The organism is Rhodophyticola sp. CCM32 (assembly GCF_004751985.1).
Taxonomy (GTDB): domain Bacteria; phylum Pseudomonadota; class Alphaproteobacteria; order Rhodobacterales; family Rhodobacteraceae; genus Rhodophyticola.
Genome location: NZ_CP038492.1, coordinates 2,223,557 through 2,280,298, shown reverse-complemented (window position 1 = coordinate 2,280,298; position 56,742 = coordinate 2,223,557). Strand labels below are relative to the sequence as shown.

The window sequence follows — 56,742 nt, the reverse complement described above, 5'->3', positions numbered from 1 at the left end:
GGCTGGCCAGATGGGTGCCGCCCAGATCAACCGGCCCGGCATCATGATTGCCTTCAATCCAGATCCAGCGCCGCCCGGCCATGAGGGTGGCCAGCCAGGTGATCATCTCATCCTGCAGGGCCTGTGCGGCGGTCAGGTCATCAAAGCTGTCGCCCAGACAAATGACACATTCGGGGGTCGTGGCGGCCAGATCCCGTTCAAGACGCATCAATGTGTCCTGCACCTCATAAGGCGGCAGGATCGGGCCACCGCGCCGCGCCATCCGTTCCGATTTGCCCAGATGCAGATCGGAAACGCAGAGCAGCCTTTCCTCCCGCCACCAGAGCGCGCCAGATGGCAGGGCGGTCAGGGCCGCGCCGAAGAAGGTGAAGGTGTGGCCGTTCATGTTTCGTTCGATGGCATGACGGGCCGGGCGTTGCAAGCCTGATGGCGGATCTGGCTGATTTCACATCTTGTTTGTATGGATATGCAGGGCGGGAGGAGCTTTTCAGGTTTTGCAAAACCCTTATTGCTTTGGCCTGAAATTCTTCGCCACCCCGCATCACCCACCTGCCCGGCGGCACCGCCGGGCAGCGCCCGCACCGACCCCACGGGGCGGGCGCTTCTCGCCCACCCCTCGGTTCGGGCGCTGCCCTCTGCGTTGTGTCTATGTGTTGCAGATTAGAGGGACGCCGCCTATAGCGGCAAACCCGCTGTCGTCAGCAGGCGGGCGGCTTCCTCTTCGATCAGGCGGTGTTCGGCGCGTCCTTTCACCGGCACTTTGCCGACCTCAAGAAACAAGGGCGCGGCCAGCGGGGTCAGCCGGGGCAGTTTCACATGGTCGATGCGATCACCGATCCGGGTCAGCATCGCGTCGATGCGCCCGAAATCGACCATGCCGCGCATCGCCTCGACCCGGGTGATTTCCAGCATCACATGGCCGGGGTCATATTTGCGCAGCGTGTCATAGAGGATATCGGTGGAAAACGTTGCCTGCCGGCCGGTCTTGCGTTTGCCGGCGGGCATGTTGCGATCGATCAGCCCGGCGATGATGGCCGCGCCCTTGAAGGTGCGTTTCATCACCGCATTGCCCGACAGCCAGATTTCCATCGTCCGGGTCAGGGTCTCACGGGAAAACAACGGGGCTGCATCCTGCAACGGGTCCAGCCCCCAGATCAGCGTGGCGTAATCGGTGGAGACGAAACCAAGCGGGTGCAGCCCTTCTTCCTCCATCCTCTGGGTCAGAAGCAGGCCCAGGGTCTGTTGCGCATTCTTGCCCGCAAACCCGTAGACGCAGACATGGTCGCGCCCGTCATGAGGGAAGCTTTCGACCAGCAACCGATCACGTTCCGGCAGGCGGGAGACGCGCCGCTGCAGGGCCAGCCAGTCACGGGTGTGCCGGGGCAGGGCGGGCCAGTCATCCTGCCGGAACATTGCCAGAATACGATCAGACAACTGGGTGGAGGTGGCAAATTTGCTGCCCATGAAGGTGGCGACCTTGGGCCTGTCCGACGGGCTGCGTGTGACCTCGATGGTCATCTCGCGCAGGCCCTCATAGCGCACGATCTGACCGCCGATCAGAAACGTATCGCCTTTGACAAGGCTCGCCGCGAAATTCTCCTCCACCTCGCCCAGGGGCATGCCGCCCCTTGCGTGTTTCAGGCGGACCTTCAGTTTGTCAGAGGCCAGAATGGTGCCGATATTCATGCGGATCTGGCGGCTGGCGCGGGGGTCGCGCAACTGCCAGGCGCCATCCGGGCGCTGCACCAGTTTCTGCCAGCGATCATAGGCTTTGAGCGCATACCCCCCCGTGGCACAGAAATCGAGACAGCGGTCGAAACTCTCGCGGGGCAGGCTGGCATAGGCCCCGGCCGAGGTGACCTCTTCATAGAGATCATCGGCCAGGAATGGCCCGGCTGCGGCGCGGATCAGGATATGCTGGCACAGCACATCAAGCGGGCCGTCGCCTTTCGGCTCTCCATCCAGATCATGGTCGCGGGCGGCCTCCAGCGCTGCGATGCATTCGATAACCTCGAACCGGTTGGCAGGGACCATCAGCGCCTTCGAGGGCGCATTGTAGCGGTGATTGGCGCGCCCGATCCGCTGGACCAGCCGTTTGACGTTTTTCGGGGCGCCGACCTGAATGACCAGATCCACATCGCCCCAGTCGATGCCCAGATCAAGGGACCCGGTGCAGACGATGGCGCGCAGATCCCCGGCGACCATTGCGGCCTCGACCTTTTCGCGTTGTTCACGTGACAGGGCGCCATGGTGGATGCCGATCGGCAGTTGGTCGTCATTGGCCAGCCAGAGATGATGAAAGAAGATCTCGGCCTGGGCGCGGGTGTTGTGGAAAATCAGGGTGGTCTTGTGGCGTTTGACCTGGTCCAGCACGGCCGGAATCGCATAGCGCCCGCCGCCGCCGGACCAGGGCGGGCGGGCGTCGGTTTCCAGCATCGAGATATCCGGGTCGGGGCCGGGATCTGCCTCCAGTATCCGGCAGGGATCGGGATGGCGGGCCAGAATGCGGGCGATGGCGGGCGGGTCTTCCACCGTGGCGCTGAGCCCCACACGGCGCAGACCCGGTGCCAGGGTGGACAGACGCGACAGCGCCAGCATCAGCTGATCGCCGCGTTTGCTTTCCGCCAGCGCGTGAATCTCATCGACAATGACCCGTTGCAGCCCGGCAAACATATGGCCCGCATCTTCATATGACGTAAGCAGCGCAAGACTTTCCGGCGTGGTCAGCAGGATATGGGGCGGATCGGCGCGTTGCCGTTTGCGTTGGGTCTGGGTGGTGTCGCCGGTGCGATCCTCGATACGGATGGGCAGGCCGATATCTTCCACCGGGGCGCGCAGGTTGCGTTTGATATCCGCCGCCAGCGCCTTCAGGGGAGAGATGTAAAGCGTGTGCAGGCCCTGATGCGTGCCATCGGCAAGTTCCGCCAGCGTGGGCAGGAACCCGGCCATGGTCTTGCCGCCGCCGGTGGGCGCGATCAGCAACTGGCAGGGCGCGGATGACAGGTCCAGCATCTGTTGCTGATGCGAATGGAGGCTCCACCCTCGGGTGCGGAACCAATCTGTGATGTCCGGGGGCAGCATTGTCATGGGGTAGGGATACTGCGCGCGGGGGCCGGGGTCAGCCTTTTTCGTAAAGCGGCTCGCCATCAGGGGGTTCAGTTACATGAAACCGCGCGGAAATCGTGAAGGGCCGGATTTCTCGAGAAATCCTTGTGGAAAACGCGCGTTTTCCAGCTTGGTTGCGAAACCCTTTAAATCCAAAAAGCGACAGGCCGGGATCAGTGGGTAATCGCTTCCTCTTTGACATACATGTTTTCCCAGGCGCGGTCGATCAGATCGGGGCGCATCTGATAGGGAATCCCCTCGAATTCGCAGATCGCGATCAACTGGTCGATCAGAAAATTCGCGTGGTAATTGGCATAGACATTGTTGATCTGCGGGTAGCGCACTTTCAGCATATGGACGAGGCTCTCCTCGTTCAGCGGCATCTTCTTCTTGCGCGCGACCATGGCAAAGACCTTGAGGAATTCCTCCTGCGTCGGTCCGTCGATCTTCACCTTGAAGAAAATCCGGCGCAGGGCGGCCTGATCGAACAGTTCATTGGGGTGGAAATTGGTCGAGAAGATCACCAGCGTGTCGAACGGCACCTCGAATTTCTCGCCTGATTGCAGGGCGAGGATGTCGTAATTCACCTCCATCGGCACAATCCAGCGGTTGATCAGCGCCTGGGGCGGTTCCTCCTGGCGGCCAAGGTCATCGACGATGAAAACCCCGCCCGAGGCTTTCAGTTGCAGGCTGGCCTGATAGGTGCGGCTGACCGCGTTATAGTTCAGGTCCAGCATGCTGAGCATCAATTCACCGCCGGTCATCACCGTGGGGCGTTTGCAAAGCAGATAGCGGGTGTCGAACCGGGCCGAGGATTTGCGCAAACCGCCGCTGGCGGTGTCCGGTTCGGTGATGGGGGTATGCACAATCGGATCGAAAAGCGTGATCACCTGACCGGCATAGCTGAGCGCGCGGGGAATATAGATCGTGTCGCCCATGGCGGCGCGAATGCCCTCGGCAATCGAGGATTTGCCGTTGCCGGGCGGGCCATAGAGCAGAACGGACCGGCCCGATCCCACGGCGGGCCCAAGCTGATCAATCATGCCTTTGGGCAGAATCAAATGGCCCATCGAGGCCTCAAGCATATCTCGGGTCAGGTGGATGTTGCGGATCGACTGGCGTTTGGTCTGTGCCTTGTAATCGTCCAGCGGCACCGGCATCGCGCCGTAATATTCCGACTGGCTAAGCGCATCAAGGGCGCGGGCCTTGCCGTTATCGGTCAGTTGAAAGCCCATTTCCGAGCCGGATGTGGCGTGCATCGTGCCGGTCGCCTGAAGCAGGCCCATATCGCGGGCCATGTCGATCAGCGCCGTGGTCAGGGTCAGCGGCAGGCAGATCGCCTCGGAAATCTCGGTCGCGGTTTCCACATTCTTGCGGAATATGGTTTTCAGCAGGATATCCCGCATCATCACCATGGGCAGGCCGGTATCGCCCAGTTTGCGCAGGGCGACCGGTGCAAAGCCTTCGGTGGGGGAGGTCTGAACGTTCATATTATGCCCTCTGCTTGGCAGGACTTTGCCGGAGGAATGCGGCACAAACGAGGCGTAACAAGCCGCGGCTGAACATCGGCTGGCCTGTCAATCCGCCGGTTTTGCAGGGCAAGGCCCGTATGTTGATCCGGCCCCATAGGGTGGATCAGGCCCAGAGACCCAGGCCCAGGATCAGATAGATGGACAGCGCACCGGCAAGAGCCACCCCCATCGGGAACAGCTTGCCCCGGTCCCAGGACACCCAATCGGGGGTTGCCCGGCGCACCGCAGGCACACGGGCCGCCCCGCGATGGGTCAGCCAGGAGCCGATCAGCACCAGTGAAAACAGCATCAGGAAGAAAAGCCCGTCGCCCGGCGCGATGAAAGGCGCCATGGCGGCGGCGAATTTCGCGTCCCCCGCCCCGACCATGCCGATCGAGGTGATGACAAAGCCGATGACCAGAACGCCGCCAAGCTGTGCCAGACGCCACAGATAGGCCTCCATCGGCAGAACAATCAGGCCAACGGCCAGAAACCCGCCCGCCAGTGCCAGAACCGCGATATTGGGAATGCGCATCTCGCGCAGGTCCGACCAGCCGACCCAAATGCAGATCGGCAGAACGAAGGGAAGAAACCAGGCGGCCTCGGCAACGGTCAGGGACATCAGGCGCGTACCTCTGTATCAAGCGCGCGCAACGCCCGCACTGCGGCATCGAAATGCTGTGGATGGGTGTCGATGGCATCGGCCAGAAGACCGCGGCCCACATCAACCTCTCCCTGACGGATCGCGGCCAGCGCGGCGGTGTGCAGCAGTTGTGCCCGTTCGATCTGGGTCATCTGCACCAGTGGCAGATTGTAATTGCCCCGTGCCGCGCGGGCCAGAACCAGGTTGTTCTTTGCGGTGAACAGGTTCGGATCATAGGTGATGGCCTCGGTGAACAGGCGCTCGGCGGCCTCGGTATCGCCCCGGGTCAGTTTCGAGAAGCCCCAGTTGTTCAGCACACCGCCGGGCCGGGTGGTCAGGCCGACGGCTGTTTCGTAGAAACTGTCGGCATTTTCCCATTCGTGATTGCTGTCGGCGATCATCGCCTCAAGACGGTACCGTTCATAGGTCTCGAAGGTCGGGGGGACCATATCAAGCTGGGTTTCAGCCTCCTCCCAGTCAGAATTGCGGATCAGGGCATCGGCGAAATCGACATGGTCCTGCGCTGTGGCGTCGGGATGATTGGCGACCTCGCGCCAGACGATCACCGCTTCGGTGGCGCGCCCGGCGCGAATCAGGCTGTGGCCCAGCCCCCGTTTCAGATCAAGCCGGTCAGGATCGTCGCGCAGGGCGCTTTGGAAATACACCACCGCTTCATTGGGGTCGGCGACCGTCAGCATGATGTCGTTGAGATTGGTTTCGTCGATGACATTCATCGAGTCCATTGCGCGGTCCACATCCGCGCGGTCGGTTTGTCCACAGGCGGCAAGTCCGACGGACAAGCCGATAACCAGAGTGATCCGGGTGGTCAGGCGCATAGGCGACCTCTTAACTGCTCGATCGCTATGTTCATGGTGTTTCGGAGAGGATCCAGCGTCCTCCGCCCCGACGTTCCAGGTCATAGCGGTTTTCATTATTGTCAGGAATATAGCCTGAATTTTCCATTCTTGCGATAGCAAGTCTTAAGTTTTCGCGAATGGAGTCTGTTTGGCCACTATCCAGCGCGAAAGCATGCTGAAACACCTGCCGCGCCTCGCCATATTCGCCCTGTTCCATCAGCACCACGCCCAGATTGTTCCAGGCCGGTGTGAAACCGGGGTCTTCCTCAACCGCCTGGCGCAGATAGGCTTCGGCCTGGCCAAGACGCCCCAGTTGCAGATTGGCCGAGCCAAGGGCCGAGAGATGTTGCGCCGTCGTGCCGTCTTCGGCGGCGGCGCGCAGATAGGCCCTGAGCGCCAGTTCATATTCGCCCGCTTCCATCAGCCGGTCGCCGACAACCAGCCCGTCAACCGAATTGCGCAGAACATGGGTGCCGGGCGGGGCGGGGACGCCCTGCCGGTCCTGACCCAAAGGGCCGGTGCCGGGGTCGCCACAAGCCGCCAGCCCCAGAAATGTCGTGAAAATGATGAGCCCCCGCATCATGATCATATCTCCTCGTTCAAGCCCCCCGCCCGGCCTAGCCGCCACCCAGATTCTGGGCGATTCCATAAACCGATGGACCGATCAGGATGATCAGCAAGGGCGGTACGCAGAACATCATTGTGCCAAGTGTCAGTTTGGTCGGCAGTTTATTGGCTTTCTCTTCGGCGCGCAGAACGCGTTTGTCGCGCATTTCGGCGGCATAGACGCGCAGCGCATCGGCGACCGAGGTGCCGAAAGTGGCCGATTGGATCAACACGGTGACAAAGCTGTTCACGTCCTGAATATCCACCCGTTCGCCCATATCGCGCAGAACCCTGCTTTTGTCTTTCCCGGCCTTCATCTCATAGGCGACGATTTCAAATTCCTCGCACAGGGCGGGATAGGCGGCGCGCATCTCTTTCGAGACGCGGATGATCGACTGGTCAAGGGACTGGCCCGCCTCGACACAGACCAGCATCAGGTCCAGCGCATCGGGAAACCCCTGGGTGATCTCTTCGACGCGTTTCTGCACCCGTTTGGTCACCCAGTATTTCGGGGCCATATAGCCAAGGGCACCCGGTACGATCACCGACAGGGCCGATGCCTGACCCGACAGGCCCGGCGCGATCAGCACATAGATCGTGCCAAGGGCCAGCAGGCCCAGACCAAGCGCGAATTGCGCGAAATGGAAGGTTTGCACCGCCCCTTTGGAACGATACCCCGCGCGGATCAGCGTCAGGCGAACCTGGCTCAGTTCCTCCACATTCTGTGGTTCCAGAAATTGCGAGAAACGATCCAGCCGCTGGTCCTTGCCGCCGATACGCAAGGCATGACCGGCATTCTTATCTTTGAAATTCTGGCTGTCGCGCAGTTTGTCCAGCGGGTCTTTCTTGCGAAACAGGATCGCGGGCAGAGCGATGAGAACCAGCAGGAAGCCAAGGCCGCCCACCACGATCAGCGGCCCCAGATCGCCGAACAGACCGGAAATGGCCTCGTTGGCGCGGGTAAGGAGATTTTGCAGAAATTCCATGGGCCGGCCCGTCCTTAAACTTTGATATTGACCATCATGCGCATGAAAATGACGTTGATGAACAACATCACCGCCACCATGGCACAGGCCGGAATGAAATACTCGCTCTCCATCACTTCGCTGTAGTAATCGGGCTGTGCGACATTGATGCCGATCAGGCAGAGAACCGGAAAAACCGAGAGGAACATGCCTGACCATTTCGCCTCGGCGGTGATGGCCTTGACCCTTCGGAACAGTTTGAACCGCGCCCGGATCACCTCGGCCAGCCCGGCAAGAATTTCGGCCAGATTGCCACCCGATGTCTGCTGGATACCCACGGCCACGGCCATGAAGCGCAGATCCTGCAGGTCCAGACGTTCGGCCATGTTCTGGATGCTTGCCGCGATATCGCGGCCATAGGCGGCCTCATCCGCGATGATGCCCAGTTCAGAGCCAAGCGGGTCGGCGACCTCTTTTGCAACCGTATTGATGGCCGACACAAACGGGTGCCCCACACGCAGCGCGCGGACCATCAGTTCCACCGCATCGGGCAGTTGTTCCTCGATCATCGCGATGCGTTTCTTGGCCTTGGAATTGACCCAGTAGAATACGCCGCCAACCCCCATCCCGACCGAGATCAGCAGACGGATCGGCAGCGCGGCGCCGGTCAGCAATGTCAGCAACAGAAAGGCCGCCAATGTCAGCCCGATCATCACCAAGATCAATTGCTGCGGGGTGAAGGCGATATTTGCCTTTTGTGCCTTGTCGGCGATCAGCGAATAAAGCGGGATCGTGCGCGAGCGGGTATGCTGATCAAGCTCTTTGCGCAGTTTGGCCAGCACATCCTCGCGCGAGGAGCCCTTGTCGAGCATGGACAGGCGCCGGTTGACCCGGGCGCTGAGGCTGATCGACTTGCCAAAGACCATCAGATAGACGCCTTCCACCAGGAAGATCACGCCCACGAATATACCGATATAGATAAGGGGTTCGATGCTCAGTTGCATGGCCGGTTACTCCGCCGCTACGGGATCGTAGATCGACATTGGCAAATCATATCCCCATTGTTTGAACCGTTCGGAATAATGCGAACGCACGCCGCAGGCGGTGAACCGGCCGATGATCGTGCCATCGGGTTTCAGGCCCATACGCTGATAGCGAAACACCTCCTGCATCGAGATCACTTCGCCTTCCATGCCGGTCACCTCGGTGATCGAGACCATCCGGCGGGAGCCGTCCTGCAGACGTGAGGCCTGCACGATCAGGTTCACGGCCGAGGATATCTGCGCGCGCACCGCCTTGATCGGCATTTCAATGCCGGACATGGCGATCATGTTTTCCAGACGCGAACAGGCATCGCGGGCCGAGTTGGCGTGGATTGTGGTCATCGAGCCGTCATGGCCGGTATTCATGGCCTGCAGCATGTCGATCACCTCATCGCCGCGGGTTTCCCCCACGATGATCCGGTCCGGGCGCATCCTGAGCGCGTTGCGCAGGCAGTCGCGCTGTGTCACGGCGCCTTTGCCCTCGACATTGGGCGGGCGGCTTTCCATCCGGCCCACATGCACCTGCTGAAGTTGCAATTCTGCCGTATCCTCGATGGTCAGGATGCGTTCGGAATTGTCGATGAAGCTCGACAACGCGTTCAGCGTGGTGGTCTTGCCCGACCCGGTTCCGCCCGAGACAATGACGTTCAGGCGGCAGGCACAGGCGGCTTGAAGAAAGGCGGCCATTTCTTCGGAAAAGGCGCCGAATTTCACCAGGTCATCAATGCCCAGCTTTTCTTTCTTGAACTTACGGATGGAGACCAGCGATCCATCCACCGCAACCGGCGGCACCATGGCGTTGAACCGCGAGCCGTCTTTCAGGCGGGCATCCACATGGGGGTTGGATTCGTCGACCCGGCGGCCAACCGCAGAGACGATCTTGTCGATGATCCGCAAAAGATGGCGTTCATCCTTGAACCGGACATCGGTCAGAGACAGTTTCCCGTCGCGTTCCACAAACACGCGGTTCGGGCCGTTGACCAGAATATCATTGACGGTTTCGTCTTTCAGAAGCGGCTCCAGCGGGCCAAGCCCGGTCACCTCGTCGAAAAGCTCGGTCTGAAGGGTCTGACGGTCTTCGCGGTTCAGCACCACGCCCATCTCGCTCAGCTCTTCCGAGGTGATCGCGGTAATCTCGGCCTTCAGTTCCGTATCTTTGGCGTTTTCCAGGGCCGACAGGTTCAGGTTTTCAAGCAGACGGTGATGCATCTCCGTCTTGATCTCATCCAACCGCAGGCGGCGCTTTTTTTCCTTGTCGAGACTGGCAGCCTCGGCCGGGGCTTTTGCAGGCTGTTCCAGCGCCATCTGTTTGCGCTGAACCTTGCTTGCCACCTCGTCGGGCATGGCATCTGTATGTGTGGCGGCAACCACGGCATCAATCGGTTTGGCGCTTTCGGGTTTCTTGTATTTCGAGAACATCGCGTTTTCTCCTTACCCGGTGGCCACGTCTGAAAGCATCGCCTGATAAAGCCCGCTGGCCAGTTTCACGATGTCTTTGCGCAATGGGTTTTTCTTGGCCAGTTCGGCCAGTGGAATGCCGTGATCCGCAGATTGCGTGACCTGACGTGCACCATCGGTCAGTTGTGTGGTGATTTTCACGCCAAGACTGTCTGCAAGGCGTTTGACGCGCGATTTCCCGTTCAGGTCGAGGCCTTTCGGGGCGCGGTTGAGGATGAAATTCACCTTCTCAAGCGGCAGTTCTTCTGCCTGCAGGGCTTTGATAAACCGCATTGCGTTCTGGGCTGACCGCATGTCGAGTTCCAGCATTGCAAAGAAGACATCCGCACGCTGCAGAATGGTTTCGCTCCACTGAACGACGCTGGCGGGCATGTCGATCACCACAATGTCGAAGCATTCGGTGGCCAGGTTCAGCACGGCCTCCACATCTTCGGGGCTGATCATGTCCAGCGGGATGATTTCAGATGGCGCGGTGAAGACGGACAGTTTGTCGTTATACTCGACAAGGGCCTGTTTGAAGCTGTCCACATCCATGCCCTGCGCGTCTGACAGGACTTCGACAATCACCTCGCGGCGCGGCAGGTCGAGAAATGTCGAGGTCGAGCCGAATTGCAGGTCGAAATCAATCAGGCAGACCGAGGGCGGTTTCTTTTTGTCGATATTGGCCATTTCCCAGGCCAGATTTATCGCCAGAGTGGTGGCGCCGGTGCCGCCAGCCAGACCTTGCACCGCAAATATCGCCGAGCGGCCATCCATGCGCGGGGCAGGGTCAAATGCCCTGCCATCTGCGCCGGTGCCCGTCAGGGCAACCGAATGAGGTTCGCGGATACGTTTGATCGCATCATGCAGGGCGCGGTCGGGTAAGGGGTAGGGCACGAAATCATCGGCCCCGAGTTTCAGAAGCTGATGCAGACCTTGAGTGCTCAGCCCATCGGTGATCAGAATGACCCTGATGGATTTCGCCTTCGCGGCGCGGATGATCTCGCCGATCAGCCCGATATCGTCTTCATCGCTTTGATCCACGGCGATGGCGACAAATTCCAGTTCATTGGCTTCTGTCTGATCAAGGAAGCTTCTGGCTTCCTCCAGCTGCAGATCGCCCCAGCTTTCGCCTAGTTCTGCCTCCATATCGTCGATCAGGAGACCGAACTTCTGGACATCCCGAGAGATCGTGGAAGCCACGATCGGTGCAGGGTCAGATTTCAGCGCAAGTCCGCCACCCATTCCTCAATTCCCATACTGCCTGACTTCGCCAGGTTCTGCCGCCACCCGGACCGAAACAATCTGCATCGGCCAGATGGGTCAGGATCATGTCCGCGCTGCTCTGATGCGGAATCGCCCTGTACCATGATACTGTTCTGGCGGGAGAAATAGGCAATAATACGACCAAAATACCAAAACTATTGGGAAATCACCGCAGATATGATCTGCGGTGATATGCCGTTCAGGCCTATTCAGAGGCAGCGGCTTCACCGCCCCCGTCACCCCCGCCTCCGGAGCCGTCCGCATAGGTGCGATAGACAACCACCGCATAGCGGCCATCAAGGATCATCGGGTGGTCCTGCACAAAGCCGCTGACCTCGGTTACCGTCCGCCGGTTGCGGCGTTCACGTCCCTCGGTGGCGACAATGGGTTGTGTTTCGCCCAGAGAAACAAGGGCGTGGAGCCGGCTGCGTTCAATTCCCTGGCTGACCAGGTAATTCACCGCCGTGCGGGCCCGGCGCTGGCCAAGCCGCTGATTATAGGCCTGACTGCCCACCAGATCGGTATGGCCATAGACGCTGAACTGCACCTCGGGGAATTGTCTGATCCAACTGGCCTGCTGGCGTAAGGTTGCGCGTGCCGATCCGTCAAGTTGTGACGAATTAAAGGCAAAGTTGATGGTTGTCGGCACCTCTGCGGCGAAACGTTCCGCCAAGTCTTCGACATAGCTGCGCTGCCCGGTCATCACCAGAACATTGTTCATTGTCGGATTGCCAAAGGCGCCTTCGTCGATGCGGGCGCCGGCCGGCCGATCACAGGCCGTCAAAGCCAGACCTGCCAGCCCCAAAACGGCGTATTTGACATATTTCAGGGTGATGCGGGTCCGGTTCGCGGAGATCAGGATCGCCATCTGTTCACTCCATCACATAGCCGTAGGAACCGCCGAAATCCTGCTGTGCCACATCTCCGGCCGCAGTTCCGTTGGAACCTGACCCGGTTAGATGCCCGCCCAGAAACAGCTCCCGTTCTGTCGGAATGGCGACACGATCCGTTGGCAGCGCCAGGGCTTCACCGCGGGTGGGGGAGACCAGATGCGCGGTCACGATGATCACCAGCTCGGTCTGTTCACGCTGGTAATTGGTGCTGCGGAACAGCGCCCCCAGAACCGGCAGATCCCCCAGCCATGGGACCTGCCCGATACTGTCGCGGAAATCATCCTGCAACAGTCCCGCAATCGCAAAGCTTTCCCCGTCGCGCATTTCCACGGTTGTGGAGGCGGATCGGGTGTTGATTGAGGGGACATTTGTTCCAGGCTGAATCTCCCCGATGGAAGAGACCTCACTGCTGAGCACAAGGTTGATGACTGCATCATCCACAACAGTTGGCGTGAAGCTGAGATTCACGCCAAAAGGTTTGAATTCGACAGCCACACCTTCTGATGTGGAGACGGGGATAGGGTATTCGCCGCCAGCCAGGAAGGTTGCGGTCTGCCCGGACAAAGCGGTCAGGTTCGGTTCGGCCAGAGTCCGGACCATGCCATTGGTTTCCAACGCTTCCAGCAGAATGCCAAACTGGGCGCTGCCTGATCCGAAGGTGACACCAAAAACACCGTTCCGTCCGTCAATTGTGGGGTTAATGACTGTTGCGGGGAAATTTGTCGCTGCACTGCCGGTTCCGATCTGGCCATCCCCTACAGTTGCGCCAAAGCTTGCGGACAGGTTTTGCCGGACTGTGCGCGACATCTCTGCGAATCGGACCTGCAACATGACTTGCTGCGACCCGCCGACCATCATCAGGTTTGAGACACGGTCGGGGGCATATCGTTCGGCCAACTCCATGGCGCGATCAACGGCTTGCCCAGAGCTCAACGTGCCGGACAGAACGATCCCGTCATTGGCGGTGCGCACCTCGACAGGTTCACCGTTCAGGATATCCCGCAGGCGTTCGCGCAATTCGGCCACATCGGGCACAACCTGCACCTCGACATTGGCAATCAGGCTGCCATCGACGCCCAGAAGGGTCATCGTGGTGCGGCCCGGCGCCCGGCCCAGCACATAGATCGTGCGTTCCGACAGGGTCGCGATATCGGCGATGGCCGGATTGGCGACGGAAAGTTCCGCAAAGATGGCATCGCTTTCCACAACCACGGCGCGGTTCATCGGAACCCGCAGAGACGTGGATGTTGCTCCTTCAAGAACGCGAAGAGATTGTGCCTGCGTCACATCTGGTACTAGCATCAGTACAAGGGCACAGCCAAACAGGCCTGCCCGAAGAAGGGATATAATGCTCATTGTGATCCTGCCTCTCTGATCACGTTATGGGCCGATTTTTCGTACCCGATTGCGAACACCATGCCTCAATTTGGCTTTCCGTGCAATAATCATGCAGTTACAGGGTGGCGTTTATGTGATCCGGAAACCACGCAACTCAAGCGGCGGGGGAACCGAACACGGCCCCGGGAGGGAGACCGGAGGCCGTGATGAGCGGTTTTCGGATCAGTTGGTGCAGGGCACCGGCGTGACGATCACTTCGTTGCCGCGACGGTTGCGCACCGTGCAGATGCGCTGGCCTGTTTCCTGTTCGGCTTCCGCAATGCCCAGAAGCTGATCCTGATTGATCTCAATCGTTTCGCTGACCGTATCGTCATCGACACCCACAAGGGCCAGGGTCAACCGACCCGAGGCCTGCGCCTGGGCCAGGGCCGCGATCTCTTCAGGGGGGGCTTCGACGGTGATCGTCCGGGCGATGGTCGGGTTGTTGCGATCTTCATCAGATGTCTGATCGATGGCGATGATCTGGACATTCGACCGGATCAGCCGGGTGACATTCTCGCCGCGCGAATTGCCAGTCCAGTAAACATCGACCCGGTCACCGGGGCGCAGGAAGCCTGACACGCCGGATGCAACATCAACCGACAGGGCAAAGGCGCGCATGCCTGCACCCAGTTGTGAGGCAACCCCGGCATCCTGACCGGGACCTGTGACCTTGGACACGAGGATCGGTTCATCCCGCTCAACCATACGCAGAACCGTGCGCAGTTCATCGGGGCCCTCGGGGAACAGCTCTTCCATGCTGGTAAAGGCGCCAAACGGCACATGATCTGCGGGCCAGTTTACGGCGGTCACATCTTCAGGGCGCAATTGCTCCCCATAGCGCAACTGTGTGTTCACCACATAGACCTCGGTGGTTTCAATGACCGAGTTGCGCTGGCTGGCCAACGCCTGCTGGTACTGTGCAAATCTGTCCTGCGCGACGTAAACCGCAAATCCTGCCAGGGTGACGCCAACGATGAGGACAAGCCCGAAAATCAAGCGCATTTGATTGGTCCTTATTATCCATTCGCGGCGCCAGTCAAAAGATGGCGCCACGTCATTTTTCATCCGTCGTTCTGGCTCATGAATTGGGCAGAAACATGGTGGCAAGGCGGAGTATTTGGGAAAGGATTGAGGATATGCCTGCCTGCAACGCCATCTTGTCCGAGGCCCGTCACCCCGTCATCGGGCCCGGTGTCACCCGGGCCGGTCTTGTTTCAGGTCCGACTATTCGGTTGTGGTTTCGGTGGAGGTCGTATTGTCATCGAACGGATCGGTCAGCGGATCGGTGTCTGTCAGGGCTTGCCCGATATCGGTGGAGAGATCCTCCATCCCGCCGGATACAACCGAAATCACGGCCAGTCCCAGACCTACGAGGGCGGCGGTCAGAACCACCCAGTCTACGGTTACGGCACCGGATTCATCGGCCCAGAAGGATGTCATATTGGTCAGCGTCATCTGTTCGCTCCTGCATAGATGCATGATGTTGTGGGCCCGCGTCTTGCAGGCTGGCGCATTCTGCAACCGACACCTCGATGGGTGGTCTGCAACATCTCGATTTCGGCTGGGGCAGGAATGTGGCGTGGCGACGGCTGAGAGGTGCCGCTTGACGCAGTTTTAAAGCAGAAATCGTTTAATCTGTATTAAAACTCACTGCCTCTCGATCGGCAAGATACTGATTCCGAAGCCGAATTTAGATGAGCGATGGTGCAGAATAAACGATTTCTCTCTAAGTCAAATGATCAGGAGTATGGCGTCACTGCCGTGACTGAACAGATCAGGGGCGCCAGCCTGCACAGGCGGCGCCCCCAACGCTGTTTGGACCTTGATAGATACAGGGGTCAGTCGATGAAGCCGGTACGATCATGATCGCTCATCAACTGGGTTTTGATATCTTCCGACAGGCTTTCCAGCCCGGACCCGACCACATTGGTCACAGCCAGGCCAAGCCCGACCAGGGCTGCGGTCAATACAACCCAATCAACGCTGACGATTCCCGCGTCATCCATCGCAAACGATTTGGCAGCCTTCTTCAAGCCCAGCATTCAGGTTTCTCCCCATGATGGCGATAAGGGGCCTGGCTGGGCCCAAGAGCAGACAGGGGCAGAATCGTGATAAAATCGGTCGGAAATGTGTCAAAAATGCGCAGATATCGCGCATTTTTGACAAATTTTGGAAGCAATCTTTATAGATTGTTGCCGTATTTACGACAAAAAGCCGCGCCTAAAGGGGCGCGGCCTTGTTGTGTAAGGTTTCCCCGGCTTGGTTGTTCGCCAAGCTTGAGAAGTCTTATATCAACCACCGGTTTCAGGGGTCGAGCGTGATGGCCGCTGCAGCAGTACCCGTAGCGGTGTCTTCAAGCGCGGTGTTGATGTCATTGGCAACGTCGTTGATGCCGTTCGACACAACGGCCATAACGGCCAGGCCCAGACCAACGATGGCTGCGGTCAGAACAACCCAGTCAACGGTCACGGCGCCGGATTCGGATTTGGCGAAGTTTTTGATCAGTGCGGTCATTATCGTAATCTCCAGTTTCAGTTTCGGTGTCTCTATCAGTTTGCCTTGCGGGCTTTTGCCCCCTAGGGACATGAACCTTTTCCACCGGAATCGCGGCGCAAATTAGGCCTTGCTTGGATTTTTATGAGAATTGTTCGTGGTTCTTTTGCGTTCTTTTTACCCTTTCTCAGGGTGCTGATGGGGAGATATCCCTTGTTTTCATGGGGTTTTGCAAAATCCTTTGCCAGGGGGGATTCCTTTCGCCGCCGATTTCGGGCATCCTGTGAGGAAAAGAGCAGCAGGTTTTTGCCCATGCAGGTTCCCCGTTTTTTGCTGGCCGCTTTGCTGTCGGCGCTTGTTGTGCAGCCCGGCGGCGCGCAATCGGCCGATCCGCCGCCCTTCCCGGAGTTTACCTTTCGCCGGGTGACACCCCCTGCGCCCGGGCAGACCGGGCCAAGGATCAATATTCAGATCGACCCTTCGGTGACACCCGCCGCAGCCCCGGCCCCCGCAGCGCCGGATGAGCCCGCGGTTTCCGAGTCCGGCGTCGCGGATTGGTTCTGGTCTGAGATACCTGCTGATCTGGCTGGCGGGGCCGGTCGCTTTCAGGCTGCCCTTGCGCATCTGTCGCTGGCCCCGGAAACGGCGGGCCTTGGTGTGCCCCGGCTGGAGCAGTTGCGCGCCCTGTCCGGTGCCCATGGGGCGGATATCCTGCGGGAAACGGTTGGCACCTCTGTGTCGCCTGCCTTGGTTCTGGCCATTATGTCGGTGGAATCTGCCGGTGCGCCCCAGGCGGTCAGCCATGCGGGGGCGCAGGGCCTGATGCAGTTGATCCCGGCCACAGCAGATCGCTTTGGTGTTGAGGATGTCTTTGACACGGCCCAGAACATCGCGGGCGGCGTTGCCTATCTGTCCTGGCTGATGGAGGAGTTTGACCGCGACCCGGTTCTGGTTCTTGCGGCCTATAATGCGGGCGAGGGGGCGGTGCGTGATGCAGGCGGCGTGCCGGATTATGCCGAGACACGCCGCTATGTGCCCAAGGTGCTGGCCACATGGGCGGTGGCCCGGATGCTTTGCCTGACGCCGCCGGAGCTGATCTCGGATGGATGCGTGTTCGAGACGATGACCAGCGGCTGAGATAACGGGTATCGCAGCCTGCTATCCCCCCGCGACGGCTGTCAGATGATGGTGGCCTCTGTCGCGGCGCGGATATCGTCTTCGCTGACCCCCTCGGCGGTCTCAACGATCTTCAGCCCGCCGGGAACCACATCCAGCACACCCAGATTGGTGATGATCCGATCAACCACGCCCTTGCCGGTCAATGGCAGGGTGCAGGCTTTCAACAGTTTGCTGTCGCCATGTTTGTTGGTGTGGTCCATCACCACGATCACCCTGCCGACACCGGCCACCAGATCCATCGCGCCGCCCATGCCCTTCACCAGCTTGCCGGGGATCATCCAGTTGGCCAGATCGCCGTTTTCGGCCACTTCCATCGCGCCAAGGATGGCGGCGGCAATCTTGCCGCCCCGGATCATGCCGAAACTGGTGGCACTGTCGAAATAGGAGGTGCGGCGCAATTCGGTGATTGTCTGTTTGCCCGCATTGATCAGGTCCGGGTCTTCCTCCCCCTCAAACGGGAAGGGGCCCATGCCCAGCATCCCGTTTTCCGATTGCAGCGTGATGTCCTTGTCGCCCACGTAATTGGCGACCAGGGTCGGGATGCCGATCCCCAGATTGACATACATGCCGTCGTCCAGCTCTGCCGCGGCCCGTTCGGCCATTTGGTTGCGATCCCAGGCCATCAGGCATTCTCCCGCTGGCGCACGGTGCGCTGTTCAATCCGTTTCTCATGTTCACCCTGGATCAGGCGATGCACATAGATGCCGGGCAGGTGGATGCCGTCCGGGTCCAGCCCGCCCAGGGGCACGATCTCTTCCACCTCGGCCACGCAGACCTTGCCGCACATGGCGGCCGGCGGGTTGAAGTTGCGCGCGGTCTTGCGGAAGATCAGATTGCCTGTCTCATCAGCTTTCCAGGCTTTCACGATGGAGAGGTCCGCGAAGATACCCTCTTCAAGGATATAGTCCTCACCATTGAAGGATTTCACTTCCTTGCTCTCGGCAATCACCGTGCCGACACCGGTTTTGGTGTAGAAACCGGGGATACCGCAGCCGCCCGCGCGCATCCGTTCGGCCAGCGTGCCCTGCGGGTTGAATTCGAGTTCCAGCTCTCCTGACAGGTATTGCCGCATGAATTCGGCATTCTCCCCCACATAAGAGGAAAACATCTTTTTGATCTGTTTATCCGCCAGCAGGATGCCAAGGCCGAAATCATCCACACCGCAATTGTTGGACGCAACGTTCAACTCTTTGGTGCCTGCCTTGTTGATGGCATGGATCAGAAGCTCGGGGATGCCGCACAGGCCGAAACCGCCCGCTGCAATCAGCATTCCATCGAATAACAGCCCGTCCAGCGCCTCGGACGCTGAGCCGTATACCTTTTTCATGAGTGGACGCTCCCCCGCTTGAAAATCTGCCGCAAACCGGCCTTTGCGATGACACTGGTGTGTGGCGGTGACGGAGTCAATTGCGCGTGCAGCGTTGCGATAATGTGGCCGCGAAACCGGTTCAGCTTATAGCCTTTCGAGTTAACATTGCATCGCTTGTTCGCTGCCTCTCCCTTGGGCTCGAACGCGAAAAGCGATGATCATGTCTCAATGAAAACTCGAAAGGCTTTACAGCATGCTGCCTTAAACCTGAGACATCGCGCATCACAAATGTCCCGAGAACGCGAAGCGTGGCAGGGCATTTGTGATTCAAGTTTAAGGCAGGGTGCTTTAGGGGAAGCGGAACTGCTATCCGCGATGCCAGGGCCGGGTTCAGGAGGTCAGCGCGGCCTCCATCTCGGCGATCAGCGTCGTGCAATAGGCCTGAAAGCGTGGCCCCGGTTGCTGGCCTGCGATGCGCGGGGCCAAAGGATCGGGGGCGGTGATCGGGCTGTCTGACAGGGCCTCCAACACCGCATGGCCGCAGAACGGGACATGGGCGGCGGAATAGCCCCCCTCATGGACCAGTGTCAGACGCCCGTCGCAAAGGTCATCGGCGATCTCGCGGGTCATTCCGGTCATCTGCCGGAATGTATCGGACCCGGCCAGCATCCGGCTGAGCGGGTCGACGCCCGAGGCATCAAACCCGCAGGCCACGACGATGGCATCGGGCTGGAACCCCTGGACCTGCGGGATCACCAGCCGGTCCATCACCTCTATATAGGCCGCATGCCCGGCGCCGGGGGGCAGGGGCACGTTCAGGTTGAACCCTTCCCCCGCGCCTGACCCGCGATCCTCGAAATCGCCACTGTCCAGCGGATAGTTGCGTTCCTGATGGATTGAGATCGTCAGCACATCATCCCGGTCATAGAAAATCGCCTCGGTCCCGTTGCCATGATGCACGTCCCAGTCCAGCACGGCGATGCGATCCACCATGCGGGCGGCCAGAGCGGCCTCGACCGCCACGGCGATATTGGCCAGCAGGCAGAACCCGTTGGGGAAATCGGGCAGGCAATGGTGCCCCGGCGGGCGCGACAGGGCATAGGCATTATCGACCCTGCCGGTCAGCGTGGCGAAAAGCGCCTCTTTGGCAAGGCCCGCTGACAGGCAGGCAATGTCATAACCATCGGGTCCGAAAGGCGTGCGCAGGCCCAGCTCGCCGCCCCCGGCGGTCGAGGTGCTGCGGAAATTCTCCAGATAGCTGGCGGGGTGGACGCGCAGCAGGTCGTCTTCGGTGATCGCGGGCGCGCTTTGGCTGTGAAGCGTATCCAGCAGCCCGGTCACATCCAGCAGGTTCTTCAAACGCCGCTTGGTTTCGGGGTCTTCCGGCAAACCGCCGGTTGCCATCGGCTGCACCAGCCCGCCCACAGGGCTCATGAAGGCGTAATTGCCCCCGGAATGCCAGAAGCAGCGTTCATCCCAGAAAAACCCCGTCGCCATATCTGTTTACTCCGTCACCTCACGCCGCAGCCGATACACGCCTTCGGGCAGGTCAAGTGCTGCGGCCAGATCCTGAATCTGGGCCATGGACAGGGTGATTTTTTCGGTCCGGTCCGTGCGCGGGTCGAATTGTTCCAGCGTCACGCATTCCGAAAAGGCGGAGATGGTCAGGTCTTCCTGCAACGGGGCCGCGCCTTCATCCACCAGGGTGATCACGGTCGCATCGAATTCATGTTCAATTGTAAACATGACCCGAAACCTATGGGTGATCCGGAGGCTTTGCAACGGCATGAGGCGGGCTGCGCAAGGGCGACCACATTGCCGTGATCGGGCTGGACCGCAGAGAGCGCCGTGCTAATCCTTTACACAAACGGAGGATGCCGATGCGGACCTGCCTGATGATCCTTGCCCTGTTCGGGATGACGGCCTGCACTGTTGCGCCGGTACCGCAAACAGGGCCGGCGCCGGCGGCCGGGGCCGAGACGCCGCGCCTGCCTGCGGCCACGGCGGTTGCGAATTTTCACGAAGTGACGGCGCGGATCGAACCGGTGGCCGAACGGCTTTGCCGCCGGGAAACCCCGCATCAGAACTGCGATTATATGATCCGTGTGGAGCGTGACCCGCGGGCGGGTGTGAATGCATTCCAGACCGTGGACCGGCACGGGCGGCCGCAGATCATCTTTTCCCTGGGGCTGATTGCCGAGGCGCGCAATATCGACGAGCTGGCCTTTGTCATGGGGCATGAGGCGGCACATCATATCGAGGAACATATCCCCGAGCAGCTTGCCTCGGCCCGCGAGGGGGCGATTGTGTTTGGGGTTCTGGCGCAGATAAACGGGGCCGATCAGGCGGGCATCCGGCAGGCGGTGGAATTCGGGGCTGCCATAGGGGCGCAGCGGTTTTCGCAGAATCACGAGTTGGAGGCTGATGCGCTGGGCACGCTCATTGCAATTGATGCCGGGTTTGACCCGGTGCGCGGCGCGGCGTTTTTCGACCGGCTGCCTGACCCGGGCAATCAGTTTCTGGGCAGCCACCCGCCCAATGCCGCCCGTCAGGCGGTTGTCCGTGAGGCGGCTGCCCGTTTCGGGCACCCGAATTGATCTGGGTCAGGGTCGCAATCGCACCCGCACCCGCGGCACCCATCATGTATTGGGTCTGAGCCCTGAGCCTAAAGCACCCTGCCTGAAACTTGAATCACAAATACCCTGCCACGCTTCGCGTTCTCGGGACATTTGTGATGCGCGATGTCTCAGGTTTAAGGCAGCATGCTGTAATACCCCGCAATGCGTTACCGGTGAGACCAGTCTTCCGGATTTTCGGAATTTCCGGGGGACAGGCCCAGAACATCGCCTTGGACGGAACATCCCAACCCCAGAACCGTGCGATTGGCATAGGCGAAATAGGCGCTGACCTGATTGATCTCCAGAATCTCACCGTCATTCCAGCCCGCTTCGCGCAGGGCAGCAACCATGGGTTGCTGCATATCGGCGGGCGTGCGGGTCAATGCCTCGGCATAGCGCAAGGCATGTTGTTCGGCGTCTGTCAGGCCTGTCCCGGTGATCTGCCCGCCCTCAAGGGCGGCGCGTATGGTCTTGGCGCGCTCCTCGTCGTCCAACAGCCGTTTCAAACCGTTGAAATGATGCTCCACACAATAGGCGCAGCCGTTCAGCAGACTGACCCACACCCCGATGGTTTCCAGAAACCATTTCGGGATGGTGTTGGCCGAATGATGCAGGACATTTTTATAGATCGCCATATGCCCCTCCATCGTGTGGGGGCGCAGGCTGTGCATCATCATGATGTTATCGACATTATTGCCGGGGCCTTTGACGCGATCATAAAGCTGGCGCAGTTTGCCGGTGCTGGTGTCATAGGGGATGGTGTCGATCCAGGGCATAAGGTCTCCGGTTTGTGATGGCGGATAGCTGTGCATCCTATCCGGTCCGGGTCAATATCTGCTTTGGTCCGCATTCATCCTGGAGGACATACCCGGAGGGTTCAGCGCCTCCCGGTTTTGACGTGCATCACAATTGCGGCTGGAAATATATTGTGCGGCGCGATAATCGCTTGCATGGCGATTTCGACGCTGCGGGCGCAGGTCCGGCCTCATCAACATAGGTATAATATGGCAGTTTTTTCCCGGCATCCCCGCCTTTCCGGTTTTCTTGTGGCAACGCTTCTGCTTGTGGCGGTCGATGCCACGGGGCAGGCCGTCGCGCCGGAGGCCGTGCGGGCACCCACGGTAACCGTGGCAACCGCAACCCCGGCGCAGATGATCGACCGGGTGCCGGTTTCCGGCACGCTTGTGCCCCGTGAAGAGCTTCTGATCTATCCGCAGGTCAACGGATATACGATTGACGCGATGTATTTCGACATTGGCGACACGGTTTCAGAAGGGGATGTGCTGGCCCGGCTGAACAGTCAGACGCTGGAGGCGCAGGTGGCCCAGGCCGAGGCGGAACTGGCCCGGGCCGAGGCCGGTGTCAGTCAGGCGGAAAGCCAGATCGCGTCGGCGCGCGCCTCCCTGACCGAGGCCACATCTGTGCTGAGCCGGGCCGAGCAACTGCGTTCAAGCGGCACCGGCACCCAGGCAAATCTGGATCAGGCCACCGCCTCTGAACGCACGGCGCGCGCCACCCTGGCCTCGGTCACCGACGGGCTGGCCGTGGCCCAGGCCCAGCAGCAACAGGTGCAGGCACAGTTGGACATTGCACAGCTTAATCTGGATCACGCGGCGATCATGGCGCCGGTTGATGGCTTGATCTCGGCCAGAAACGGCCGTCTTGGGGCGATTGCCGCCTCGGGAGGGGAGCCGATTTTCCGGCTGATTGTCGGGAGCCGTATCGAAGTGGAGGCCGAGGTTCTGGAAACCGCGATCAGCGGGGTCGGGCAGGACAGCGATGTCACGCTTGATATCGCGGGGCTTGGGCCGGTCCAGGGCCAGGTCAGGCTGATCTCTCCGACGGTCGATCCGGTCACCCGGCTGGGCATCGTGCGGATCAGCATTCCACCCACGCAAGCGCTGCGCGCGGGGCTTTTTGCCAGCGGCTGGATCATCACCGAGCGCCGCACATCGTTGAGCGTACCGACCACCGCGGTTCTGAGTGATGCGGATGGGGCTTATGTTTTCGTGGTGGCCGATGACAGGCTTTCACGGCGCGAGATCTCCCCCGGTCTGATCTGGGAAGGGCAACGCGAAGTGCTGGACGGGCTGGCCGAGGATGAGGTTGTCGTGGCCCGCGCGGGGGCGTTCTTTTCGGATGGGGATGTTGTGACGCCGGTCTTTGTCGATGAACAAAGCGAGATCGCGGAGACCGGCGAATGAACATGTCTGTGTGGGCCATTCGCCAACCGGTCCCCTCTCTGGCGCTGTTTCTGGTTCTGATGGTTCTGGGTATGGTTGGCTTTGCCCGATTGCCGGTGACGCAATTCCCCAATATCGACATTCCGATCATCACCGTGAATGTCGGTCAGGCGGGGGCGGCTCCGTCAGAGATCACCAATCAGATCATCCGCCCTATTGAGGATGCGGTGTCGGATGTGTCCGGCGTGCGCCATGTTCAGGCCACTGCCACGGATTCAGTTGCGAATATCACCATCGAGTTCGAACTTGAGACGAATACAGACCGCGCGCTGAACGATATCAAAGACGCGGTGACAAGCGTGGAAGGGGAACTGCCCGAGGCGGCAACAGAGCCTGTGATCCAGCGTCTGGACGTGACCGGGCAGCCCATTCTGACCTATGCGGTCAGCAACCCCACGATCTCGATCGAGGCACTGTCGTATTTTGTGGATGATGTGGTGGCCCGCGATCTGCAATCCGTCGATGGTGTGGGGCAGGTGACCCGTATCGGCGGGGCAGAGCGTGAAATACGCGTGGACCTTGCCCCCGACCGCCTGCTGGCACTGGGGCTCAGCGCATCCGGGGTCAATGACCAGCTTCGCCAGTCGAATATCAATCTTGGCGGCGGGCGTGGCGATCTGGCGGGGCAGGAATACAGCATCCGCACCCTTGGCAGCGCGGAAACACTGCACCAGCTGGCCGCAACCCCGATCACCCTTCCCAGTGGCCCCACGATCCGGCTTGATCAGATTGCCACGGTCACCGATGGCGCGGCCGAGGTGCGGAATTTCGCGATGCTGGACGGGCAGCCGGTCGTGGCCTTTGGGGTGTTCCGGTCCACCGGCGCCAGCGACCTGCTGGCCGGGGATGGCGTCAAGCACCGGCTGGAAGAGATGGCGGCGGACTATCCCGATGTCACGTTTTCGCTGATTGACGATGCCACGATCTATACCGAAGGCAATTATCACAGCGCGATGGAAACGCTGTATGAAGGGGCCGCTTTGGCGATCATCGTCGTGATGCTGTTTCTGTGGAACTGGCGGGCGACGGTGATCACCGCAATTGCCCTGCCCTTGTCGATCATTCCCACATTCATCGTCATGTATGCGCTGGATTTCTCGCTGAACACGGTCAGCCTTCTGGGGATCACGCTGGTAACCGGCATTCTGGTGGATGATGCCATTGTCGAGATTGAAAACATCGTCAGGCATATTCGGATGGGCAGGCCCGCCTATGAGGCCACGGAAGAGGCCGCAAGCGAGATCGGGCTGACAGTGATCGCGATCAGCTTCACCATTGTTGCGGTGTTTGCGCCGGTCAGTTTCATGTCGGGGATTGCCGGGCAGTATTTCCGGCAATTCGGGTTGACGGTCGCGGTTGCGGTGCTGTTCTCGCTGCTGGTGGCGCGCCTGATCACGCCGATGATCGCCGCCCATTTCCTGCGTGACGGGGTCGCGCCGGAAGAGGAAGAAAGAGACGGGGTGCTGATGCGCACCTATATGCGAATCCTGCGGTGGACCTTGCATAACCGGGCCGCGACCCTTGCTCTGGGGTTTGTCATTTTCGCGGCGTCGATCTTTTCCGCAACCCTTCTGCCGACCGAGTTCATCCCCGCCGCAGATACCGGTCGCAGCAATATTTCGGTGGAACTGCCGCCCGGGGCGACTCTGGAGGAAACCCGTGTCGTCTCTCGCGGGACCACCGGACTTCTGGCGGATATCCCAGAGGTGGAAAACATCTTTGTCCATGGTGGCGAGGGCAGCATCAATACCGCGCGGATGATGGTCAATCTTGGCTCGAAAAGTGACCGTGACCGGTCCCTCTTCGAGATCGAGGATGAGATTTCAGAGCGGCTTCTGGGTGTGCCGGATGTGCGGCTGCATGTGCTCAATGACAATGGTGAACGGGATATCCAGATCAGTGTTCTTGGGGATAGTGAAGCTGCGGCAAATGCTGCTGCGATCACGCTGGCCGCGCAGATCAATGATCTGGATATGGTTGAAAACGCCTCCTCCACGGCGGCGCTCACCCGTCCGGAAATCCAGATCACGCCAAGGCCGGAACTGGCCGCGGAACGCGGTGTGACAGCGGTGGCCCTGGCCAATACGATCAGGATCGCCACGATCGGGGATACCGATGAAAACACCGCCCGGTTCAACGCCGAGGAGCGGCAGATCCCCATCGTCGTGCGTATCGCCGAAGATGTGCGGCGCGATCTGTTCCTGATGCAGGGGCAGCGGGTGCCAAGTGCCAATGGCAGTGATGTGCCTCTGGGGGTGATTGCTGATGTTGCCCTGTCAACGGGGCCCGCGATGATTGACCGCTATGACCGGCAGTATCGCACGCTGGTCGAGGCCGATCTTGCCCCCGGCGCGCTGCTTGGCCCCGCAAATGCCGCGTCGCTTTCGGTGCCCGTGGCGCTGGACATGCCCGAAGGCACGTCTATTCAAAGCGCGGGCGATGCAGAGATCATGGGCGATGTCTTCACCAGTTTCGGCCTGGCCATGGGGGCGGGCATATTACTGGTCTATGTGGTGCTGGTGTTGTTGTTCTCAAGCTTCCTGACACCGGTGACGATTCTGTTGTCGCTGCCTCTGGCCATCGGCGGGGCGATCTTTGCCCTGTATATTCTGGATTACGCCATTGGCCTGTCGGTTGTGATCGGCTTTCTGATGCTGATGGGGATCGTCACCAAAAACGCCATCATGCTGGTTGAGTTTGCGCTTCAGGGCATGGCCGAGGGGATGGACAAGAACAGTGCCATGATCGAGGCGGGCCACAAACGGGCGCGGCCGATCATCATGACCACGATTGCGATGACCGCAGGCATGGTGCCCAGTGCGCTTGCCCTGGGCGAAGGGGGTGAGTTTCGGTCGCCGATGGCCGTTGCCGTGATCGGCGGGCTGTTGCTGTCAACGCTGCTGTCCCTGCTGTTCGTGCCGTCGATGTTCAGCCTCATAAACGGTCTGCGGGTCAGATTGCGCCGGGGGCTGGTCAGCGTTCTGGGCGCGAACCAGCCCAAACCTGCAGAGTGACAGGCCCTGATTTTTCCGGGCGGCATATGCGTGTTGCCCGGTTAATGCGGTACGGGGGTGGAAAACTCCAGTTTTCCACGTGGAATTCTGCAGAATTCCGGCACGCGGGGGCTGTGGAAAACCCCACCTTGCGGCGTGTCACCTTGTGTTGCCGGTGACACGCCATAATCAGCCCAGAAACCCGCCCGATTGCCGGGCCCAGAGGCTGGCATAAAGCCCGTTCCGGGCCAGCAGATCGCCATGGGTGCCATCCTCGACCACGCGCCCTGCATCCAGCACGACAATCCGGTCCATCTGCGCAATCGTGGACAGACGGTGGGCGATGGCGATCACGGTTTTCCCTTCCATCACACCATACAAGGTTGCCTGAATGGTGGCCTCTACCTCGCTGTCAAGCGCCGAGGTCGCCTCGTCCAGGATCAGGATCGGTGCGTTTTTCAGGATCACCCTTGTGATCGCGATGCGCTGCCGCTGGCCGCCGGACAGTTTGACACCCCGTTCCCCGACCTGGGCGTTATAGCCCTCGCGCCCCTCAGGATCGCGCAGATCCTGAATGAACGCGTGGGCTTCGGCCCGTTTGGCGGCTGCGATCATCTCCTCCTCCGAGGCGCCGGGTTTGCCATAGAGAATATTGGCCCGGACCGACCGGTGCAGAAGGGAACTGTCCTGCGTCACCATCCCGATCTGACTGCGCAAACTGTTCTGGGTGACATCGGAGACCGATTGCCCGTCGATCAGAATCCGCCCGGTTTCCGCATCGCGGAAGCGCAGAAGCAGGTTCACAAGGCTGGATTTGCCCGCGCCCGAGCGCCCGATCAGACCGACCCGCTGGCCCGCCGGAATGGTCAGGTTGATCCCGTCCAGCCCGCCATGCTCCTTGCCGTAATGATGGGTCAGGTTCTCGATCCTGATCTCGGCATTGCGCACAACCAGGGGAACCGCGTCAGCCGCGTCCACCACATCCTGCGGCCTGGCGATTGACCGCAGGCCTTCGCGGATCACACCGGCATGTTCGAACAGGCGGATCGTGACCCACATGATCCAGCCGCTCATCCCGTTCAGGCGGATGGTCAGGGCCGAGGCGGCGGCGACTTCCCCCACCGAAACGATATCGCGGGTCCAGAGCCAGATGGCCGGGGCAATCACACCGACAATCAGCATGCCGTTGATCGCGTTCAGACCGAAGGCAAGTTCCGTCATCAGCCGCAGAAACCGCTGGAACCGCAACCGCAACCGGCGCATGGCCGACAGGGCATAGGTTTCCTCCCGGTCCCCGGCAGAGAACAGTTTGACCGTTTCGATATTGGCATAGGCATCCACAACCCGGCCGGTCACCAGGGAACGCGCATCGCTCCATTTTTCCGAGGCCGACGCGACGCGAACCGCAATCCGCCGCACATAGACCACATAGACAATCAGCCAGATGGTCAGCGGTATTCCCAGGCGAATGTCGATCTGGCTGAGGATCAGGATCGCGCCCAGCACATAGGTGGTGGAAAACCAGATCCCTTCAAACGCCATATAGACACTGTCTTCCACCGCCGGGCCCATCTGCATGACCCGGTTGCTCAACCGGCCGGCAAAATCGTTCTGGAAGAACCCCAGTGACTGCCCCAACAGGTGTTTATGGGCGCGCCAGCGGGTCTGCTCCTGCATGTTCGAGGCCAGGGTCTGTTCCAGAAAGAAATGGTTGAAGGTGATCAGAAGCGGCCGCAGGAACAGGATGAACAGCGCGGCAAGGCTGACCTCCAGCTTATGGGCCTGCCAGAAGGCCAACGGCCCAGCCGTGTTCATCAGGTCGATCAGACGACCGGAATAGAAGATCAGCGCACTTTCCATGATCGCCACCAGAAACCCGGCAAGCGCCATCCAGGGCAGCCAGCGGCGGAACGGTGCAAGCTGGGTGCGGTAATAGGCCCAAAGCGTTCCCGGCGGTGTATCACCGGGCACATGGGCAAACGGGTTTATGAGATCTTCGAACTTGCGATACATGATGCCCTCCATAGGGCGCGGGATGAGATTGTGATGACGAGGGGGTGGAACAAGCCACCCTTTCAGGACCGGCTTGTTCAGCTCTGGCGTGGGGTCCTGGAAAACATCATCAAAATCTCTCCATCATGAGTCGTTCGGCACTCATACAGAATTCTGAACGCGCTGTCAGGCCTTCATTTGAAATGATTTGCACACCGGGTCTCCCATGCCCCGGATCGGCGGCAAACCGCTTTAACGTCCTGCCCGTCCTGCCGGCGGAGTGTTTGATTTCGTTTGTGCCTATCAATTAGGCAGATGGCCCAAGCTCTGGGCCTGACCGGCATGCGGGCGGGATTTGATCGCGCTTCGCCCAAAGCGGGCTTGGCAAAACCCGCAACCCGTTCCACGGGGCATGCATGAGCGACCGTCTCAACATCGTTGTGGTTGAACAGAATCGGGATCGGGCGATCCAGATCGTGGATGCGCTGAACGAGACCGGGGATTATGATGTCTTTGTCATCGGCGATGTCTCGGGGCTTGGCCGTCAGATTGCGGCGCGCCTGCCCGATATCGTTCTGATCGACATCGAAAACCCGTCCCGTGACATGCTGGAGGAACTGACCCTGGCCTCGGGCCCGCTGGACCGGCCGGTGGCGATGTTCGTCTCCGGCGCGGCGGGCGGGCTGGCGAAAGCTGCGGTGGAGGCCGGGGTGTCGGCCTATGTGGTGGATGGGTTGCGCCCTGACCGGTTGCAGCCGGTGCTGGCCGCAGCCACCGCCCGGTTTCAGATGTTCCGCCAGATCCGGATCGAGCTGGAAGAAACCCGGCGCGCCCTGGAAGACCGCAAACTGATCGACCGCGCCAAGGGTCTGGTGATGAAAGCCAGAGGTGTGACCGAGGATGAAGCCTATGCGCTGCTGCGCAAGACGGCGATGGATCAGGGGCGGCGGGTGGCCGATGTGGCCGAGGCGCTGGTAACGGCCCAGGGGCTGTTGTCATGAAAACGGTCACGGTTTCCGCCGCCTATATCCCGCTGGTCGATGCCGCGCCGATGATTGTGGCCGAAGAGATGGGCTTTGCCGAGGCCGAAGGGCTGTCGCTTGATCTGGTGCGCGCGCCCTCCTGGTCGTCGGTGCGCGATATGCTGGCCTTTGGCCGGGTCGATGCGGCGCATCTGCTGTCCCCGATCCCGGTGGCGATGGCGCTTGGCCTTGGCAGTGTCAGAACGCCGATTTCCGCGGTATCGGTTCTGTCTGTGAACGGCAATGTGATCGGGGTCAGCCAGGCTTTGGCCGATCGGCTGCGCGCGGGCGGGTTCCGGTTTGGCTTTGACGATGCAAAGGCGGCGGGCGCGGCGCTGCTGTCGGTTCTCGACGGGCCCTTGCGATTTGGGGTGCCGTTCCCGTTTTCGATGCATCATGAATTGTTGCGCTACTGGTTCGAGGGGGTCGGGCTGCAACCCGATCAGGCCGAGATCCGCACCATTCCGCCCCCGCTGATGGCGGGCGCCCTGGGCGCCGGAGAGGTGGAGGCGTTTTGCGTGGGCGAGCCCTGGGGGTCCATCGCGGTGGAACGGGGCCTGGGCGAATTGCTGCTGCCGGGCGCGGCAATCTGGAAATTCGCGCCGGAAAAGGTGCTGGCCGTGCGCACCGACTGGGCAGAGACCGAGCCGAACCTGCTGGGCCGGATCATGCGCGCCGTATGGAAAGCGGGCCGCTGGCTGTCACGCCCGGAAAGCGCGACGGCGGCGGCCGAGATTCTGTCGCGCCCGCAATATCTTGATATCCCGGCCGAGGTCATTGATCGCAGCCTGTCGGGGCATCTGACGATCTCGCCCCGGGGGGAACAGCGCCATGTGCCGCAGTTTCTGGAGTTCCATAACGGCGCGGCCAGTTTCCCGTGGCGCAGCCAGTCGGCCTGGATCGCGCAGCGCATTGCCGCCCGTGCGGGGCTGGATATGGCTGCCGCCGATCAGGCCGCGCGCGGAGTCTTTCGCAGTGATATCTATCGCGCGCAACTGGCCATTTCCCGGGCGGTGATGCCCGGTGCGTCCAGCAAGCTTGAAGGGTCGATTCGCCAGCCAACCCCGGTTGCGTCGGATCAGGGGCGTCTGTTCCTGCAACCCGATATGTTTTTTGATGGCCGCATTTTTGACCCCGGCCCGGATTGATGCCTAAAAATTCGGCAGTGCCGCGCGGGCATTGCGGCGATGCAGCGCTGTCTGCGCCGGTTTTCTGCCGTCATGCTTGATCGTTGCAATGCGGGCGGGCAATGCTGTCGATGTCGGAGGCAAAGGTGTCTCCACTGCGACATTTCCCAATATCGGGAAGACCGAGCAAAGCCGCTCGACCCTTCGTGAAAACACGAAGTGCGTCAGCGGCTTTTTTGTTTTTCCGGTCTTTCATCCCCTTACAGACCGGACGCTAGGAAAGGATACGATCCTATGAAACGCCTTCTTGCTGTGCTGGCAGCAACCTCGGCCCTTATCGGGCCTGCGATGGCAGACGACCTCGAAATCGACGAACTGACTTTCGGCTTTATCAAACTGACCGATATGGCCCCGCTGGCCATCGCCTATGAGCGTGGGTATTTTGAAGATGAGGGCCTGTTCGTCACATTGGAGGCGCAGGCCAACTGGCGTGTGCTTCTGGATGGTGTGATCGACGGCACGCTTGACGGCGCCCATATGCTGGCCGGTCAGCCGATCGCGGCCACCATCGGCTATGGCACGCAGGCCAATATCATCACCCCGTTTTCCATGGATCTGAACGGCAATGGCATCACCGTTTCCAACGAGGTGTGGGAGCTGATGCGCCCGCATATCCCCTCGATGGAAGATGGCCGGCCGCAGCACCCGATCAGTGCGGAAGCTCTGGTTCCGGTTGTGGAACAGTTCCGCGATGAAGGCACGCGTTTCGACATGGGCATGGTGTTCCCGGTCTCGACCCATAATTACGAGATCCGGTTCTGGCTGGCAGCCGGTGGTCTGAACCCGGGCTTTTATTCCCCCGATGACATCACCGGCACAATTGACGCGGATGTGTTCCTGAGCGTCACCCCGCCGCCGCAAATGCCCGCCACGCTGGAGGCCGGTACGATCTTCGGCTATTGCGTCGGCGAACCCTGGAACCAGCAGGCCGTGCAGCGTGGCATCGGGGTTCCGGTGATCACCGATTATCAGCTTTGGCCCAACAACCCCGAAAAGGTCTTCGGCATTACCGAGGCGTTTGCCGAAGAGAACCCGAACACCACGCGGGCCATTGTGCGCGCGCTGATCCGCGCTGGCATGTGGCTGGATGCCGATGACAATGCCAACCGGATGGAGGCGGTCGAACTTCTCAGCCTGCCTGAATATGTCGGCGCCGATGAACAGGTGATTGCCGCCTCGATGACCGGCACGTTCGAGTTTGAACCCGGCGATGTCCGCGACATTCCCGATTTCAACGTCTTCTTCCGCTACTACGCGACCTATCCCTATTACTCCGATGCGGTCTGGTATCTGACCCAGATGCGCCGCTGGGGCCAGATCGCCGAGCCGCAAACGGATGAATGGTATCACGAGGTTGCCGAACGGGTGTATCGCCCCGACCTCTATCTTGAGGCGGCGCGCAGCCTGGTGGATGACGGGCTGGCCACAGAGGCGGATTTCCCCTGGGAGACTGACGGGTTCCGCGAGCCGGTCAGCGAGATGATCGACGGGCTGACATATGATGGCCGTCATCCCAACGCCTATATTGATGCTTTCCCCATCGGTCTGACCGGTGAACAGACCGTCATCGACGGTGCTGTACAGGGCTGACAGGTCCAGAAGTGCAAGGCGGGCGCATCGCGCGGCCCGCCTTGCTTTTCCTTACCCACTCATATGCCTCCTGAAAGGCCGCCCCCATGACGACGATAGACCCTGATTTCGAGTCCGACGCCGCCCGAGAGGCCCGGCGTACCCGCCGTTTCACCCGGATCAACAAGGCCGATGCCTGGTTCAAGGTTCTGGGTCTGGCCTGGATCACGCCGATCCTGCGGGCCGCAGCCGGGGATAACCCGCGCGCCCAGATCGGCGATATCTGGCGGTTGCTTGGTGTGCCGCTTCTGTCGATTGCCGTGTTTCTTGTCTTGTGGGGCACGCTTGCACCACAGGTCCAGACCTCGCTTGGCGCAATCCCCGGACCGGCGCAGGTCTGGGAACAGGTTGGCAATCTGCATGCGGATCATGAACGCCAGATGGGCCGCGCGGCGGAATTCTATGACCGTCAGGATGCCCGCAATGCCGAACGTATCGCCGAAGGGGAAGAACCGCGCTATCGCAGCTTTACCGGCGCCCCAACCTATTATCAGCAGATATGGATTTCGATCAAAACGGTCTTCTTCGGGTTTCTGCTGGCCACATTTGTCGCGGTGCCCCTTGGCATTGCCGCAGGGCTTTCGGTCACCGCCAATGCGGCGCTGAACCCGCTTATTCAGGTGTTCAAACCGGTCAGTCCGCTGGCCTGGCTGCCCATCGTCTCGATTGTCGTGTCAGCGGTCTATACCAGCGATGACGGCTGGTTCGAGAAAAGCTTTCTGGTGTCAGCCATCACTGTGACGCTGTGTTCGCTTTGGCCGACGCTGATCAACACCGCGCTTGGCGTTGCCTCGATCGACAAGGATCTGGTGAATGTCTCGAAGGTTCTGAAAATGGGCACCTGGACCAAGATCACCAAACTGGTTCTGCCCTCGGCCCTGCCGCTGATCTTCACCGGCTTGCGCCTGTCGCTTGGCGTGGGCTGGATGGTTCTGATCGCGGCCGAGATGCTGGCGCAGAATCCCGGGCTGGGCAAATTTGTCTGGGACGAATTCCAGAACGGCAGTTCTCAATCGCTTGCCAAGATCATGGTTGCGGTCTTCACCATCGGGATCATCGGCTTCCTTCTGGACCGGCTGATGTTCACGATCCAGTCGCTGTTCACCTTCACCAATAATCGTTGAGGTCGGGCGGATGGCTGTTCTTGAATTGCGCAATGTCTGCAAAAGCTTTGGCGAGGCCGAGGTGCTGCGGGACATCAACCTGAATGTGGAAGACGGCGAGTTTCTGGTGCTGCTTGGGTTTTCCGGCACCGGCAAGACGACGCTGATCAACCTGATGGCGGGTCTGGAAGGGCCAAGCAAGGGAGAGGTTCTGTTCAAAGGCACGCCAGTGACCGAACCGGCCCCGGAGCGCGGGGTGATCTTCCAGAATTATTCGCTGATGCCCTGGCTGACGGTCAGCGGCAATGTGGGCCTTGCGGTCGATACGATGTTTTCAGGTTTGAGCCGTGCGGAGCGTGCCGCGAAAGTGGCGCATTACGTGGATATGGTGGGGTTGAGCCATGCGGCTGCGCGCCGCCCGGCTGAGCTTTCGGGGGAATGCGACAGCGGGTGAATGTGGCCCGTGCGCTGGCGATGGACCCGGAAATGCTGCTTCTGGATGAACCGTTGAGCGCGCTTGACGCACTGACCCGCGCCAATCTGGCCGAAGAGATCGAGCGGATATGGGAGGCGGATAAGAAGACCTGCGTTCTGATCACCAATGATGTGGATGAGGCAATTCTGCTGGCCGACCGGATTATCCCGCTGAACCCCGACGGCACGCTGGCCGACCCGGTCAAGGTGGATATCCCGCGCCCCCGCGACCGGATCGCGATGAACCATGATGAAACATTCAAACGTCTGCGCGCCCAGGTCACCGGCTATCTGATGGATGTGGGGATCGAGGCCAAGGTGGAAGGCACCCGGGTGCTGCCCGATGTTGCCCCGATCCACACAGTGCCCGCCGCCGTCGCGACGGCAGCCCAGACCGCGCTGGACGAGAAATATCTGGAGTTTTCCAAGCTCCATAAAACCTACCCGACGCCCAAAGGCCCGCTGACCGTGGTCGAGGATTTCGATCTGAAGCTGAAGAAGGGTGAGTTCATTTCCCTGATCGGCCATTCCGGTTGCGGGAAGTCGACGGTTCTGACGATGACGGCAGGCCTTAATGACATCTCGAAAGGGGTGATCCGGCTGGATGGCCGGGGGGTTGAGGGTGCGGATCCGGAGCGTGCGGTGGTGTTTCAGTCGCCCTCCCTGTTCCCATGGCTGACCGCCAAGGAAAATGTCGCAGTCGGGGTCGACAAGGTTTACCCCCGCGCCAGCCGGGCCGAACGTCAGGATGTGGTGGAATACTATCTGGAACGGGTCGGTCTGGCCGATGCGATGGACAAACAGGCCAGCGATCTGTCGAACGGGATGAAGCAGCGGGTGGGCATCGCGCGGGCCTTTGCGCTCAGCCCGAAACTCCTGTTGCTGGATGAACCTTTCGGAATGCTTGACAGCCTCACCCGGTGGGAACTGCAGGAAGTGCTGATGGAGGTATGGTCGCGGACCAAGGTCACCGCGATCTGCGTCACCCATGATGTGGATGAGGCGATTTTGCTGGCCGACCGGGTTGTGATGATGACCAACGGGCCGCGCGCCACCATCGGCAAGATCACCGAGGTTGATCTGCCGCGCCCCCGCACGCGCAAGGCGTTGCTGGAACATCCCGATTATTACACCTACCGGCAGGATGTTCTGGATTTCCTTGAAGAATACGAACATGGCGCCAAACCCAAGGCGCCCACCACGGCCCCTGCGGCCGTTGCAGCGGAGTGACCGCGATGACCCAGAAACTTGTTGTGATCGGGGCGGGCATGGCCTCGGGCCGGGTGCTGGAACACCTTGCCGAGGCGGCCCCGGACGCGTTCGACATCACCCTGTTCAATGCGGAACCGCGCGGGAACTACAACCGGATCATGCTGTCCCCGGTGCTGTCGGGCGAGAAAACATATGACGAGATCGTCACCCATGATGAGGGCTGGTATGAGGCCCGTGGCATCACCTGCCGGTTTGGCGAACATGTGGTCGGGATCGACCGGGAGGCGCGACAGGTCATCGGGCAGAACGGCGCGGTTTCCTATGACAAGCTGCTGATCGCCACCGGTTCGGCCCCGTTCATCATTCCGGTGGAAGGCCGCGATCTGCCCGGGGTGATCACCTATCGCGATCTGGACGATACCAACGCGATGGTCGCGGCCGCCGCAAAGGGCGGCAAGGCGGTTGTGATCGGCGGCGGGCTGCTGGGGCTGGAGGCCGCAGCAGGACTGGCCGAGCGCGGGATGGAGGTGACCGTTCTGCATCTGATGGGCCATCTGATGGAACGGCAGCTGGATGAAGCCGCCGGCTATCTTCTGCGCAAGGATCTGGAGGCGCGGGGGATCACGATCATCACCCAGGCCTCGACGGCGGCGATCCTTGGGGAGGACAGGGTCGAAGGCGTCATGCTGGAGGACAATACCGGGCTTGAGGCCGATCTGGTGGTCATGGCCGTGGGGATCCGGCCGGAAACCCGGCTGGCCTCGGAAGCCGGGCTTGAGGTGGCCCGCGGCATTGAGGTCAACGCCCAGATGCAGTCCCTCAGCGACCCGGATATCTATGCGGTGGGTGAATGTGTCGAGTTTGATGGCCATCTCTTCGGCCTTGTCGCGCCGCTTTACGATCAGGCAAAGGTGCTGGCCCGAAGCCTGATGGATGAACCCGATGCCTTTGTGGTGAAAGAGCTGGCCACCAAGCTGAAGGTCACCGGCTGCGACCTGTTCAGCGCCGGCGATTTTGCCGATGGGCCCGGGCGCGAGGATATCGTGTTCCGTGACCCGGCGCGCGGCATCTACAAACGTCTGGTGATCGAGGAGGACCGTCTGGTCGGTGCGGTCATGTATGGCGATACCGGCGATGGCAACTGGTTCTTCGGTCTGATCAAGGACGGCACCGAGATCGACGAGATGCGCGAGACTTTGATCTTCGGTCCGGCCTATCAGGGGGGGACCCGGGCGGACCCTCTCTCAGCCGTTGCAGCCTTGCCGCCTGAGGCGGAAATCTGTGGCTGTAACGGCGTCTGCAAAGGGCAAATCACCGAGGCTATCGCGGGGGGCGCCACTGATCTGGCCGCGGTTCGGGCAACCACCAAGGCCAGCGCGTCCTGCGGCACCTGCACCGGTTTGGTGGAACAATTGCTGCAGGTCAGTCTGGGCGATGATTTTCAGCTTCCCACGGCGCAACCGGTTTGCGGCTGCACGGATCTGAGCCATGAGGATGTGCGGCGGCTGATCAAATCCAAAGAGCTGAAAAGCCAGTCCGCCGTCTGGCAGGAACTGGGCTGGACCACGCCAAACGGGTGCCATGTCTGCCGCCCGGCGATCAATTACTACCTGCTGGCGGACTGGCCGGTGGAATATCGCGACGATCCGCAAAGCCGTTTTGTGAACGAACGCAAACACGCCAATATCCAGAAAGACGGCACATTCAGCGTGGTGCCGCGCATGTGGGGCGGCATCACCAACCCGGCGGAACTGCGCGCCATTGCCGATGCGGCCGACAAATACGCCGTGCCCACCGTGAAGGTCACCGGCGGTCAGCGGATCGACCTTCTGGGCGTGAAGGGGGAGGATTTGCCGGCGATCTGGGCCGATCTGAACCGGGCCGGGCTGGTCAGCGGACATGCCTATTCCAAGGGGCTGCGCACGGTCAAAACCTGCGTCGGCACCGATCATTGCCGGTTCGGCACGCAGGACAGCACCGGGCTTGGCATCAAGCTGGAACAGGCCCTCTGGGGCTCGTGGACACCCCATAAGGTGAAGCTGGCCGTGTCGGGCTGCCCGCGCAATTGTGCCGAGGCGACCTGCAAGGATATCGGCATCATCTGTGTCGACAGCGGCTATCAGGTCAGCGTTGCCGGTGCGGCGGGGATGGACCTGAAAGAGACCGAACGTCTGGCCGATGTGGCGACCGAGCAGGAGGCGATCGACCTGACCATCGCCTTTGTGCAGCTTTACCGGGAGAATGCCAGATATCTGGACCGCGCCTATAAATGGGTCGCCAAGGTCGGGCTGGACTGGGTGCAGGACCGTGTGGTTGCGGATCTGGAGGAACGCCAGCGTCTGATCGCCGCCTTCGAGTTGAGCCAGTCGATCTATCGCAAGGACCCCTGGGCCGAACACGCGGCCACCCAGGCCGAACGCTATGCGCCCCTTGCCGATCTGACCCTGGAGGCCGCGGAATGAGCTGGATTGATATCGGAGCGCTGGAAGATGTGCCGCTGCGCGGCGCGCGTCTTTTGAAAACCCATCTGGGCTGTATCGCGGTGTTCCGCACCGGTGAGGCCGAGGTTTTTGCCGCCTCGAACACCTGCCCCCACAAGGGCGGCCCGCTGAGCGAGGGGATCATTCATGGGCAGAAGGTCACCTGCCCGCTGCATAACTGGGTGTTTGATCTGAATACCGGCGAGGCGGCGGGTGCCGATGAGGGGCGCATCGACACCTACCCGGTGCGCATCGAGGCCCGGCGCATCCTGATCAATGGCGCAGCACTAGGGCGCCGGAGTGCCGCGTGATGGATGGGGCAGGGCATGCGGAAACGCGGTCCACCTGCCCCTATTGCGGGGTCGGGTGCGGGGTGTTGCTGCGCCCTGACGGGGCAGGCGGGCTTGCAGTGCGCGGGGACCCGGATCACCCGGCGAATAAGGGGCGGCTCTGCTCCAAGGGCTCGGCGCTTGGGGAAACCGTGGGGGCTTTCGGGCGGCTTCTGACACCGATGGTCGACGGGGCCAGGGCCGATTGGGATGAGGCCCTGCACCATGTGGCCGACCGGTTCCGCCGCACCATCGCCGATCATGGCCCCGACAGCGTGGCCTTCTATGTGTCCGGTCAGCTTCTGACCGAGGATTATTATGTCGCCAACAAGCTGATGAAAGGCTTCATCGGCTCGGCCAATATCGACACCAATTCGCGGCTCTGCATGGCCTCGACCGTGGCGGGCCATAAACGCGCCTTCGGGACAGATACGGTGCCCGGCACCTATGACGATCTGGATCAGGCGGATCTGATTGTTCTTGTCGGGTCAAACCTGGCCTGGTGCCACCCGGTGCTGCATCAGCGTATCCTGGCGGCGCGCAAGGCGCGGGGCACGAAAATCATCGTGATCGACCCGCGCCGCACGGCCAGTTGCAGCGATGCCGATCTGCATCTGGCGCTGGCGCCGGGCAGTGATGTGGCCCTGTTCAACGGGCTGCTTGCGGCGATCTGTCAGGCTGACGCGCTGGATGCCGGCTATCTGACACATGTGGAGGGCGCGGAGGCCGCATGCGCAGCAGCAGTGGCGGATGATCCGGCGGCCACCGGGTTGACCAAAGCAGAGATTGACGCGTTTTACCGGCTTTGGGTCGGAACCGAAAAGGCCGTCACGATCTTCAGCCAGGGGGTCAACCAGTCCAGTTCCGGCACCGATAAGGTCAGTGCGATCCTCAATTGCCATCTGGCCACCGGGCGGATCGGCAAACCGGGGATGGGCCCGCTTTCTGTCACCGGGCAGCCCAATGCGATGGGCGGGCGTGAAGTGGGCGGGCTGGCCAATACGCTGGCCTGCCATATGGATCTGGAAAATGCCGATCATCGCGCGGTGGTCAAGGGCTTCTGGTCCGCACCGCATATGCCCGGGGCGCCGGGGCTGAAAGCGGTTGATATGTTTCGTGCCGTGGGCGCAGGGCAGATCAAGGCGCTCTGGATCATCCATACCAACCCGGCGGTGTCGATGCCCGATGCGGATGCGGTGCGCGCCGCCATCAGGGCCTGCCCGTTCACGGTGGTCAGCGATATCACCGGCGCGACCGATACCGCGCGTCTGGCCGATGTGCTGCTGCCCGCCACCGCCTGGGCCGAGAAAGACGGCACGGTCACAAATTCCGACCGTATGATCAGCCGGCAACGGGCGGTGCTGGCCGCCCCGGGGCAGGCACGGCCCGATTGGGATATTCTGGCAGAGGTCGGGCGGCGCATGGGCTGGACCGATGCGTTCGATTACCAGAACCCGGTTGAGATTTTCCGCGAATATGCCGCGCTTTCAGGGATCGCCGGGCGATATGGGCGCGATTTCGATATCTCCGCGCTCGCCAGGCTGGATGCCCATGGATACGAGACGTTGGCGCCCACCCGCTGGCCCGTAACCGCAACCCGGCAGGGTGGGCGGTTCTTTGCAGACGGGCAGTTCTTTCATGATGATGGCAAGGCGCGGATGGTGCCGGTCACCGCAAGGGGGCCCGTGGCGCGGATCTCGGCCCGCTATCCGTTCCGGCTGAATACCGGGCGCATCCGCGACCAGTGGCACACGATGACCCGTACCGGATTATCGCCCAGATTATCGGCCCATATGGCGGAACCTTTTGTTGAGCTTCACCCCGCAGATGCCGCCCGGCTGGGGGTGTCGCCTGCGGATCTGCTGCGCCTGACCAGCCCCACGGGCAAGGCCATTCTGCGCGCGCGGATCACCGATGCGGTGCAACCGGGGCAGGTTTTTGCGCCGATGCACTGGACCGGGGAAACCGCCCCCTCGGGCCGGATCGACGCGCTGGTGCCCGCTGCGACCGATCCCCTTTCGGGCCAGCCCGAAAGCAAGGCGGCGGTTGTGGCTTTGGAAAAGCTGAAAGCCGCGTGGTATGGTTTTGCGCTGTCCAGCACGCCGATGCATCTGACCTCGGATTACTGGGCGCTTGCCCCGACCGTGGCTGGCTACCGGGCAGAGCTTGCCGGATGCGCCCCGGTCACCGACTGGGAAGCGCAGGCGCGGCAGCTTTTCAACCTCGACACCGCGACAGTACAATCCATTCTGGACCCGGCGCGCGGCATGGCCCGCATCGCGTTTTTTGAAGATGACCGTCTTTCCGCAGCGCTGTTTGTCGCGCCAGACCCGGTGGCGGTCATGCGCGATTATCTGTCGGGGCTGCCCGGCTCTGCCGCGCCCGAGGCCTTGACCGGGCGGCGCCCCGCCAACCGCCCCGATCCGGGGCCGGTTTTGTGTTCCTGTTTCGGGGTTGGCGTGAATACGATTGTCTCGGCCATCGAAACCCAGGGGTTGATGAGTGTCGAGGCGGTTGGCACCGCCTTGGAGGCGGGGACAAATTGCGGTTCCTGCCGGTCTGAGATTGCCGGTCTTCTGACCCGGCTTGCCGCGCGGGAGGCCGCCGAATGAGCCTGGCACCCCATATCCGTATTCTGGGGCGTGGCCCGGGGCGATCCCGGTCCCTGACCCGGGAAGAGGCAGAGGAGGCCATGGGGCTGATGCTGGATCGGGGGCAGGCCGCACCGGAGGCCATCGGTGCGCTCTTGATGCTGTTGCGGATGAAAGGGGAGATAGCAGAGGAAATCGCGGGCTTCGCCGCCGCGGCACAGGCGGCTTTGCCCCGGCTGGCCCCGGCTGATCTGGACTGGCCCAGCTATGCCGCCGGGCGGACCCGGGGCCTGCCCTGGTTCCTGCTGTCGGCCCGTCTGGTGGCCGCGGCGGGGCATTCTGTTTTGCTGCATGGCTGGAACGGTCAGGATCAGGCGGTGCGCAGCGGGTTGCACGCGGCACAAATACCGGTTCTGAAACCTGCCGAGGCCATGCGGCCCCGCAAAGGTCTGGCCTATCTGCCGCTGGAAACCCTGTCGCCCCGGCTGTTTGATCTGCTTGGGCTGCGTCAGGTGCTGGGGTTGCGCTCCTGCCTCAACACGGTGTGCCGGATGTTGAACCCGGCGCGCGCGCAGGCCAGCGTTCAGGGGGTGTTCCACCCCTCATACCGTCTGCTTCAGGCCGATGCGGCGGTGCTGCTTGGCTGGAAATCCCTGACCGTGATCAAGGGCGGTGGCGGTGAATTCGAACGCCTGCCTTCCAAGGATATTGCCGCTTTCGGCCTGCGTAACGGCAGCCCATGGGCTGAAAGTTTTCCGCGCCGGGTCGATGCGCAGCGCCGTCTGGCCGCGGAGGGGCCGGCGGAGCCGACACATCTGGGCGCGCTTTGGCAGGGCGATCTGACCGACCCGTTTGCGGAGGCCGTGGTTATCGGCACGGCGGCCCTTGCCCTGCACACATTGGGACATGCCCGGCCCGAACATCTGGCCCGGGGTCTCTGGACCCGTCGCCATCGCGCAATCGCCGCCTGAAAGGGAAGACAGATGAAAAGTTTCCCCATGTTCATCCGCACCACGGGGCGCCGTGTGGTGATTGTCGGCGGGGCCGAACAGGCGGCGCAAAAAGCGCGGCTGATCCTGAAAACCGACGCGCAAATTGTGCTGGCCGCGCCCTCGCTTGACGTCGAGCTTGAGGGGATCGTGGCCGCAGATCGAGCCATCTGGCATCAGGGGGCGATTGACGCAGGCTTTTTCGAAGACGCGGCGATGTGTTTTGTGGCAACGGGCTGCCCGGCTACGGATGCCTGTGCATATGCGCTTGCAAAACAGGCCCGCTGCCCGGTCAATGTGGTGGACCAGCCCGGGCTTTGCGACATCACCACCCCCTCGCTGGTGGATCGTGACCCGGTTGTGGTGGCCATCGGCACCGAAGGCACCGCCCCGGTGCTGGCCCGCCAGATCAAGACCGGGGTCGAACAGATGCTGCCGCCCAATCTGGGCGGGCTGGCGGCCCTGGCCGGGCGGTTGCGCGTCAGCGTGGCGGCGCGGGTTCCGAAAGAGGCGCGGCGCGGGTTCTGGCGCTGGGTCTTTTCCGCGACGCCCCGACAGGACTGGACCCGGGGCCATGAACGGGCGGCGGCAGAAAGCATCAAACAGGCCATCGCAGCCGGGGGCGCACCGGATCAGCCGGAGGATAGCGGTCTGATTTCCCTTGTGGGCGCCGGGCCCGGGGCCCGGGACCTGCTGACCCTGCGGGCGGTGGACCGGCTGCAGGAAGCGGATGTGATCTTTTATGACCGTCTGGTGGATGCAGAGGTGCTGGAACTGGCCCGGCGTGATGCGGAACGGGTGTTCGTGGGCAAAGTGGTGGGGGCCAATGCCTGGCCACAGGACAGGATCAACGCCCTGATCGTGGCCGAGGCGCGCAAGGGCCGCCGTGTGGTGCGCCTGAAATCGGGTGATCCCGGCGTGTTTGGCCGCGCGGGTGAAGAGATTGCAGCCGCCGGGACCGCCGGTGTCAGGGTTGAGATTATACCGGGTGTCACCGCCGCCTGCGCGGCGGCCGCAAGCGCCGGGGTCTCGCTGACCGAACGGGGCGTGACCGATACGCTGATCCTGAGCACGGGCATGGCGCGGGCAGGCGCCCCGCTGCCCGACTCTGCCCGCCATGCGGGGCCGGGCACGACTCTGGCCTTCTATATGTCGACCCGTCAGGCCGACCGTATCAGCCGGGATCTGATGGCGCTGGGCATGCCGCCCGACGCCCCGGTCATGGTCGCGGTGGATGTGTCGAAACCATCCGAGCAGCGCCTGTCCTGCGCCCTGGCAGAGCTTGGGGCGCAGATGAGGCACTGGGCGGTTGAGGGCTGCGCCACAATTCTGGTGCGCTGGCCCGCAGAGATGGCGGTGCAGGGGAACAAACGGCGCGCCGATCCTGCGCCGGAGCCTCATGTTGAGGCCTGCCCGGGCGTTGACCGCCGCCGGGCCTCAGTCGAACTTGCGTGACGGGGCCAGCACTACGGCCTCCCCTTTCAGCACGATCTTGCCATCGACGGCGCAATGGGTGTCCATCGTGACGCGGCGTTTGGCGATATCAATCTGTGTGACCGCAACCTCTGCACGCACCCGGTCGCCCGGACGGACAGGGGCCATGAACCGCAATGTCTGGCCCAGATAGACGGTGCCATGGCCCGGCAATTGTTCCCCGATCACCGCTGAAATCAGACCGGCGGTCAGCATGCCATGGGCAATGCGGCCTTCGAAAATCGTGTCTCTGGCATAGTCCTCATCCAGATGAACCGGGTTACAATCCGTTGAAACCTCGGCAAAAAGCGCGATGTCGCGATCTGTGACCAGCTTGGTCAGATGCCGGGTCATTCCAATCTCGATATCTTCGATGCAGATCGTGCCGCGGGGCATGTTGTCAAGCATGTCTTCTGTCCCATCCATCATCTGACGGGACATAGCTCGATTCACGTCATGTCGCAATGTAGAAGTAATAAAATACCTGTATTGCGCATGTGTATTGTAATTTTATTGCTTCGTGATTACCGCAGGAAGCCGATGGAATAGGTCGGAGACATCTTTGCCTCTTCCAGAAAAGCCGCCAGCGCTGCGGGCGTTGGCTGGCTGTCGGTGCCGGTTTCGGCCCGTGCCAGACCGCCGGTGATGAAAAGCGTGTCGATATTCTCGCCCATTCCCCCCTCGATATCGGTGCGGATACCGTCGCCAATGGCCAGAATGCGGTCATCCGGGGTGGGTTTGCCGATCTGTCGCAACCGGGCGCGGGCAAGATCGTAGATCGGTGGGTGTGGCTTGCCGAAATAGAGGCTTTCACCGCCCATTTCAGTGTAAAGCGCGGCCAGCGCACCTGCACACCATTCCCGGCTGTCGCCCCGGTCGACAACGATATCGGGATTGGCACAAAGCAGTTTCAGGCCGCGTGTCTTGGCATCGAGGAAATCGGCGCGATAGGTGGCAGGATCGGCCAGCGGGTCAAACGGCCCGGTGCAGACGATGCCCTCCGCCTCGGAGAGCGGCACCTGGGAAATCTCAACCGCATCCTCGATCATTTCCATCGGGGCAAAGAAGGTCTGATCGCGATCTTCGCCAATGAAATAGAGATTCTGGCCGACCACACCGCGCAGCATGGCCGCGCGCGCGCTGTCACCCGAGGTGGCAATCACGTCCCATGCGTCACCCGGGATACCCAGTTTGCCGATCTGCGTTTCAACGCCTGCGCGGGGGCGTGGCGCGTTGGTCAGCAGAACCACGGTGCCGCCTTCTGCGCGATAGGCCCGCAAGGCGGCAACAGCCTCGGGGAAGGCGCGGATGCCATCATGCACGCAGCCCCAGAGGTCGCAGAACAGCGCATCATAGCGGGAAGATATCTCGGCGAGATTGGGAATGATCTGGGTCATGGGGGCCTTGGTCTGAAACGGATATGTCGCACCCTGCTTAGGATGTTCGGCCAGACGGGGCCAGCCCCCATGGATGTTTGCCGCCTGTTGGAGCATTGGCGCGGGAAGAGCCCTTGGGGGCTGTCAAAGGCGTGCCGCCCGCTGGCCGGATCGTTTCGCCCCCTGATCCCTCACATTTCAGGGTTGGATTTCACCGCTGAGGATCGCCCGGGCGACGGCCTGTTCGCGCGTTTTCGCCCCCAGCTTCCGGCGGGCGTTCAGAATGTAAAGCGTAACCGCCGATTCCGAAATGCCCAACCGGGTTGCAATCATGGCGACCCGCAGCCCGGCGCTGAGCCACAGCAGGCATTCGCGTTCGCGCGGGCTCAGACAGGCGCCTGCCTCATGTTTCAGATGGGTGATGGCCGATATTCGCTCGAACGCCAGCAGACCGGCCAGCTGCAACTCGGCCCCGGCAATGTCGTAATACCTTTTGAAACTGGCCTCATCTTCCGTTCCGCCGATCACCCAGCCGCCGAATTCGGCCTGTGCGCTGGTGCTGACCGGAACGCAGATCGCATGTGTGACCCCAAGGGCGCGTGTCACTTCCAGAAAGTCAGCCTGCCGCCCGTCGATCCCGGGAAACCGGCCTGGGTCTGTGATGACCGCAGCCGCCGCCATGTTTCGGCAGATCAGGGTGAGAAACGGATCGTCCCTGATCAGGCCGCCGGTGCAGTAATTTTCCCGAAACTCCCCGGGCGCGTTCGACATGAAGCGTGAGGAATGCAGCCCGGCATCGCGCCGCGCCATGGTTATTGTGCAAAAGGGAAAGCCGTGTTCCTCGGCATGGGCGGACATGCTGGACCATACCGCCTCAACGCTGGTGAGCCGGGAAAGATCGGTCGCGAAAGCCTGCAGCCCTTCGTTCATATCGCCCTCTATCTGCGCCCACGGACCAAAACAATATATGGAAATCGCCATATTGCACAAACATGGCCCATTCGATCCTCTTGAAGAGGATGACCAAAACCGAAGCCCGTTGAAGCCTGAGCCGCCAGATGTTCGCATCCCTCTTTGCCTCTGAAAAGGCGCTGACATTTACAGCGGCCATATTGGCGAGGATCAGCCAGGCCAGGCAGAGACATACGGATCAATAAAGCCCGCCACATTATGGCAACGTGAGGCCCGATGAAGATATTGGAAGACGCCCCAACCCGTCTGGTGATCGAGGAAAACCCGGTCGTGCTGCGTATCATATGTATCGGCCTGTTTGTGACCTTTCTTGGTCTGGGGCTTCTGTTCCAGCCAATCTTCACGTTGATCTCGACCGGGCCGGTGACCGGCAATGCCGGGCAGGACGGGTGGGTTATTGCACAATGGGCCATTACGGCTTCGGCTATATTTCCCTTGATGGCCCTGGTGTTCCTGGTCAAGACGCGGCGGCTGACATGTGATCATGACACAAGGCTTGTCACCCTGGAACGGCATGAGGTTTGGGGGTGCGACATGAATGAATATCCGCTGAAAAGCCTCGTCGGGGCGGGGATTCAGCACAGTTTTTCCTCATCCGGTGGGCGCACCAGCCGCGCCGTCCTTGAATTCACCGACGGTCATGACCCGGTGCCGATCAAACCATATTACCAGTCCGGAGCTGGCCCGGAGCGTATGGCCGTAAAGATCAACGAGTGGCTTCTGAAGCAGCACATGCCATCAGAGCGCCGGTTCAAAGCAATGTGAGAGAGAGGCCAGCCGGGCCTGGCATATCTGAATTTGACTTGATGAATTTATACAGACAACGGATGCGACATGATCATGAAAAACGATGCGGAAGAACGGGAACGGGTAAGGATGCTCTGGATTCGAACACATATGCCGTTTGCCACCTCCATGGCGACGATCGCGCTGTTCTGCATCCTCAAGATCGCGGGAGAGACAGACACATACGCATTGCTGTTTGCGGCTTCGATGTTCTTCTTTGTCGGCTTCATGGCAAAAACCCGCGAATGGTTCGGGGTTGATGGGTTCGTTGCGGTGATGTGTGCAACGGCCGCCATACTCTGGGGCTTGCAACGGATCGGCTGGCTTTGAGCGGAATACCCGAGGGACGGGCGGAGCGATTGAAAGCCCCGCCCGCCTTTGCGATCACAAAGCGATGCGGAACCTTGCGAACCCGTCCGGGCCGTCGCCTGCGGGTTCGATGGTCAGGCTTTCAACCGCATCCACATAGGCGCTGGCCGCCGGTCCGGTATCGAACAGAACCGTGGTGCCCGGCATCGGTGCGAAAGACCAGTTGGCATCGGCCGCCGGATCAATGGTGTCCTGTTCGACAATATAACGCACGATCACATCGCGGTTGGTATCGGGGCCCTCGAACACCGTGGTTTCCGCCGAGGCGCCGGGGAAATGGCCACCGCCGCCCGCGCGGTAGTTATTGGTGGCCACGATGAATTGCTGATCCGGGTCCACCGGCGCACCGTTGAAGGTCAGGTTGACGATCCGGTTCGCATCGGCGGAAACCACATTGCCATCCCGGTCGAAACGCGAGGGTTGCGACAGGTCGATCTGGTATTCCACCCCGTCGATCACGTCGAAATTGTAAGACGGGAAATCGGGGTTCAGAAGCACCTCATCCGTGCCGCCCGGGGTGATCTGGTTGAACATGCCCGCGGACCGTTCAAGCCAGTCCTTCACCTGCGCCCCGGTGATCAGCACCGCGCGCACGGTGTTTGGATACAGGTAGAGATCGGCGACATTCTTGATCGCCACCGGCCCCACGGGCACATCGGTGTAATATTCCGGCCCGCCCCGGCCACCGGCCTTGAAGGGCGCTGCGGCAGACAGGATCGGCAGGCCCTCATACTGGGTGCCCGCCATCATCTGTTCGATATACCAGGTCTGTGCGTTCGAAACGATCTGCACTGACGGGTCATCGGCCACCAGCGCAAAATAGCTGTAAAGCGGGGCGTCGGTCTGGCCCACCGGGCGGCGGATATAGGCCAGGGTCGCGTCATGTTCGGCCTGAACCGAGGCCAGAACATCCGCATCGCTTTCCACCAGGGCGGTGATCGACCGGTCTTCCTCGCGCCGCGAAATGGGCCGGGCTTCGGACATATGTGATATAATACGCCAGGCGTTGCCATCGCGTTCCAGCATCAGATCGACCAGCCCCATATGGCTGCCCCAGAACCCGCCCATGGTGGCGGGTTTGCCCATGATCGTGCCGGCCTCGGCATCGACGCCGGGGGTTTCCGAATAATCCGGGCCGGGGAAGACAAGATGGTGATGGCCGGTCAATATCGCATCAATGCCCTCCAGCGCCGCCAGCGGGATCGAGGCGTTTTCCATACCGTCGGAATGATCTGCCGCCCCGATGCCGGAATGGGACAGGGCGATGATCAGTTCCGCGCCCTCCTCTCTCATCTGCGGAATATAGGCCCGCGCGGTATCCACGATGTCGCGGGCGGTCACATTGCCCTCCAGATGGCCGCGATCCCAGTTCATGATCTGTGGCGGGACAAAGCCGATCAGACCGATGCGGATCGGGTGGGTTTCACCCGCGCCATCGGTCAGCATGTGGTCGATGATCGTGTAGGGCGGGATCAGGGTGGTGTCTTCGGTGGGGCTTGCGCCCATTTCGCGCACCACATTGGCGCAGACCACGGGGAAGCCCGCCCCCGCAAGCGTGTTTGTCAGGAAATTCAGGCCATAGTTGAATTCATGGTTCCCAAGCGTGGAGGCGTCGAAGCCAAGCGTGTTCATCGCCGTGATGACCGGGTGCATATCGCCTTCGGACATGCCGCGTTCATAGGCGATGTAATCGCCCATCGGATTGCCTTGCAGAAAGTCGCCATTATCCAGCAGAAGCGAATTGGTGGATTCGTCGCGTACCGCCTTGATCAGCGAGGCGGTGCGGGCCAGGCCGACAGTATCGACGGGCCGGTCGCCGTAGTAATCATAGGGGAATACATGCACGTGGAGATCGGTTGTTTCCATGATCCGCAGATGGGCCTGATTGGACTGCGCGCGGGCCGAAAACGGGTGTACCGCAATGAAGCTGGCTGTGGCACCCAGAAAGGTGCGGCGATTGAGGATAAGGGACATGGGGCATACTCCGCTGTTATGGGCCAAGCCTAACACCGGTTTCGTGACAGATGCTTGTCGGAAATGCGCGAAATGGCCGGATGATCGGGTTTTTGCCAAAAGACGGGGCCAAAAGACGGGTATGTCTGACATGTGATGCGCGGTTTACCCGCAGGGCGGGAAAAGGGGTGTGATGTTCCTGCCCGGCAGGCCCGCCGGGCAGCGTCTGAGCCGTGCCCTTAAAACGTCAGGTTCGGGATGATCTGTTTCTTGCGGCTGACCACCCCGGGCAACACGACGGTGTCCGCATCGCCGCAGGCGGTGGCAAAGCTGGCCTCGGCCAGTTGCTTGGTCAGATCATTGGGGATCAGCATGGTGCTTTCCTCGTTCAGGATATCCACGATGAACAGCAGCACCTGATCCACCCCGTCTTCCTGAGCCACCAGAGGCATGGTTTCCATCAGGTCGGCCTTGCGTGACAGGACCGTTTCAGGCGAGGTGGTTTCCAGCACGGAGACCCGGAAGGTTTTATCGCCGACGCCGTATTCCTTGCTGTCCATCCGCAGCAGTTCCGCATCTGAAAACTCCGAGACATCGGATTTCGCCGCGAACATCTCGGCGGCATACCCGGGGATGTCGATGCCCAGATCCCTGGCCAGCGCCTCGGCCACGGCGCGGTCTTCATCCGTCGTGGTGGGGGACCGGAATTCCAGCGTGTCGGACAGGATGCAGGACAGCATCGCGCCCTTCATCGCGTCGGGCATTCCGGCAATCACATCCGCGCCCATCAGGTCATGCATGATGGTGGCAGTACAGGCCACGGGCCGGATGGTGATGTCGATCGGGCCTTTTGTTTCCAGCCCGCCCACCAGTTTGTGGTGGTCGATAATCGCGGTGATGTCGGTGGCGTTGATACCTTCGGGCAATTCAGCGGGGTTATTGGTATCGACGATGACAACCGGCGTGCCCTCGGCCACATCCGACAGGATTTCGGGCTTGGTCAGCGACCAGCGGTCGATCACAAAGGCAGCTTCGGTATTGGGCTCGCCCAACAGGCGGGCCTCGGCCGCTGTGCCTTTCACTTCGGAAAGATACCAGGCCCAGATCAGGGCAGAGCCGGTGGAATCGGTGTCGGGGGATTTATGGCCGAATACAAGGGTTGTCATGGGGCGATTCCCGTCCTTTGTCTGATGTCGCGGGCCTCTTAACCTTTGTGCGGGGGCTTGTCAGGTGCAAAGACTGACGCATTCGTGCCTCCCGGGTCATTTTGCGCGTCGCACGGGTCTGCCCACAGGGGCAGGGCGGGTGATCCATCCCCGTGGGTCGCCCGGCGCAAAAAGATGAATATTCTGCACCGCCATCTGCTTGACAGGCGCCAAGGCTTTGCCTATCTGCGCTGCGTTAGCACTCAGCAAGGAGTAGTGCTAACGCCATGGGAGAAACAACGAACCGAAGGAGTGTTCGCAGATGGCATTCACACCGCTTCATGACCGTGTTCTGGTCGAGCGCATTGAAGGCGACGACAAAACTGCTGGCGGGCTGATCATCCCCGACAGCGCCAAGGAAAAACCCGCAGAAGGCCTGGTTGTGGCCGTCGGCGCAGGTGCCAAGGACGACGATGGCGAACGGATCGCCATGGACGTCAAGGCAGGCGATAAAATTCTGTTCGGCAAATGGTCGGGCACCGAAGTCACCGTCGATGGCAAAGAGCTGTTGATCATGAAGGAAAGCGACATCCTCGGCCTGATCGCCTGAGGATTTGCGGGTTTCCCGCCAAGCTGACCTTACGAAACATATTTTGATAGGAGCACATCATGGCTGCTAAAGACGTCAAGTTTGATACCGACGCCCGCAACCGCATGCTCAAAGGCGTGAACACGCTGGCAGATGCGGTCAAAGTCACCCTCGGCCCGAAAGGCCGCAATGTGGTGATCGACAAATCCTTCGGTGCCCCGCGCATCACCAAAGACGGTGTGACGGTTGCCAAGGAAATCGAGCTGGAAGACAAGTTCGAAAACATGGGCGCGCAGATGGTGAAAGAAGTCGCCAGCCGCACCAATGACGAGGCCGGCGACGGCACCACCACCGCAACGGTTCTGGCCCAGGCGATCATCCGTGAGGGTCTGAAATCGGTTGCCGCCGGCATGAACCCGATGGACCTGAAGCGCGGCATCGACATGGCCGTGACCAATGTCATCGAGCAGATCAAAGGCTCGGCCCGCGAAGTTGCCGACAGTGATGAAGTTGCCCAGGTTGGCACCATTTCGGCCAATGGCGAAGCGGAAATCGGTCGTCAGATCGCCGATGCGATGCAGAAAGTCGGCAATGACGGTGTGATCACCGTGGAAGAGAACAAGGGCCTTGAGACCGAGACCGAAGTTGTCGAAGGCATGCAGTTCGACCGCGGGTATCTGTCGCCCTATTTCGTCACCAACCCGGACAAGATGATTGCCGAGCTGGAAGACTGCCTGATCCTGCTGCACGAGAAAAAGCTGTCTTCGCTGCAGCCGATGGTGCCGCTTCTGGAAACTGTGATCCAGTCCGGCAAACCGCTTTTGATCATTGCCGAAGATGTGGAAGGCGAAGCGCTGGCCACTCTGGTTGTGAACAAACTGCGCGGCGGCCTGAAAATCGCAGCCGTGAAAGCTCCTGGTTTCGGCGATCGCCGCAAAGCCATGCTGCAGGACATCGCCATTCTGACCGGGGGTCAGGTGATCAGCGAAGATCTGGGCATGAAGCTGGAAAACGTGACCATGGATATGCTGGGCACCGCCAAGCGCCTGACCATCACCAAGGACGAGACCACGGTGATTGACGGCAATGGCGAGAAAGCCGAGATCGAGGCGCGCGTTGCCCAGATCCGTCAGCAGATCGAGGAAACCACCTCGGATTACGACCGTGAAAAACTGCAGGAACGTGTGGCCAAGCTGGCTGGCGGTGTTGCCGTGATCCGCGTCGGTGGCATGACCGAAGTGGAAGTGAAAGAGCGTAAAGACCGCGTTGATGATGCCCTGAATGCGACCCGCGCGGCCGTACAGGAAGGCATCGTTGTGGGCGGTGGTGTCTCCCTCGTGCAGGGTGCCAAATCGCTTGACGGTCTGGAAGGTGAAAACTCTGATCAGAACGCCGGGATCACGATTGTGCGCAAGGCACTGGAAGCACCGCTGCGTCAGATCGCCGAAAACTCCGGCGTGGACGGCTCGGTTGTGGCTGGCAAAATCCGCGAAAGCGATGATGCAACCTTTGGCTTCAATGCACAGACCGAAGAATATGGCGACATGTTCAAGTTCGGCGTGATTGACCCGGCCAAAGTGGTGCGGACCGCGCTGGAAGATGCAGCCTCGGTCGCATCCCTGCTGATCACCACCGAAGCCATGGTTGCCGAGAAACCCGCCAAGGAAGGCGCTGCCCCCGCAGGCGGTATGCCCGACATGGGCGGCATGGGCGGCATGATGTAAGACCGTTCGCTTTTGCGAACAGGCCTGGACCCGTCAGTGCAAAGGCCCCGACCGGGGCCTTTGTCACAAGAGGGGAAACTGCCGGACATCAAAAAAGGGGCATCCGCAGGGATGCCCTTTTCACATGTTACCCGGCCCCGCCAACAAACCCCATCGCTTCGGCCATCAAGCCCTGCCAGTGATCGCTTTCGGAAGGCGGAACGACCACCCATTCTTTCATCACCCTCGTGCCTACGGTCAAAGCCGTGCCGCGCGCCTCGGCAATCAATCTGTCGACCGTCGCTTTCGGAAGCTTCAGGACAAGCCCTGTCTCTGACAGATAGGCGAAGCTTTTGCCGTCCACGCGCAAGGCTTCGGCTTTGAGCATGCGGCCCTTAGTGACCCTTGGGTCCATAAGACATGCAGCAGCCAAAGGAGTATATAGGTCTTCTGCTGTCGTCATCTGGCGATCCTCCGAACATGGCAGGTTCCCTGATCCCGGATTCCATGTCAGTAAGGCCGGGATCTTGATGGAGGATAACATGGATCGCATTGGTGTCATCGGATTGGGCCGCATGGGCAGCGCCATGGCCTGCCGGTTCAGGGCGCAGGGCCGTCATATCACCGGCTGGACCCGCAGCGGGCGCAGGGTTGAGGGTATTGCTTCGGCCCCTGATCTGGCTGCTCTGGTCGCTGCCAGCGATGTGCTGATCCTGTCGCTTTACGATGATGCCGCCGTGAGCCAGATGCTGGACGCCCTGCTTGAGCTTGATCTCACCAGCAAGCTGATTGTCGAGACCAGCACTGTTGCGCCTGCCTGCCTGACCGAACGCATCGAGGCGATCACCGCAAAAGGCGCAGGCGCGGTGGATGCACCCATTTCAGGCGGTCCTGATCTGGTCATGGCGGGCCAATGCGGCATCTTTGTCGGCGGCGCCGATGCGGACGCCGCCCGCGCGCTGGTGGCCCTTGCCCCGCTTTCTGAACGGGTGTCCCATCTGGGCCCGCTTGGCGCCGGGATGGTCATGAAAGTCATCAACAATTCCATGCTGCAAACCTATTTCGCCACCCTGGGCGAGATGATGCCGCTGGCCAAACGCGCCGGGCTGCCGCTGGAAGCCGCGATCAGGATCATCTGCAACGGGCCTGCGGGCGTGCCCATGGTGACCGCCCGTATCCCCAAAATCCTGGGCGAGGATACGCAGGTCGGGTTCACGGTGGCCGGTATTCTGAAAGACAACGAGGTGTTCCAGCGGATCGCCCGCGATTTCGGCGTCGCCACCCCCACGCTTGCGGTGGCCGAGGCGGCGCAGAACGCGGCGATTGCAACCGGCCTTGGCGATCAGGACCCGGCGGCTCTGGTCGCGGCGGCCTATGCACGCGCCTGAACGGTCTGGGCCTGACCCCGCCTGCCTGCCGCATCTGACGCTGCGCGGGGCGGAGGTGCTGACGGAAACGGGCCTGACCCGAACCGATCTCAGCCTGTCCGGGGGATATCTGACCGAGACCCCGGGCCGGGTGGTGGACCTTTCGGGCTATCGCATTCTGCCCGGTATCGTGGATATCCATGGCGACGGGTTTGAACGTCATCTGGCCCCCCGGCGCGGGGCGGTCACCGATCCTGCGGCGGGGCTTGTCGCGCTGGAGGCAGAACTGGCCGCCAACGGGATCACCACCGCGGTTCTGGCCCAGTTCTGGAGTTGGGAAGGCGGCATGCGCGGTCCGGATTTCGCCACCCGGCTTTGTGCGGCGCTGGACGGGTATGAGGCGCTCTGCGATCTGCGTGTCCAACTGCGGCTGGAAATCGGCTGTCACGATCAGTTTGATGCGGCCAAGGCGCTGATCATGCGCCATGAAATCGGGTATGTGGTGCTGAATGATCATCTGCCGCACCGGCAGCTGGCCACAGGCAAACGCCCGCCGAGGCTGGATGGCCAGGCGCTGAAATCCGGTCGTGCGCCCGCCGATCATCTGGCTTTGCTTGAACGCCTTCATGGCGAGATTGAGAAGGCCCATGCAAAACTGCCCGCATTGGTGGCGGAACTGCGGGCCATGGGTGTGATCCTGGGCAGCCATGATGACAGCACGGCAGATCAATGGGCCGGATGGCACGATATGGGCATGGCCGTGGCCGAATTCCCCACCACCCGCGCCGCCGCAGAGGCGGCAGCGGCGGCGGGTGATGCGGTGGTCATGGGCGCGCCCAATATGTTGCGGGGGGGCAGTCATGCCAAAGCCGTTTCGGCCAGCGAACTGGTGCGGGATGGGCTGGTGGAGGCCCTGGCCTCGGATTATCACTATCCCGCGCTGCCCGGGGCCGCATTGCGGCTGGTGGCGGAAGGCATGCCGCTGGCCCGGGCCTGGGCGCTGATCTCGGCACGCCCGGCGGCGGTACTGGGCCTGCATGACAGGGGGCGGATCGCAGCCGGGTTGCGGGCCGATCTGGTGATCCTCGACCCCCGGGACCGTGTGGCTGCAACCCTGTCCGGCGGATGTCTCAGCCATCTGTCCGGCGCTCTGGCCGGGAGGCTGATGACATGACTCCCGTTTTTCGTCTGATTGCTCTGACGATGCTGACAATGACCGCCTTTGCCGCCAATTCAATCCTGAACCGGCTGGCGGTTGGCGGCGGTCATATCGGTGCGCTGGAGTTTTCGCTGATCCGTGTCGGGGCGGGGGGCGCGATATTGTGCCTGCTGGTCTTTCTTGCCCGCAGGCCCCTGCCGGTTCTGGCATGGGGCAGGGTTCTGGGGGCATTGGCATTGAGCCTGTATTTGCTGGGGTTTTCCGTGGCCTATGTGCAGCTTGATGCGGGGCTTGGGGCGCTGATCCTGTTTGGGGTGGTGCAGGTGACCATGTTTGCAGGCGGCGTGATCGGGGGGGAGGATTTGCCTGCCCGCCGGTGGATCGGGGCCGCGCTTGCGCTGATCGGGCTGGCTTGGCTGATCTGGCCTGCGGGTGCGGTGACCGTGCCTTTGATTGCGGCCACTGCGATGGGTTTGGCCGGGTTTGGCTGGGGCCTCTATTCGCTGGCCGGGCGCCGGGCGCGGGACCCTTTGGCGGAAACGGCGGCGAATTTTCTTCTGGCAGTGCCGGTTTGCGCGCTGCCATTGCTGTCGGGCCTTGCCCCGGCGGATACGGGGGCGATGACGGCCATCGGCATCGCCCTGGCTGTTCTGGCGGGGGCGATCACCTCGGGGCTTGGCTATGCGCTGTGGTACAGCGTCCTGCCGCGCCTTGGCGCCTCGATCGGCGGGCTGGTGCAGCTGACCGTGCCGGTGATTGCCATCGCGGGCGGTGTTCTGTTGCTGGGTGAAGAGGTGACCTGGCGGCTGATCGGGGCCAGTGCGCTGGTTCTGGGCGGCATCGCCTATGGGCTTTATGCGCGCAGGATCGGCTCCAGCGGGTCGTAAAGCAGGCTGTCACCCCATGCGGCTTGGGCAAGGCTGTCGGGTTTTACCCGCAATCCGGTCAACTCGTCCCGTGTGACCAGAATGCGATGGCTGACCACGCCTTCGGGGTCAGCCCAGCCGTCGGATAGCTGACCGGCCTGATGATAGACGTGGAAATAGAGATCAACCTGATGGAAATCGCCTTCGGGATCGTGGAATTCATTGATCAGACAGGGGGCGCCGACGGTGACGGTCAGCCCGGTTTCCTCGTGAAATTCGCGGATCAGATTGGCGGGCAGGGAGGTGCCCGGCTCGACCCCGCCGCCGGGTGCGCACCACAGATCGCTCTGGCCCGGCCAAGCATTGACCAGAAGCAGGCGGTTTTCCAGCAGCAGGAGGCCACGGACGGCAAGACGGGGGCGGCGGGTGGACATGGGCGCGATGGTGCCCTGTGACGAGACGGCGATGCAAGGGCAGGATATCTGCCCTCGCAGGACGGGTCCTGCCACCCTACATTGGGGATATGCGTGCCGTATTTGCGATTTTGATCCTGATCATGCTGCCTGCCCCCCGGCACAGGCGGAGTGTGTGGTGATGCTGCATGGATTGGCGCGGCGCGCGGGTTCTCTGGCGGTGATGGAAGAGGCGCTGGAGGCGGCGGGCTATCGCGTGGTGAACCAGAATTACCCGTCCACCCGGGCCTCGATCGCCGAACTGGCCCCGATGACGATCCTGCCGGCCATGGCGCGCTGCGGGGCGGAGGATGTGCATTTCGTGACCCATTCCATGGGCGGCATTCTGCTGCGTTACTGGATGTCGCAATACCGGCCGGAGCGGATAGGCCGGGTGGTGATGCTGGCGCCGCCCAATGGCGGCTCGGAACTGGTGGATGTGCTGGGCCAGCTGGAGCCGTTTGAATGGTTGAACGGGCCCTCGGGACTGGAACTGGGCACCGGTGATGAGGATTTGCCCCATCGCCTGCCGCCGGTGGATTTCGATCTGGGCGTGATCGCCGGGGACCGGACGTTGAACCCGGTTTATTCCGCGCTGATCGAAGGGGCGGATGACGGCAAGGTTGCGGTGGACAGCACGCGGGTGGAGGGCATGTCGGATCACATCGTTTTGCCGGTGACCCATACATTCATGATGAACAACCCTTTGGTGATCGCCGAGGTCGTTACGTTTCTGGATACCGGGGCCTTTGATCACGAGATGGATTTCTTTGACGCGATTGAAGAGCTGGTTGAGTGAACGGATCGGGGCGGGCGCCCCTGCGGGGCCCTTGTCGGGGCGCGTTGCCACGGGCGGTGTGGCGGGGTTTGGTTTGCAGGTTGGATATGCGGGCGCGGGGTGTCGGCCTGGGATGCCTCCGGCGGAAGTATTTTGGAGATAGAGAAGGCGGGTAGAGACAGAGAAGGGGGGCCGGATCAGGCGG

General features: G+C 61.3%; 52 protein-coding genes and 1 pseudogene (2 of these 53 only partly in view). 22 read left to right on the top strand and 31 right to left on the bottom strand.

The genetic code is table 11. The annotated features are described in order from the left end of the window. The 17 genes from pdeM to E2K80_RS10975 form a co-directional block, all read right to left on the bottom strand. Positions 1–385, bottom strand: the 5' portion of a protein-coding gene (gene pdeM / locus E2K80_RS11055; protein ID WP_135375059.1) for a ligase-associated DNA damage response endonuclease PdeM. 278 nt of this gene lie to the left of the window's left edge; 385 of the gene's 663 nt are visible here — the first part of the coding sequence; the start codon lies at positions 383–385; the stop codon falls past the left edge of the window. 290 nt (positions 386–675) lie between these two features. Continuing rightward, positions 676–3,087, bottom strand: coding sequence for a ligase-associated DNA damage response DEXH box helicase (locus E2K80_RS11050; RefSeq protein ID WP_135375058.1), 2,412 nt, complete (start codon positions 3,085–3,087; stop codon positions 676–678). A 191-nt stretch (positions 3,088–3,278) separates the two neighbouring features. Beyond that, the gene (locus E2K80_RS11045; RefSeq protein ID WP_135375057.1) at positions 3,279–4,595 is read right to left on the bottom strand and encodes an ATPase; all 1,317 of its coding nucleotides are present in this window, start codon (positions 4,593–4,595) and stop codon (positions 3,279–3,281) included. Positions 4,596–4,740: 145 nt separating this feature from the next. Continuing rightward, positions 4,741–5,238, bottom strand: a complete 498-nt coding sequence (locus tag E2K80_RS11040; RefSeq protein WP_135375056.1) for a prepilin peptidase — start codon at positions 5,236–5,238, stop codon at positions 4,741–4,743. After that, on the bottom strand, positions 5,238–6,095 hold the full coding sequence (locus E2K80_RS11035; RefSeq protein ID WP_135375055.1) for a tetratricopeptide repeat protein: 858 nt from the start codon (positions 6,093–6,095) through the stop codon (positions 5,238–5,240). Before E2K80_RS11035 ends, E2K80_RS11040 begins: the two co-directional genes overlap by 1 nt. A 31-nt stretch (positions 6,096–6,126) precedes the next feature. Then, positions 6,127–6,699, bottom strand: a complete 573-nt coding sequence (locus E2K80_RS11030; protein ID WP_135375054.1) for a tetratricopeptide repeat protein — start codon at positions 6,697–6,699, stop codon at positions 6,127–6,129. A gap of 34 nt (positions 6,700–6,733) precedes the next feature. After that, entirely contained in the window at positions 6,734–7,708 is a 975-nt protein-coding gene (locus E2K80_RS11025; RefSeq protein WP_135375053.1) for a type II secretion system F family protein, read from the bottom strand. 14 nt (positions 7,709–7,722) lie between these two features. Continuing rightward, a complete protein-coding gene (locus E2K80_RS11020; protein WP_210405370.1) occupies positions 7,723–8,691 on the bottom strand; it encodes a type II secretion system F family protein in 969 nt (322 codons plus the stop codon). Positions 8,692–8,697: 6 nt separating this feature from the next. Further along, positions 8,698–10,149, bottom strand: coding sequence for a CpaF family protein (locus tag E2K80_RS11015; protein WP_135375052.1), 1,452 nt, complete (start codon positions 10,147–10,149; stop codon positions 8,698–8,700). Between the two features lie 12 nt (positions 10,150–10,161). Beyond that, complete coding sequence (locus tag E2K80_RS11010; RefSeq protein WP_135375051.1) at positions 10,162–11,412, bottom strand: AAA family ATPase; 1,251 nt, start codon at positions 11,410–11,412, stop codon at positions 10,162–10,164. 226 nt (positions 11,413–11,638) lie between these two features. Further along, entirely contained in the window at positions 11,639–12,301 is a 663-nt protein-coding gene (locus tag E2K80_RS11005) for an OmpA family protein (RefSeq protein ID WP_135375050.1), read from the bottom strand. Positions 12,302–12,305: 4 nt separating this feature from the next. Continuing rightward, the gene (locus E2K80_RS11000; protein ID WP_135375049.1) at positions 12,306–13,682 is read right to left on the bottom strand and encodes a type II and III secretion system protein family protein; all 1,377 of its coding nucleotides are present in this window, start codon (positions 13,680–13,682) and stop codon (positions 12,306–12,308) included. A gap of 204 nt (positions 13,683–13,886) precedes the next feature. After that, positions 13,887–14,708: a Flp pilus assembly protein CpaB gene (gene cpaB / locus E2K80_RS10995; protein ID WP_135375048.1), complete on the bottom strand. Its 822-nt coding sequence runs from the start codon at positions 14,706–14,708 to the stop codon at positions 13,887–13,889. A gap of 222 nt (positions 14,709–14,930) precedes the next feature. Beyond that, complete coding sequence (locus E2K80_RS10990; protein ID WP_135375047.1) at positions 14,931–15,161, bottom strand: Flp family type IVb pilin; 231 nt, start codon at positions 15,159–15,161, stop codon at positions 14,931–14,933. 383 nt (positions 15,162–15,544) lie between these two features. Then, on the bottom strand, positions 15,545–15,712 hold the full coding sequence (locus E2K80_RS10985) for a hypothetical protein (protein ID WP_338014542.1): 168 nt from the start codon (positions 15,710–15,712) through the stop codon (positions 15,545–15,547). Positions 15,713–16,010: 298 nt separating this feature from the next. Beyond that, positions 16,011–16,220, bottom strand: a complete 210-nt coding sequence (locus E2K80_RS10980) for a hypothetical protein (protein ID WP_135375045.1) — start codon at positions 16,218–16,220, stop codon at positions 16,011–16,013. A 62-nt stretch (positions 16,221–16,282) separates the two neighbouring features. Then, positions 16,283–16,513 carry a hypothetical protein gene (locus E2K80_RS10975; RefSeq protein WP_135375044.1) on the bottom strand — a complete coding sequence of 77 codons (231 nt, stop codon included), beginning with the start codon at positions 16,511–16,513 and terminating at the stop codon, positions 16,283–16,285. On the opposite strand from E2K80_RS10975, the gene E2K80_RS10970 reads away from it, so the two are divergent. Next, positions 16,512–17,336, top strand: a complete 825-nt coding sequence (locus E2K80_RS10970; protein WP_135375043.1) for a lytic transglycosylase domain-containing protein — start codon at positions 16,512–16,514, stop codon at positions 17,334–17,336. The genes E2K80_RS10975 and E2K80_RS10970 overlap by 2 nt on opposite strands. Before the next feature lie 41 nt (positions 17,337–17,377). Here E2K80_RS10970 and E2K80_RS10965 read toward each other — a convergent pair whose 3' ends face one another. From E2K80_RS10965 to E2K80_RS10950, 4 genes are all read right to left on the bottom strand, one after another. After that, positions 17,378–18,001, bottom strand: a complete 624-nt coding sequence (locus E2K80_RS10965) for a 3-oxoacid CoA-transferase subunit B (RefSeq protein ID WP_135375042.1) — start codon at positions 17,999–18,001, stop codon at positions 17,378–17,380. Further along, positions 18,001–18,705: a CoA transferase subunit A gene (locus E2K80_RS10960; RefSeq protein WP_135375041.1), complete on the bottom strand. Its 705-nt coding sequence runs from the start codon at positions 18,703–18,705 to the stop codon at positions 18,001–18,003. Before E2K80_RS10960 ends, E2K80_RS10965 begins: the two co-directional genes overlap by 1 nt. A 372-nt stretch (positions 18,706–19,077) precedes the next feature. Beyond that, a complete protein-coding gene (locus E2K80_RS10955; RefSeq protein WP_135375040.1) occupies positions 19,078–20,184 on the bottom strand; it encodes a class II histone deacetylase in 1,107 nt (368 codons plus the stop codon). 6 nt (positions 20,185–20,190) lie between these two features. Then, positions 20,191–20,433, bottom strand: coding sequence for a hypothetical protein (locus tag E2K80_RS10950; protein ID WP_135375039.1), 243 nt, complete (start codon positions 20,431–20,433; stop codon positions 20,191–20,193). A gap of 149 nt (positions 20,434–20,582) precedes the next feature. Here E2K80_RS10950 and E2K80_RS10945 point away from each other — a divergent pair, with 149 nt between their 5' ends. Next, positions 20,583–21,284, top strand: coding sequence for a M48 family metallopeptidase (locus E2K80_RS10945; protein WP_238475499.1), 702 nt, complete (start codon positions 20,583–20,585; stop codon positions 21,282–21,284). Positions 21,285–21,472: 188 nt separating this feature from the next. Here E2K80_RS10945 and E2K80_RS10940 read toward each other — a convergent pair whose 3' ends face one another. After that, complete coding sequence (locus E2K80_RS10940; protein WP_135375037.1) at positions 21,473–22,081, bottom strand: carboxymuconolactone decarboxylase family protein; 609 nt, start codon at positions 22,079–22,081, stop codon at positions 21,473–21,475. 228 nt (positions 22,082–22,309) lie between these two features. Here E2K80_RS10940 and E2K80_RS10935 point away from each other — a divergent pair, with 228 nt between their 5' ends. Together E2K80_RS10935 and E2K80_RS10930 are read left to right on the top strand one after the other, a co-directional pair. Then, positions 22,310–23,509: an efflux RND transporter periplasmic adaptor subunit gene (locus E2K80_RS10935; RefSeq protein ID WP_210405369.1), complete on the top strand. Its 1,200-nt coding sequence runs from the start codon at positions 22,310–22,312 to the stop codon at positions 23,507–23,509. Next, positions 23,506–26,562 carry an efflux RND transporter permease subunit gene (locus E2K80_RS10930; protein WP_135375036.1) on the top strand — a complete coding sequence of 1,019 codons (3,057 nt, stop codon included), beginning with the start codon at positions 23,506–23,508 and terminating at the stop codon, positions 26,560–26,562. Before E2K80_RS10935 ends, E2K80_RS10930 begins: the two co-directional genes overlap by 4 nt. 168 nt (positions 26,563–26,730) lie before the next feature. Here E2K80_RS10930 and E2K80_RS10925 read toward each other — a convergent pair whose 3' ends face one another. Next, positions 26,731–28,554, bottom strand: coding sequence for an ABC transporter ATP-binding protein (locus tag E2K80_RS10925; protein WP_135375035.1), 1,824 nt, complete (start codon positions 28,552–28,554; stop codon positions 26,731–26,733). Between the two features lie 395 nt (positions 28,555–28,949). On the opposite strand from E2K80_RS10925, the gene E2K80_RS10920 reads away from it, so the two are divergent. The 10 genes and pseudogenes from E2K80_RS10920 (at position 28,950) to cysG (ending at position 43,004) form a co-directional block, all read left to right on the top strand. Beyond that, a complete protein-coding gene (locus tag E2K80_RS10920; RefSeq protein WP_135375034.1) occupies positions 28,950–29,534 on the top strand; it encodes an ANTAR domain-containing response regulator in 585 nt (194 codons plus the stop codon). Further along, complete coding sequence (locus E2K80_RS10915) at positions 29,531–30,703, top strand: ABC transporter substrate-binding protein (RefSeq protein WP_135375033.1); 1,173 nt, start codon at positions 29,531–29,533, stop codon at positions 30,701–30,703. Before E2K80_RS10920 ends, E2K80_RS10915 begins: the two co-directional genes overlap by 4 nt. A 273-nt stretch (positions 30,704–30,976) precedes the next feature. Further along, on the top strand, positions 30,977–32,332 hold the full coding sequence (locus E2K80_RS10910) for a CmpA/NrtA family ABC transporter substrate-binding protein (protein ID WP_135375032.1): 1,356 nt from the start codon (positions 30,977–30,979) through the stop codon (positions 32,330–32,332). Between the two features lie 86 nt (positions 32,333–32,418). Next, a complete protein-coding gene (locus E2K80_RS10905) occupies positions 32,419–33,495 on the top strand; it encodes an ABC transporter permease (RefSeq protein WP_135375031.1) in 1,077 nt (358 codons plus the stop codon). Positions 33,496–33,505: 10 nt separating this feature from the next. Continuing rightward, positions 33,506–35,178, top strand: a pseudogene (locus E2K80_RS10900) (ABC transporter ATP-binding protein). A 5-nt stretch (positions 35,179–35,183) separates the two neighbouring features. Continuing rightward, the gene (gene nirB, locus E2K80_RS10895; protein ID WP_135375030.1) at positions 35,184–37,622 is read left to right on the top strand and encodes a nitrite reductase large subunit NirB; all 2,439 of its coding nucleotides are present in this window, start codon (positions 35,184–35,186) and stop codon (positions 37,620–37,622) included. Next, positions 37,619–37,951, top strand: coding sequence for a nitrite reductase small subunit NirD (gene nirD / locus E2K80_RS10890; protein ID WP_135375029.1), 333 nt, complete (start codon positions 37,619–37,621; stop codon positions 37,949–37,951). Before nirB ends, nirD begins: the two co-directional genes overlap by 4 nt. Continuing rightward, complete coding sequence (locus E2K80_RS10885; RefSeq protein ID WP_135376579.1) at positions 37,951–40,581, top strand: nitrate reductase; 2,631 nt, start codon at positions 37,951–37,953, stop codon at positions 40,579–40,581. The genes nirD and E2K80_RS10885 overlap by 1 nt, the downstream gene beginning before the upstream one ends. Then, positions 40,578–41,531 (top strand): glycosyl transferase family protein, encoded by a 954-nt coding sequence (locus tag E2K80_RS10880; RefSeq protein ID WP_135375028.1) that lies wholly within the window; start codon positions 40,578–40,580, stop codon positions 41,529–41,531. The genes E2K80_RS10885 and E2K80_RS10880 overlap by 4 nt, the downstream gene beginning before the upstream one ends. Positions 41,532–41,543: 12 nt before the next feature. Continuing rightward, on the top strand, positions 41,544–43,004 hold the full coding sequence (gene cysG, locus E2K80_RS10875) for a siroheme synthase CysG (protein WP_135375027.1): 1,461 nt from the start codon (positions 41,544–41,546) through the stop codon (positions 43,002–43,004). On the opposite strand, the gene E2K80_RS10870 is transcribed toward cysG, so the two are convergent. The 3 genes from E2K80_RS10870 to E2K80_RS10860 form a co-directional block, all read right to left on the bottom strand. After that, positions 42,987–43,430 carry a MaoC family dehydratase gene (locus E2K80_RS10870; protein ID WP_135376578.1) on the bottom strand — a complete coding sequence of 148 codons (444 nt, stop codon included), beginning with the start codon at positions 43,428–43,430 and terminating at the stop codon, positions 42,987–42,989. The two genes, cysG and E2K80_RS10870, sit on opposite strands and share 18 nt — an antisense overlap. A 116-nt stretch (positions 43,431–43,546) precedes the next feature. Continuing rightward, positions 43,547–44,419 carry a TIGR01459 family HAD-type hydrolase gene (locus E2K80_RS10865; protein WP_135375026.1) on the bottom strand — a complete coding sequence of 291 codons (873 nt, stop codon included), beginning with the start codon at positions 44,417–44,419 and terminating at the stop codon, positions 43,547–43,549. Between the two features lie 177 nt (positions 44,420–44,596). Next, positions 44,597–45,328, bottom strand: a complete 732-nt coding sequence (locus E2K80_RS10860) for a helix-turn-helix transcriptional regulator (protein WP_168193166.1) — start codon at positions 45,326–45,328, stop codon at positions 44,597–44,599. Positions 45,329–45,586: 258 nt separating this feature from the next. Between E2K80_RS10860 and E2K80_RS10855 the strand changes: the two genes are divergently transcribed. Continuing rightward, on the top strand, positions 45,587–46,135 hold the full coding sequence (locus tag E2K80_RS10855) for a hypothetical protein (protein WP_135375024.1): 549 nt from the start codon (positions 45,587–45,589) through the stop codon (positions 46,133–46,135). Positions 46,136–46,204: 69 nt separating this feature from the next. Continuing rightward, a complete protein-coding gene (locus E2K80_RS10850) occupies positions 46,205–46,486 on the top strand; it encodes a hypothetical protein (RefSeq protein ID WP_135375023.1) in 282 nt (93 codons plus the stop codon). 54 nt (positions 46,487–46,540) lie between these two features. Here E2K80_RS10850 and E2K80_RS10845 read toward each other — a convergent pair whose 3' ends face one another. Together E2K80_RS10845 and E2K80_RS10840 are read right to left on the bottom strand one after the other, a co-directional pair. Beyond that, positions 46,541–48,499 (bottom strand): bifunctional 2',3'-cyclic-nucleotide 2'-phosphodiesterase/3'-nucleotidase, encoded by a 1,959-nt coding sequence (locus E2K80_RS10845; RefSeq protein ID WP_135375022.1) that lies wholly within the window; start codon positions 48,497–48,499, stop codon positions 46,541–46,543. A 218-nt stretch (positions 48,500–48,717) separates the two neighbouring features. Continuing rightward, positions 48,718–49,644, bottom strand: a complete 927-nt coding sequence (locus E2K80_RS10840; RefSeq protein ID WP_135375021.1) for a manganese-dependent inorganic pyrophosphatase — start codon at positions 49,642–49,644, stop codon at positions 48,718–48,720. A gap of 301 nt (positions 49,645–49,945) precedes the next feature. Between E2K80_RS10840 and E2K80_RS10835 the strand changes: the two genes are divergently transcribed. Continuing rightward, positions 49,946–50,233 (top strand): co-chaperone GroES, encoded by a 288-nt coding sequence (locus E2K80_RS10835; RefSeq protein ID WP_135375020.1) that lies wholly within the window; start codon positions 49,946–49,948, stop codon positions 50,231–50,233. 59 nt (positions 50,234–50,292) lie between these two features. Beyond that, complete coding sequence (gene groL, locus E2K80_RS10830; protein WP_135375019.1) at positions 50,293–51,936, top strand: chaperonin GroEL; 1,644 nt, start codon at positions 50,293–50,295, stop codon at positions 51,934–51,936. A gap of 127 nt (positions 51,937–52,063) precedes the next feature. Here the strand turns inward: groL and E2K80_RS19125 are convergent, their stop codons facing one another. Then, positions 52,064–52,459, bottom strand: coding sequence for a hypothetical protein (locus E2K80_RS19125; protein WP_168193165.1), 396 nt, complete (start codon positions 52,457–52,459; stop codon positions 52,064–52,066). Between E2K80_RS19125 and E2K80_RS10820 the strand changes: the two genes are divergently transcribed. From E2K80_RS10820 to E2K80_RS10810, 3 genes are read left to right on the top strand one after another with little or no spacing between them, the layout of a single operon-like run. Further along, positions 52,458–53,303 (top strand): NAD(P)-dependent oxidoreductase, encoded by an 846-nt coding sequence (locus E2K80_RS10820; protein WP_168193164.1) that lies wholly within the window; start codon positions 52,458–52,460, stop codon positions 53,301–53,303. The genes E2K80_RS19125 and E2K80_RS10820 overlap by 2 nt on opposite strands. Further along, positions 53,290–54,456: an alpha-D-ribose 1-methylphosphonate 5-triphosphate diphosphatase gene (locus E2K80_RS10815; RefSeq protein WP_135375016.1), complete on the top strand. Its 1,167-nt coding sequence runs from the start codon at positions 53,290–53,292 to the stop codon at positions 54,454–54,456. The genes E2K80_RS10820 and E2K80_RS10815 overlap by 14 nt, the downstream gene beginning before the upstream one ends. Next, positions 54,453–55,328 carry a DMT family transporter gene (locus E2K80_RS10810; RefSeq protein ID WP_135375015.1) on the top strand — a complete coding sequence of 292 codons (876 nt, stop codon included), beginning with the start codon at positions 54,453–54,455 and terminating at the stop codon, positions 55,326–55,328. The genes E2K80_RS10815 and E2K80_RS10810 overlap by 4 nt, the downstream gene beginning before the upstream one ends. Here the strand turns inward: E2K80_RS10810 and E2K80_RS10805 are convergent. Continuing rightward, positions 55,295–55,741: an NUDIX domain-containing protein gene (locus E2K80_RS10805; protein ID WP_135375014.1), complete on the bottom strand. Its 447-nt coding sequence runs from the start codon at positions 55,739–55,741 to the stop codon at positions 55,295–55,297. The genes E2K80_RS10810 and E2K80_RS10805 overlap by 34 nt on opposite strands. A 160-nt stretch (positions 55,742–55,901) precedes the next feature. Here E2K80_RS10805 and E2K80_RS10800 point away from each other — a divergent pair, with 160 nt between their 5' ends. Then, on the top strand, positions 55,902–56,558 hold the full coding sequence (locus E2K80_RS10800) for an alpha/beta fold hydrolase (protein ID WP_238475498.1): 657 nt from the start codon (positions 55,902–55,904) through the stop codon (positions 56,556–56,558). Between the two features lie 176 nt (positions 56,559–56,734). Here E2K80_RS10800 and E2K80_RS10795 read toward each other — a convergent pair whose 3' ends face one another. Continuing rightward, positions 56,735–56,742, bottom strand: the end of a protein-coding gene (locus tag E2K80_RS10795) for a 5-(carboxyamino)imidazole ribonucleotide synthase (RefSeq protein ID WP_135375013.1). 1,063 nt of this gene lie beyond the right edge of the window; 8 of the gene's 1,071 nt are visible here — the last part of the coding sequence; its start codon lies off the right edge, out of view — the gene reads right to left on this strand; its stop codon occupies positions 56,735–56,737.

Bases quoted from the DNA above. Each gene is read 5' to 3' on its own strand.
- E2K80_RS11040 (WP_135375056.1), bottom strand. From the start codon at position 5,238: ATGTCCCTGACCGTTGCCGAGGCCGCCTGGTTTCTTCCCTTCGTTCTG.
- E2K80_RS10855 (WP_135375024.1), top strand. From the start codon at position 45,587: ATGAAGATATTGGAAGACGCCCCAACCCGTCTGGTGATCGAGGAAAAC.
- E2K80_RS10965 (WP_135375042.1), bottom strand. From the start codon at position 18,001: ATGGCCTGGGATCGCAACCAAATGGCCGAACGGGCCGCGGCAGAGCTG.
- E2K80_RS10955 (WP_135375040.1), bottom strand. From the start codon at position 20,184: ATGGCGACGGGGTTTTTCTGGGATGAACGCTGCTTCTGGCATTCCGGG.
- E2K80_RS10910 (WP_135375032.1), top strand. From the start codon at position 30,977: ATGAAACGCCTTCTTGCTGTGCTGGCAGCAACCTCGGCCCTTATCGGG.
- E2K80_RS10850 (WP_135375023.1), top strand. From the start codon at position 46,205: ATGATCATGAAAAACGATGCGGAAGAACGGGAACGGGTAAGGATGCTC.
- E2K80_RS10960 (WP_135375041.1), bottom strand. From the start codon at position 18,705: ATGAAAAAGGTATACGGCTCAGCGTCCGAGGCGCTGGACGGGCTGTTA.
- E2K80_RS10980 (WP_135375045.1), bottom strand. From the start codon at position 16,220: ATGACCGCACTGATCAAAAACTTCGCCAAATCCGAATCCGGCGCCGTG.
- E2K80_RS10930 (WP_135375036.1), top strand. From the start codon at position 23,506: ATGAACATGTCTGTGTGGGCCATTCGCCAACCGGTCCCCTCTCTGGCG.
- groL (WP_135375019.1), top strand. From the start codon at position 50,293: ATGGCTGCTAAAGACGTCAAGTTTGATACCGACGCCCGCAACCGCATG.
- E2K80_RS10990 (WP_135375047.1), bottom strand. From the start codon at position 15,161: ATGACGCTGACCAATATGACATCCTTCTGGGCCGATGAATCCGGTGCC.
- E2K80_RS11015 (WP_135375052.1), bottom strand. From the start codon at position 10,149: ATGTTCTCGAAATACAAGAAACCCGAAAGCGCCAAACCGATTGATGCC.
- E2K80_RS11045 (WP_135375057.1), bottom strand. From the start codon at position 4,595: ATGAACGTTCAGACCTCCCCCACCGAAGGCTTTGCACCGGTCGCCCTG.
- E2K80_RS10810 (WP_135375015.1), top strand. From the start codon at position 54,453: ATGACTCCCGTTTTTCGTCTGATTGCTCTGACGATGCTGACAATGACC.
- E2K80_RS10935 (WP_210405369.1), top strand. From the start codon at position 22,310: ATGGCAGTTTTTTCCCGGCATCCCCGCCTTTCCGGTTTTCTTGTGGCA.
- E2K80_RS10815 (WP_135375016.1), top strand. From the start codon at position 53,290: ATGCACGCGCCTGAACGGTCTGGGCCTGACCCCGCCTGCCTGCCGCAT.
- E2K80_RS10920 (WP_135375034.1), top strand. From the start codon at position 28,950: ATGAGCGACCGTCTCAACATCGTTGTGGTTGAACAGAATCGGGATCGG.
- E2K80_RS10985 (WP_338014542.1), bottom strand. From the start codon at position 15,712: ATGGATGACGCGGGAATCGTCAGCGTTGATTGGGTTGTATTGACCGCA.
- E2K80_RS10975 (WP_135375044.1), bottom strand. From the start codon at position 16,513: ATGGGCAAAAACCTGCTGCTCTTTTCCTCACAGGATGCCCGAAATCGG.
- E2K80_RS10970 (WP_135375043.1), top strand. From the start codon at position 16,512: ATGCAGGTTCCCCGTTTTTTGCTGGCCGCTTTGCTGTCGGCGCTTGTT.
- E2K80_RS10865 (WP_135375026.1), bottom strand. From the start codon at position 44,419: ATGACCCAGATCATTCCCAATCTCGCCGAGATATCTTCCCGCTATGAT.
- E2K80_RS10835 (WP_135375020.1), top strand. From the start codon at position 49,946: ATGGCATTCACACCGCTTCATGACCGTGTTCTGGTCGAGCGCATTGAA.
- E2K80_RS11020 (WP_210405370.1), bottom strand. From the start codon at position 8,691: ATGCAACTGAGCATCGAACCCCTTATCTATATCGGTATATTCGTGGGC.
- E2K80_RS11025 (WP_135375053.1), bottom strand. From the start codon at position 7,708: ATGGAATTTCTGCAAAATCTCCTTACCCGCGCCAACGAGGCCATTTCC.
- E2K80_RS11005 (WP_135375050.1), bottom strand. From the start codon at position 12,301: ATGGCGATCCTGATCTCCGCGAACCGGACCCGCATCACCCTGAAATAT.
- cysG (WP_135375027.1), top strand. From the start codon at position 41,544: ATGAAAAGTTTCCCCATGTTCATCCGCACCACGGGGCGCCGTGTGGTG.
- E2K80_RS10885 (WP_135376579.1), top strand. From the start codon at position 37,951: ATGGATGGGGCAGGGCATGCGGAAACGCGGTCCACCTGCCCCTATTGC.
- E2K80_RS10860 (WP_168193166.1), bottom strand. From the start codon at position 45,328: ATGAACGAAGGGCTGCAGGCTTTCGCGACCGATCTTTCCCGGCTCACC.
- E2K80_RS11035 (WP_135375055.1), bottom strand. From the start codon at position 6,095: ATGCGCCTGACCACCCGGATCACTCTGGTTATCGGCTTGTCCGTCGGA.
- E2K80_RS10805 (WP_135375014.1), bottom strand. From the start codon at position 55,741: ATGTCCACCCGCCGCCCCCGTCTTGCCGTCCGTGGCCTCCTGCTGCTG.
- E2K80_RS10880 (WP_135375028.1), top strand. From the start codon at position 40,578: ATGAGCCTGGCACCCCATATCCGTATTCTGGGGCGTGGCCCGGGGCGA.
- E2K80_RS10915 (WP_135375033.1), top strand. From the start codon at position 29,531: ATGAAAACGGTCACGGTTTCCGCCGCCTATATCCCGCTGGTCGATGCC.
- E2K80_RS10950 (WP_135375039.1), bottom strand. From the start codon at position 20,433: ATGTTTACAATTGAACATGAATTCGATGCGACCGTGATCACCCTGGTG.
- nirB (WP_135375030.1), top strand. From the start codon at position 35,184: ATGACCCAGAAACTTGTTGTGATCGGGGCGGGCATGGCCTCGGGCCGG.
- E2K80_RS10845 (WP_135375022.1), bottom strand. From the start codon at position 48,499: ATGTCCCTTATCCTCAATCGCCGCACCTTTCTGGGTGCCACAGCCAGC.
- E2K80_RS10800 (WP_238475498.1), top strand. From the start codon at position 55,902: ATGCTGCATGGATTGGCGCGGCGCGCGGGTTCTCTGGCGGTGATGGAA.
- E2K80_RS10945 (WP_238475499.1), top strand. From the start codon at position 20,583: ATGATCCTTGCCCTGTTCGGGATGACGGCCTGCACTGTTGCGCCGGTA.
- E2K80_RS11050 (WP_135375058.1), bottom strand. From the start codon at position 3,087: ATGACAATGCTGCCCCCGGACATCACAGATTGGTTCCGCACCCGAGGG.
- cpaB (WP_135375048.1), bottom strand. From the start codon at position 14,708: ATGCGCTTGATTTTCGGGCTTGTCCTCATCGTTGGCGTCACCCTGGCA.
- E2K80_RS10905 (WP_135375031.1), top strand. From the start codon at position 32,419: ATGACGACGATAGACCCTGATTTCGAGTCCGACGCCGCCCGAGAGGCC.
- E2K80_RS11030 (WP_135375054.1), bottom strand. From the start codon at position 6,699: ATGATGCGGGGGCTCATCATTTTCACGACATTTCTGGGGCTGGCGGCT.
- E2K80_RS11010 (WP_135375051.1), bottom strand. From the start codon at position 11,412: ATGGGTGGCGGACTTGCGCTGAAATCTGACCCTGCACCGATCGTGGCT.
- E2K80_RS10870 (WP_135376578.1), bottom strand. From the start codon at position 43,430: ATGCTTGACAACATGCCCCGCGGCACGATCTGCATCGAAGATATCGAG.
- E2K80_RS10840 (WP_135375021.1), bottom strand. From the start codon at position 49,644: ATGACAACCCTTGTATTCGGCCATAAATCCCCCGACACCGATTCCACC.
- E2K80_RS10820 (WP_168193164.1), top strand. From the start codon at position 52,458: ATGGATCGCATTGGTGTCATCGGATTGGGCCGCATGGGCAGCGCCATG.
- nirD (WP_135375029.1), top strand. From the start codon at position 37,619: ATGAGCTGGATTGATATCGGAGCGCTGGAAGATGTGCCGCTGCGCGGC.
- E2K80_RS11000 (WP_135375049.1), bottom strand. From the start codon at position 13,682: ATGAGCATTATATCCCTTCTTCGGGCAGGCCTGTTTGGCTGTGCCCTT.
- E2K80_RS10925 (WP_135375035.1), bottom strand. From the start codon at position 28,554: ATGTATCGCAAGTTCGAAGATCTCATAAACCCGTTTGCCCATGTGCCC.
- E2K80_RS10940 (WP_135375037.1), bottom strand. From the start codon at position 22,081: ATGCCCTGGATCGACACCATCCCCTATGACACCAGCACCGGCAAACTG.
- E2K80_RS19125 (WP_168193165.1), bottom strand. From the start codon at position 52,459: ATGTTATCCTCCATCAAGATCCCGGCCTTACTGACATGGAATCCGGGA.